The organism is Streptomyces sp. A18 (genome assembly GCF_059026065.1).
Window position 1 is genome coordinate 57,317 of sequence record NZ_JBWLKL010000021.1, and the last position, 55,346, is coordinate 112,662.

General features: G+C 70.6%; 53 protein-coding genes (2 of these 53 running past the window's edge). 25 read left to right on the forward strand and 28 right to left on the reverse strand.

The window, feature by feature from the left end:
* The 5 genes from AC5P1C_RS27635 to AC5P1C_RS27655 form a co-directional block, all read right to left on the reverse strand.
* Nucleotides 1-185: the beginning of a carbohydrate ABC transporter permease gene (locus AC5P1C_RS27635; RefSeq protein ID WP_493868648.1), read on the reverse strand. It extends 703 nt beyond the left edge of the window; 185 of the gene's 888 nt are visible here — the first part of the coding sequence; the start codon lies at nt 183-185; its stop codon lies beyond the left edge, outside the window.
* Nucleotides 182-1,084, reverse strand: a complete 903-nt coding sequence (locus AC5P1C_RS27640) for a carbohydrate ABC transporter permease (protein ID WP_493868649.1) — start codon at nt 1,082-1,084, stop codon at nt 182-184. Before AC5P1C_RS27640 ends, AC5P1C_RS27635 begins: the two co-directional genes overlap by 4 nt.
* Nucleotides 1,081-2,406: an ABC transporter substrate-binding protein gene (locus tag AC5P1C_RS27645; protein ID WP_493868650.1), complete on the reverse strand. Its 1,326-nt coding sequence runs from the start codon at nt 2,404-2,406 to the stop codon at nt 1,081-1,083. Before AC5P1C_RS27645 ends, AC5P1C_RS27640 begins: the two co-directional genes overlap by 4 nt.
* 137 nt (nt 2,407-2,543) lie before the next feature.
* On the reverse strand, nt 2,544-3,557 hold the full coding sequence (locus AC5P1C_RS27650; protein ID WP_493868651.1) for a LacI family DNA-binding transcriptional regulator: 1,014 nt from the start codon (nt 3,555-3,557) through the stop codon (nt 2,544-2,546).
* A gap of 154 nt (nt 3,558-3,711) precedes the next feature.
* The gene (locus tag AC5P1C_RS27655) at nt 3,712-4,926 is read right to left on the reverse strand and encodes a S8 family peptidase (RefSeq protein WP_493868652.1); all 1,215 of its coding nucleotides are present in this window, start codon (nt 4,924-4,926) and stop codon (nt 3,712-3,714) included.
* A gap of 338 nt (nt 4,927-5,264) precedes the next feature.
* On the opposite strand from AC5P1C_RS27655, the gene AC5P1C_RS27660 reads away from it, so the two are divergent.
* The 3 genes from AC5P1C_RS27660 (at nt 5,265) to AC5P1C_RS27670 (ending at nt 9,306) form a co-directional block, all read left to right on the forward strand.
* Nucleotides 5,265-6,653: an aldehyde dehydrogenase family protein gene (locus tag AC5P1C_RS27660; RefSeq protein ID WP_493868653.1), complete on the forward strand. Its 1,389-nt coding sequence runs from the start codon at nt 5,265-5,267 to the stop codon at nt 6,651-6,653.
* 35 nt (nt 6,654-6,688) lie between these two features.
* Complete coding sequence (locus AC5P1C_RS27665; RefSeq protein ID WP_493868654.1) at nt 6,689-7,771, forward strand: Zn-dependent alcohol dehydrogenase; 1,083 nt, start codon at nt 6,689-6,691, stop codon at nt 7,769-7,771.
* A 173-nt stretch (nt 7,772-7,944) separates the two neighbouring features.
* Nucleotides 7,945-9,306: an MFS transporter gene (locus AC5P1C_RS27670; RefSeq protein WP_493868655.1), complete on the forward strand. Its 1,362-nt coding sequence runs from the start codon at nt 7,945-7,947 to the stop codon at nt 9,304-9,306.
* Nucleotides 9,307-9,336: 30 nt separating this feature from the next.
* Here the strand turns inward: AC5P1C_RS27670 and AC5P1C_RS27675 are convergent, their stop codons facing one another.
* Together AC5P1C_RS27675 and AC5P1C_RS27680 are read right to left on the reverse strand one after the other, a co-directional pair.
* Nucleotides 9,337-10,065 (reverse strand): ArsR/SmtB family transcription factor, encoded by a 729-nt coding sequence (locus AC5P1C_RS27675; protein WP_493868656.1) that lies wholly within the window; start codon nt 10,063-10,065, stop codon nt 9,337-9,339.
* 105 nt (nt 10,066-10,170) lie between these two features.
* Entirely contained in the window at nt 10,171-10,821 is a 651-nt protein-coding gene (locus AC5P1C_RS27680; RefSeq protein WP_493868657.1) for a TetR/AcrR family transcriptional regulator, read from the reverse strand.
* A gap of 153 nt (nt 10,822-10,974) precedes the next feature.
* On the opposite strand from AC5P1C_RS27680, the gene AC5P1C_RS27685 reads away from it, so the two are divergent.
* The 3 genes from AC5P1C_RS27685 (at nt 10,975) to AC5P1C_RS27695 (ending at nt 13,194) form a co-directional block, all read left to right on the forward strand.
* On the forward strand, nt 10,975-12,126 hold the full coding sequence (locus AC5P1C_RS27685) for an acyl-CoA dehydrogenase family protein (protein WP_493868658.1): 1,152 nt from the start codon (nt 10,975-10,977) through the stop codon (nt 12,124-12,126).
* 76 nt (nt 12,127-12,202) lie between these two features.
* On the forward strand, nt 12,203-12,493 hold the full coding sequence (locus tag AC5P1C_RS27690; RefSeq protein WP_493868659.1) for a YiaA/YiaB family inner membrane protein: 291 nt from the start codon (nt 12,203-12,205) through the stop codon (nt 12,491-12,493).
* 68 nt (nt 12,494-12,561) lie between these two features.
* Nucleotides 12,562-13,194, forward strand: coding sequence for a TetR/AcrR family transcriptional regulator (locus AC5P1C_RS27695; RefSeq protein WP_493868660.1), 633 nt, complete (start codon nt 12,562-12,564; stop codon nt 13,192-13,194).
* Between the two features lie 44 nt (nt 13,195-13,238).
* Here AC5P1C_RS27695 and AC5P1C_RS27700 read toward each other — a convergent pair whose 3' ends face one another.
* Nucleotides 13,239-13,703, reverse strand: a complete 465-nt coding sequence (locus AC5P1C_RS27700) for a MaoC family dehydratase (RefSeq protein ID WP_249590894.1) — start codon at nt 13,701-13,703, stop codon at nt 13,239-13,241.
* Nucleotides 13,704-13,818: 115 nt separating this feature from the next.
* Between AC5P1C_RS27700 and soxR the strand changes: the two genes are divergently transcribed.
* Complete coding sequence (gene soxR / locus AC5P1C_RS27705) at nt 13,819-14,286, forward strand: redox-sensitive transcriptional activator SoxR (RefSeq protein ID WP_493868661.1); 468 nt, start codon at nt 13,819-13,821, stop codon at nt 14,284-14,286.
* On the opposite strand, the gene AC5P1C_RS27710 is transcribed toward soxR, so the two are convergent.
* Both AC5P1C_RS27710 and AC5P1C_RS27715 read right to left on the reverse strand, forming a co-directional pair.
* A complete protein-coding gene (locus AC5P1C_RS27710; protein WP_493868662.1) occupies nt 14,243-15,553 on the reverse strand; it encodes a uracil-xanthine permease family protein in 1,311 nt (436 codons plus the stop codon). The genes soxR and AC5P1C_RS27710 overlap by 44 nt on opposite strands.
* A gap of 4 nt (nt 15,554-15,557) precedes the next feature.
* On the reverse strand, nt 15,558-16,703 hold the full coding sequence (locus AC5P1C_RS27715) for an aryl-sulfate sulfotransferase (RefSeq protein ID WP_493868663.1): 1,146 nt from the start codon (nt 16,701-16,703) through the stop codon (nt 15,558-15,560).
* Nucleotides 16,704-16,806: 103 nt separating this feature from the next.
* On the opposite strand from AC5P1C_RS27715, the gene AC5P1C_RS27720 reads away from it, so the two are divergent.
* Nucleotides 16,807-17,415 carry a helix-turn-helix domain-containing protein gene (locus AC5P1C_RS27720; RefSeq protein ID WP_493868664.1) on the forward strand — a complete coding sequence of 203 codons (609 nt, stop codon included), beginning with the start codon at nt 16,807-16,809 and terminating at the stop codon, nt 17,413-17,415.
* Between the two features lie 387 nt (nt 17,416-17,802).
* On the opposite strand, the gene AC5P1C_RS27725 is transcribed toward AC5P1C_RS27720, so the two are convergent.
* On the reverse strand, nt 17,803-18,870 hold the full coding sequence (locus tag AC5P1C_RS27725; protein ID WP_493868665.1) for an RNA ligase (ATP): 1,068 nt from the start codon (nt 18,868-18,870) through the stop codon (nt 17,803-17,805).
* A 124-nt stretch (nt 18,871-18,994) separates the two neighbouring features.
* Here AC5P1C_RS27725 and AC5P1C_RS27730 point away from each other — a divergent pair, with 124 nt between their 5' ends.
* Nucleotides 18,995-19,771 (forward strand): hypothetical protein, encoded by a 777-nt coding sequence (locus AC5P1C_RS27730; RefSeq protein WP_493868666.1) that lies wholly within the window; start codon nt 18,995-18,997, stop codon nt 19,769-19,771.
* Here the strand turns inward: AC5P1C_RS27730 and AC5P1C_RS27735 are convergent.
* Entirely contained in the window at nt 19,723-20,445 is a 723-nt protein-coding gene (locus tag AC5P1C_RS27735; RefSeq protein WP_493868721.1) for a 3-keto-5-aminohexanoate cleavage protein, read from the reverse strand. The two genes, AC5P1C_RS27730 and AC5P1C_RS27735, sit on opposite strands and share 49 nt — an antisense overlap.
* 40 nt (nt 20,446-20,485) lie before the next feature.
* On the opposite strand from AC5P1C_RS27735, the gene AC5P1C_RS27740 reads away from it, so the two are divergent.
* Nucleotides 20,486-21,004 carry a hypothetical protein gene (locus tag AC5P1C_RS27740; protein ID WP_493868667.1) on the forward strand — a complete coding sequence of 173 codons (519 nt, stop codon included), beginning with the start codon at nt 20,486-20,488 and terminating at the stop codon, nt 21,002-21,004.
* A gap of 36 nt (nt 21,005-21,040) precedes the next feature.
* Here the strand turns inward: AC5P1C_RS27740 and AC5P1C_RS27745 are convergent, their stop codons facing one another.
* Nucleotides 21,041-21,652, reverse strand: coding sequence for a hypothetical protein (locus tag AC5P1C_RS27745; protein WP_493868668.1), 612 nt, complete (start codon nt 21,650-21,652; stop codon nt 21,041-21,043).
* Nucleotides 21,653-21,901: 249 nt separating this feature from the next.
* Between AC5P1C_RS27745 and AC5P1C_RS27750 the strand changes: the two genes are divergently transcribed.
* A complete protein-coding gene (locus tag AC5P1C_RS27750) occupies nt 21,902-24,724 on the forward strand; it encodes a penicillin acylase family protein (RefSeq protein WP_493868669.1) in 2,823 nt (940 codons plus the stop codon).
* An 11-nt stretch (nt 24,725-24,735) separates the two neighbouring features.
* Here the strand turns inward: AC5P1C_RS27750 and AC5P1C_RS27755 are convergent, their stop codons facing one another.
* Nucleotides 24,736-26,007 (reverse strand): serine-threonine protein kinase, encoded by a 1,272-nt coding sequence (locus AC5P1C_RS27755; RefSeq protein WP_493868670.1) that lies wholly within the window; start codon nt 26,005-26,007, stop codon nt 24,736-24,738.
* A 130-nt stretch (nt 26,008-26,137) separates the two neighbouring features.
* Nucleotides 26,138-26,719 carry a hypothetical protein gene (locus tag AC5P1C_RS27760; RefSeq protein WP_493868671.1) on the reverse strand — a complete coding sequence of 194 codons (582 nt, stop codon included), beginning with the start codon at nt 26,717-26,719 and terminating at the stop codon, nt 26,138-26,140.
* A 204-nt stretch (nt 26,720-26,923) separates the two neighbouring features.
* Here AC5P1C_RS27760 and AC5P1C_RS27765 point away from each other — a divergent pair, with 204 nt between their 5' ends.
* Nucleotides 26,924-27,943 (forward strand): LysR family transcriptional regulator, encoded by a 1,020-nt coding sequence (locus AC5P1C_RS27765; protein WP_493868672.1) that lies wholly within the window; start codon nt 26,924-26,926, stop codon nt 27,941-27,943.
* Between the two features lie 127 nt (nt 27,944-28,070).
* Here AC5P1C_RS27765 and AC5P1C_RS27770 read toward each other — a convergent pair whose 3' ends face one another.
* The 3 genes from AC5P1C_RS27770 to AC5P1C_RS27780 form a co-directional block, all read right to left on the reverse strand.
* Nucleotides 28,071-29,324: an MFS transporter gene (locus tag AC5P1C_RS27770; protein ID WP_493868722.1), complete on the reverse strand. Its 1,254-nt coding sequence runs from the start codon at nt 29,322-29,324 to the stop codon at nt 28,071-28,073.
* 125 nt (nt 29,325-29,449) lie between these two features.
* Nucleotides 29,450-30,778 carry an erythromycin esterase family protein gene (locus AC5P1C_RS27775; RefSeq protein WP_493868673.1) on the reverse strand — a complete coding sequence of 443 codons (1,329 nt, stop codon included), beginning with the start codon at nt 30,776-30,778 and terminating at the stop codon, nt 29,450-29,452.
* A gap of 182 nt (nt 30,779-30,960) precedes the next feature.
* Complete coding sequence (locus tag AC5P1C_RS27780; RefSeq protein WP_493868674.1) at nt 30,961-32,229, reverse strand: exo-beta-N-acetylmuramidase NamZ family protein; 1,269 nt, start codon at nt 32,227-32,229, stop codon at nt 30,961-30,963.
* A gap of 155 nt (nt 32,230-32,384) precedes the next feature.
* Between AC5P1C_RS27780 and AC5P1C_RS27785 the strand changes: the two genes are divergently transcribed.
* The 3 genes from AC5P1C_RS27785 to AC5P1C_RS27795 are packed head-to-tail and all read left to right on the forward strand — an operon-like array spanning nt 32,385 to nt 35,487.
* Complete coding sequence (locus AC5P1C_RS27785; protein ID WP_493868723.1) at nt 32,385-33,152, forward strand: SDR family NAD(P)-dependent oxidoreductase; 768 nt, start codon at nt 32,385-32,387, stop codon at nt 33,150-33,152.
* Nucleotides 33,149-34,867, forward strand: a complete 1,719-nt coding sequence (locus AC5P1C_RS27790; protein WP_493868675.1) for a class I adenylate-forming enzyme family protein — start codon at nt 33,149-33,151, stop codon at nt 34,865-34,867. The genes AC5P1C_RS27785 and AC5P1C_RS27790 overlap by 4 nt, the downstream gene beginning before the upstream one ends.
* A 26-nt stretch (nt 34,868-34,893) precedes the next feature.
* Entirely contained in the window at nt 34,894-35,487 is a 594-nt protein-coding gene (locus AC5P1C_RS27795; protein ID WP_453399346.1) for a TetR/AcrR family transcriptional regulator, read from the forward strand.
* 83 nt (nt 35,488-35,570) lie between these two features.
* Here AC5P1C_RS27795 and AC5P1C_RS27800 read toward each other — a convergent pair whose 3' ends face one another.
* The 3 genes from AC5P1C_RS27800 to AC5P1C_RS27810 all read right to left on the reverse strand — a co-directional run bounded on the left by AC5P1C_RS27800 (nt 35,571) and on the right by AC5P1C_RS27810 (nt 38,374).
* Complete coding sequence (locus AC5P1C_RS27800) at nt 35,571-36,821, reverse strand: acyl-CoA dehydrogenase family protein (protein WP_493868676.1); 1,251 nt, start codon at nt 36,819-36,821, stop codon at nt 35,571-35,573.
* Between the two features lie 7 nt (nt 36,822-36,828).
* On the reverse strand, nt 36,829-37,860 hold the full coding sequence (locus tag AC5P1C_RS27805) for a phosphotransferase family protein (protein WP_493868677.1): 1,032 nt from the start codon (nt 37,858-37,860) through the stop codon (nt 36,829-36,831).
* A 217-nt stretch (nt 37,861-38,077) separates the two neighbouring features.
* Nucleotides 38,078-38,374, reverse strand: coding sequence for a hypothetical protein (locus AC5P1C_RS27810; protein WP_493868678.1), 297 nt, complete (start codon nt 38,372-38,374; stop codon nt 38,078-38,080).
* A 118-nt stretch (nt 38,375-38,492) separates the two neighbouring features.
* On the opposite strand from AC5P1C_RS27810, the gene AC5P1C_RS27815 reads away from it, so the two are divergent.
* Nucleotides 38,493-39,449, forward strand: a complete 957-nt coding sequence (locus AC5P1C_RS27815) for an NADP-dependent oxidoreductase (RefSeq protein ID WP_493868679.1) — start codon at nt 38,493-38,495, stop codon at nt 39,447-39,449.
* 21 nt (nt 39,450-39,470) lie between these two features.
* Here AC5P1C_RS27815 and AC5P1C_RS27820 read toward each other — a convergent pair whose 3' ends face one another.
* The 5 genes from AC5P1C_RS27820 to AC5P1C_RS27840 all read right to left on the reverse strand — a co-directional run bounded on the left by AC5P1C_RS27820 (nt 39,471) and on the right by AC5P1C_RS27840 (nt 42,276).
* Nucleotides 39,471-39,803: a DUF202 domain-containing protein gene (locus AC5P1C_RS27820; protein WP_493868680.1), complete on the reverse strand. Its 333-nt coding sequence runs from the start codon at nt 39,801-39,803 to the stop codon at nt 39,471-39,473.
* Nucleotides 39,800-40,192 (reverse strand): YidH family protein, encoded by a 393-nt coding sequence (locus tag AC5P1C_RS27825; RefSeq protein WP_493868681.1) that lies wholly within the window; start codon nt 40,190-40,192, stop codon nt 39,800-39,802. The genes AC5P1C_RS27820 and AC5P1C_RS27825 overlap by 4 nt, the downstream gene beginning before the upstream one ends.
* 135 nt (nt 40,193-40,327) lie before the next feature.
* On the reverse strand, nt 40,328-40,864 hold the full coding sequence (locus tag AC5P1C_RS27830) for an NUDIX hydrolase (RefSeq protein WP_493868682.1): 537 nt from the start codon (nt 40,862-40,864) through the stop codon (nt 40,328-40,330).
* A 15-nt stretch (nt 40,865-40,879) separates the two neighbouring features.
* Nucleotides 40,880-41,653 (reverse strand): glucose 1-dehydrogenase, encoded by a 774-nt coding sequence (locus AC5P1C_RS27835; protein WP_493868683.1) that lies wholly within the window; start codon nt 41,651-41,653, stop codon nt 40,880-40,882.
* Nucleotides 41,650-42,276, reverse strand: coding sequence for a TetR/AcrR family transcriptional regulator (locus tag AC5P1C_RS27840; RefSeq protein WP_493868684.1), 627 nt, complete (start codon nt 42,274-42,276; stop codon nt 41,650-41,652). Before AC5P1C_RS27840 ends, AC5P1C_RS27835 begins: the two co-directional genes overlap by 4 nt.
* Nucleotides 42,277-42,404: 128 nt before the next feature.
* On the opposite strand from AC5P1C_RS27840, the gene AC5P1C_RS27845 reads away from it, so the two are divergent.
* The 5 genes from AC5P1C_RS27845 to AC5P1C_RS27865 all read left to right on the forward strand — a co-directional run bounded on the left by AC5P1C_RS27845 (nt 42,405) and on the right by AC5P1C_RS27865 (nt 48,247).
* The gene (locus AC5P1C_RS27845; RefSeq protein WP_493868685.1) at nt 42,405-44,060 is read left to right on the forward strand and encodes an FAD-binding dehydrogenase; all 1,656 of its coding nucleotides are present in this window, start codon (nt 42,405-42,407) and stop codon (nt 44,058-44,060) included.
* Nucleotides 44,061-44,271: 211 nt separating this feature from the next.
* Nucleotides 44,272-45,222, forward strand: a complete 951-nt coding sequence (locus AC5P1C_RS27850; protein WP_493868686.1) for a hypothetical protein — start codon at nt 44,272-44,274, stop codon at nt 45,220-45,222.
* A 41-nt stretch (nt 45,223-45,263) separates the two neighbouring features.
* Nucleotides 45,264-46,844 carry an APC family permease gene (locus AC5P1C_RS27855; RefSeq protein WP_493868687.1) on the forward strand — a complete coding sequence of 527 codons (1,581 nt, stop codon included), beginning with the start codon at nt 45,264-45,266 and terminating at the stop codon, nt 46,842-46,844.
* A gap of 157 nt (nt 46,845-47,001) precedes the next feature.
* Nucleotides 47,002-47,667 (forward strand): molybdopterin-dependent oxidoreductase, encoded by a 666-nt coding sequence (locus tag AC5P1C_RS27860; RefSeq protein ID WP_493868724.1) that lies wholly within the window; start codon nt 47,002-47,004, stop codon nt 47,665-47,667.
* Nucleotides 47,639-48,247, forward strand: a complete 609-nt coding sequence (locus AC5P1C_RS27865) for a cytochrome b/b6 domain-containing protein (protein ID WP_493868688.1) — start codon at nt 47,639-47,641, stop codon at nt 48,245-48,247. The genes AC5P1C_RS27860 and AC5P1C_RS27865 overlap by 29 nt, the downstream gene beginning before the upstream one ends.
* Before the next feature lie 148 nt (nt 48,248-48,395).
* Here AC5P1C_RS27865 and AC5P1C_RS27870 read toward each other — a convergent pair whose 3' ends face one another.
* Both AC5P1C_RS27870 and AC5P1C_RS27875 read right to left on the reverse strand, forming a co-directional pair.
* Entirely contained in the window at nt 48,396-49,793 is a 1,398-nt protein-coding gene (locus tag AC5P1C_RS27870; RefSeq protein ID WP_493868689.1) for a GntT/GntP/DsdX family permease, read from the reverse strand.
* Nucleotides 49,794-49,847: 54 nt separating this feature from the next.
* The gene (locus AC5P1C_RS27875) at nt 49,848-50,357 is read right to left on the reverse strand and encodes a gluconokinase (protein WP_493868690.1); all 510 of its coding nucleotides are present in this window, start codon (nt 50,355-50,357) and stop codon (nt 49,848-49,850) included.
* A 189-nt stretch (nt 50,358-50,546) separates the two neighbouring features.
* Between AC5P1C_RS27875 and AC5P1C_RS27880 the strand changes: the two genes are divergently transcribed.
* The 4 genes from AC5P1C_RS27880 to AC5P1C_RS27895 form a co-directional block, all read left to right on the forward strand.
* Nucleotides 50,547-51,248 carry a FadR/GntR family transcriptional regulator gene (locus tag AC5P1C_RS27880; protein WP_493868691.1) on the forward strand — a complete coding sequence of 234 codons (702 nt, stop codon included), beginning with the start codon at nt 50,547-50,549 and terminating at the stop codon, nt 51,246-51,248.
* A 59-nt stretch (nt 51,249-51,307) separates the two neighbouring features.
* Complete coding sequence (locus AC5P1C_RS27885; protein WP_493868692.1) at nt 51,308-51,712, forward strand: YchJ family protein; 405 nt, start codon at nt 51,308-51,310, stop codon at nt 51,710-51,712.
* A gap of 373 nt (nt 51,713-52,085) precedes the next feature.
* Nucleotides 52,086-54,962 carry a peroxidase family protein gene (locus tag AC5P1C_RS27890; RefSeq protein WP_493868693.1) on the forward strand — a complete coding sequence of 959 codons (2,877 nt, stop codon included), beginning with the start codon at nt 52,086-52,088 and terminating at the stop codon, nt 54,960-54,962.
* A protein-coding gene (locus AC5P1C_RS27895) for a hypothetical protein (protein ID WP_493868694.1) crosses the window boundary here: on the forward strand, nt 54,949-55,346 show its beginning. Its footprint extends 997 nt past the window's final position; the window shows 398 of its 1,395 coding nt (coding positions 1-398); its start codon is at nt 54,949-54,951; its stop codon lies off the right edge, out of view. The genes AC5P1C_RS27890 and AC5P1C_RS27895 overlap by 14 nt, the downstream gene beginning before the upstream one ends.

A 55,346-nucleotide genomic window follows, 5' to 3' on the forward strand; every position in this document is an offset into this window, starting at 1 on the left:
AAGTAGGCGTCGCGCGACTGGAGGGTCGTGGCGAGCAGGACGTACAGCGGCAGCGCGATGATCACCAGCCAGAGGAGCGAGGCGACTCCGGCGGGGAGGTTCGGGCGCTCGCGCCTTCGGCGCCGGGACGTGTGCGGCGGCCGCGCGGGGCTGCGGGTGCCGGGCCGCTCCAGGGTGCTTGTCACAGGCCCTCCCGGGTCGAGCGCATCGCGGCGAAGCCGGTGAGGCGTACGAGGAGCAGCGAGATGCCCGTCGCGACCACGACGAGCGCCGTGGCGATCGCGCTCGCGTAGCCCATGTCACGGGAGACGAAGCCGGTCTCGTACATCCAGTAGGGGACGATCGTGGTGTCCGTGCCGGGGCCGCCCTCGGTGAGGATCAGGACGGTGTCGAAGAACGTCAGCGCGCCGACCACCATCAGGACGGACGAGGTGATGACGGTGTTGCGCAGCTGCGGCAGCGTGATGTGGAAGAACTGCCGCACCGTGCCCGCGCCGTCGATCGACGCGGCGTCGTAGAGGGAGCGCGGGATCTGCCGTGCGCCGCCCTGGTAGAGCAGCGCGTGGAACGGGATGAACTGCCAGGCCGCCACGAAGAGCACCGCACCGAACGCGCCGCGCGAGGAGCCGAGCACATCGCCGTCCTCGAAGCCGATCCACGGCCCGATGTCGGCGATCAACCCGAAGTTGGGGTCCAGGAGCGTCTTCCAGAGCAGTGCGAGCGCCACGGACGAGGCGAGCAGCGGCAGGAAGAAGATGGCGCTGAGCACCGCGCGGTTCTTCTGCCTGCCCGCCGCCCAGACACCGAGCAGCAGTGCGATCGGGGTCTGCACGAGCCAGGTCAGCGCGGTGAGCAGCAGGCTCAGGACGATCGCGCCCCGCATCGTGGAGTCCTCCCAGAGGCGGCGCCAGTTGCCGGTGCCGCTGAAGGAGGGGAGGCCGCCCAGCCCGTCCCACTCGGTGAAGGAGAGATAGCCGACGAGGAGGAGCGGTCCGATCGCGAAGCAGAGGAAGAACAGGGCTCCGGGCGCGGCCCACAGGAGGCCGGGGCGCCCGGGACCCCTGCGAACCGGGGACCGGCTCACTTCACTTTCCGCATCGCGTCGGCGAAGCCCTTCGGGCTCAGGTCGCCGTTGAAGAGCTTCTGCAGGTTGTTGGTGAGCGGGGCGGTGAACCTGGCGGGCAGCGCCTGGTCCCAGGAGAGCGTGAAGGACGGGGCCTGGCTCACCATCTCGTACTGATACGTGGCGTATTCGGGGTCATCGTGCTCGGTGAGCTGCGCCTTCGCGTCCGAGGTCGCCGGCACGTCCCCGTTGGCGACGAGGTCCTCGGCGTAGCTCTGCCGGGAGGCGAACTTCAGGAACTCCACCGCTGCGTCCCGCCGTTCGCCCTTCTTCACACGGGTGGCGTTGACGGACCAGTAGTTGGTGGGGTTGCCGACGACGTCCTTGGGGTCGCCCTTGCCGCCGGGCACCGCGGGGAACGAGGTCCAGCCGAGACCCGACTTGGCGAACTCCTTCTGGTTGGCCTTCTGGTTGGCGTACTCCCAGCTGCCCATCAGGTGCATGGCCGCCTTGCCGCGGGCGAACAGCGTGGAGGCGCCGTCCGCCGTGTAGTTGACGGACTTGTAGTTCTTGCCGAAGGCTCCGCGGTCGACCAGGTCGCGGATCGTCTCGCCCGCCTTGATCATGGCGGGGTCGTTCCAGGCGGACTTGTCGCCGTCCACGATCTTCTGGAAGACGCCGGGGCCGCCGAACCGGTCGAGGAGGTACTCCAGCCACATCAGCTCGGTCCACGGGTCGGCGCCCGCGAGCGCGAACGGCGTGACGCCCTTCTCCTTGAAGGTGTCGATCAGGTCGAGCATGTCGTCCCAGGAGGCGGGGGGTTCGGCGCCCGCCTCGCGGAAGACCTTCTTGTTGTAGAAGAGGATCACCGGCTGCATGCCGCGCATGGGAACGCCGTAGTACGTCCCGTCGATGCGGCCCGCGTCGAGGATGGAGGGGATGAACGCCTTCTTCAGCTCGGGGTCCTTCTTCATGTACGGGCCGAGGTCGACGAGCATGTCCTTGGCCGCGAAGTCGCTGATGGAGCCGCCGCCCCAGTTGAAGAAGATGTCGGGGGCGTTGGCGGTGCCCATGGAGGTGCGCATCTTGTCCTGGTAGCCCTCGCCGGGGATCTCGACGAGTTTCACCTTGACGTCCGAGGTCTTGTTGAAGCGGTCGACGACCTTGCGCTGCACGGCGGCCGACGGGTCGCCGTAGACCCAGGCCTCGAGCGCGGCGCCACCACCGCCCGCGCTGTCCTGCGGTCCGCCGCTGCCACAGGCGGAGAGGCCGGTGGCGGCGAGCGTCAGGGCCGCGGTGGCCAGGGCCGTGCGTATGCGTCGGCGCAGGGGAGGGGTAGGCATCGCAGCGCACCTTCCGGAAGAGTTCCGAAAATTATCGGTCGATGCGCACGGAAGTTACGGGCGGCGTCCGGGCGTGTCAACGCTCCTGACAGGAAAGGGAGTTCGGGGACGGTGGCAGGGACGGGGCGGAGGCGGCTTCAGGCGCGCGGTGCCGTGCTCGACCGCACCACGAGTTCCGTGGCCAGTTCGATGCGGGGCGACGCGGGCTCCTCGCCGAGCGCGAGCCGCAGCACCGTACGGGCCGCCAGCTTCCCCATGTCGGACAGCGGCTGGCGCACGGTCGTCAGCGGCGGCGCCGACCAGCTGACCTCCGGCAGGTCGTCGAAGCCGACCACGCTGAGATCCTCGGGTACGCGAAGGCCGCGCCGCCGCAGGGCCTCGATCGCCCCGAGGGCCATCTGGTCGCTGGCGGCGAAGAGCGCGGTCGGCGGCTCGGCGAGGCCGAGCAGTTCGCCCGCTCCGGCGAACCCGGACGCGTGGTAGAAGTCGCCCGGCACGATCAGCGCGTCGTCGACGGGCACACCCGCGCTCTCCAGCGCCGCCCGGTAGCCGTCGAGCCTGGCCCGGGAGCACAGGAGCCTCGGCGGCCCCGCGATGAAGCCGATCCTGCGGTGCCCCAGGGAGAGCAGATGTTCCGTGGCGGCCATCCCGCCCGCCCAGTTGGTGGCGCCGACGGTCGGTGCGTCGAGGGCGGGTGATCCTGCCGGGTCGATCACGACGAGCGGCACGCCGAGCCGTCGCAGCTCGTCGTGGAGCATCGGTTCCAGGACGGAGGTCACCAGGATCACGCCGTCCGAAGCGCGGGCCCGCAGGTTCTTCATCCACTGGCGGGCCGAGCCGGACGCGCCGTGGATCGCGGAGACGACCGTGCCCGCGCCGGCCGCGTGCGCCACTTCCTCCACACCGCGGATGATCTCCACGGCCCAGGGGCTGTCGAGGTCGTTGAAGACCAGGTCGACGAGGGCGGCCCGGCTGCCGGGGGCGGTCGCGCGCCGCTCGTAGCCGTGCTCCCGCAGCAGGTCCTCGATGCGGGCGCGGGTCTCCTCCGAGACGTCGGACCGGCCGTTGACCACCCGCGACACCGTCGGCACCGAGACGCCGGCCTGCCGGGCTATCTCCGTGATGGTCACCTTGCTCCTGGACCGGCTCACTTCCCCACCTCCATCGAAAACTTGCAGAAGCCTTCCGGAATCCCGGAGTTGAGGTGAAGCTTAAAGGAGAAGGCCGCCGCGCGAGCGGACGCGCGGATGTTCCCCGGAGGCGCCGGCTGCCTCCGGGGAACGGGGTACTACGGGCGGATCGGGGCTACGGAACGAGCTTCAGGAGCTTGTTCGGCGAACCGGTCCCCGGGCTCGTGACCTTGCCCGAGGTGGCTCCGTTCACGAGGGCCGACGAGACCTGGGCGGGCGTGGCCGACGAGTGGCCCGCCAGGTAGACCGCCGCGGCACCCGCGACATGCGGAGTGGCCATCGACGTACCGGAGATGGTGTTGGTGGCCGTGTCGCCGGTGTGCCAGCCCGCCTTGATCGAGACGCCGGGCGCGAAGATGTCGAGGACCGAGCCGTAGTTGGACCAGCTGGCCTTGGCGTCCGTGTTGCTGGTGGCGCCCACTGTGATGGCCGCGGGGACCCGCGCCGGGGACGACGAGGAGGCGTTGACGCCCTCGTTGCCCGCGGCGACCGCGTAGCTGACACCGTCGGCGATGGAGTTCTTCACCGCGTTGTCCAGCGAGGTGGACGCGCCGCCGCCGAGCGACATGTTGGCCACGGCGGGGGCGCCCGCCGCGTGGTTCTTCGTCACCCAGTCGATGCCCGCGATGACACCGGCGGTCGTGCCGGAGCCGTTGTTGTCGAGCACGCGGACGGCCACGACCTTCGCCTTCTTGGCGACGCCGTACGTCTTGCCCGCGATGGTGGTGGCCACGTGCGTGCCGTGGCCGTTGCCGTCCTGGGCGGTGTTGTCGCCGTCGACCGCGTCATAGCCGTTCACCGCGCGCCCGCTGATCTCGGAGTGCGTGATGCGCACGCCCGTGTCGATCACGTACGCGGTGACGCCCGAGCCCGCGGTGTCCGGGTAGGTGTAGGTGCCGGACAGGGGCAGGCTCGTCTGGTCGATGCGGTCCAGGCCCCAAGGCGCGTTGCTCTGGGTCGCGTCCGCCCGGACGGTGCGGTTCTGCTCGACCGACGCGACCGCGGGATCGGCGGCGAGGCGTCTCGCCTCACCCGCGCTCAGCTCGACGGTGTATCCGTCGAGCGCGGACTTGAAGGTCTTCTGCACCGACCCGCCGTACTCGGATATCAGACCCTTGCCCTGGGACGAGGCGGCCTTGAAGCCCGAGTTCTTCTTCAGCGTGACGATGTAGCTGCCCTTGACGGCGTCGGCCGAACCGGCCCCGATCACGGTGCCTTCGGAGGGAGCGGCCTGGGCCGGAAGGGCGGCGACCGCACCGAGCAGAGTGGCGGCGGTGGCGGTCGAGATCGCGGCGGCGATCACGGTCTTCTTGCTGCGCAGCATTGCCATTACGAGGGAGTCCTCCTCATAGGCGGCGCGCGCCCCGGTTCGGGCGGCGCAACTGTGGGGGCGTGTGCGTGATCGCACACACAGCCGGGAGCGGTGCGTTCCGCTCCCGGCGCGATCAGCAGAATGTCGGCTCTACAGGCGTAGATCAAGGGAGTTGACGCTTTGACATGTGTCTGTCACGTGCACGAAATCGAATTTCGGCGGAGCGCATGCGGGGTAGGTGACGGGCCGGGGTGAATGCCCCGCTTCCGGCTTGCTCCAGGCGCCCCTGGTGCCGAAAAACTATCAGCGCTAGTTTGGGGTGCGGACGAGGTGTGGACGACTACCTGAGGAGTGCGATGAAGGCCCACGACGGCATGTACATCGGCGGCGCCTGGCGGCCCGCCATCGGCACGGACACGATCACGGTCCTGAACCCGGCCGACGAGCAGCCGATCGGCCAGGTCCCCGCAGGCACGGCACAGGACATCGACGCGGCGGTACGGGCCGCCCGCGAGGCCTTCCCCGCCTGGGCCGCGACCCCGCCCGCCGAGCGAGGCGCGCTCATCGGTGCCCTCCGTGACCAGCTGGTCGCCCGCAAGGACGAGATCGCCGAGACGGTGACGGCGGAACTCGGCGCCCCGCTCCCGTTCTCGCAGATGGTGCACGCGGGTGTGCCGATCCTGGTCTCCGGTTCGTACGCCGAGCTCGCCGCGACGTACGCCTTCGAGGAGAAGATCGGCAACTCCACCGTCTACCTGGAGCCGGTCGGCGTCGTCGGCGCGATCACGCCCTGGAACTACCCCCTCCACCAGATCGTCAACAAGGTGGCCCCGGCGCTCGCCGCGGGCTGCACGGTGGTCCTGAAGCCCGCCGAGGACACCCCGCTCACCGCCCAGCTCTTCGCCGAGGCCGCGCACCAGGCGGGCATCCCCGCCGGTGTCTTCAACCTGGTCACCGGACTCGGCCCGGTCGCGGGCCAGGCGCTCGCCGAGCACGAGGACGTCGACCTGGTCTCCTTCACCGGCTCGACGGCGGTCGGCAAGCAGATCGGCAGGGCCGCGGGCGCCGCGGTCAAGCGCGTCGCCCTGGAACTCGGAGGCAAGTCCGCCAACGTCATCCTGCCCAGCGCCGACCTGGCCAAGGCGGTCAACGTGGGCGTCGCCAACGTCATGTCCAACTCCGGCCAGACGTGCAGCGCGTGGACCCGCATGCTGGTCGACTCCGCGCGCTACGACGAGGCGGTCTCGCTCGCCGCGGACGCCGCCGCCAAGTACGGCGCCCGCATCGGGCCCGTCGTCAACGCCAAGCAGCAGGCGCGCGTGCGCGGTTACATCGACAAGGGGGTCGAGGAAGGCGCCCGCGTGGTGGCCGGCGGCTCCGAGGTGCCGCGCGAGCAGGGCTACTTCGTCCAGCCGACGGTCTTCGCCGATGTCACCCCCGAGATGACGATCGCCCAGGAGGAGATCTTCGGTCCGGTCGTCTCGATCATCCGGTACGAGGACGAGGACGACGCCCTGCGGATCGCGAACGGCACCGTGTACGGGCTCGCGGGCGCGGTCTGGGCCGCCGACGACGCGGAGGCGGTCACGTTCGCCCGCCGCATGGACACGGGGCAGGTCGACATCAACGGCGGCAGCTTCAACCCCCTTGCCCCGTTCGGGGGTTACAAGCAGTCGGGGGTGGGGCGCGAGCTGGGCCCGCACGGGCTCACCGAATACCTCCAGACGAAGTCCCTCCAGTTCTGAGTCCCTGTTCCGCGCTTTCTGAGGAGTACGTCACCGTGGTCCGCGCCGCTGTTCTGCCCGCCGTCGGCTCTCCCCTGGAGATCACCGAGATCGACCTGCCCGAGCCGGGCCCCGGCCAGGTGCGGGTGCGCCTCGCCGCGGCCGGGGTCTGCCACTCCGACCTGTCCCTGACCAACGGCACGATGCGGGTGCCCGTGCCCGCCGTGCTCGGGCACGAGGGCGCGGGGACGGTCGTGTCCGTGGGAGAAGGGGTCACGCACGTCGCGCCGGGCGACGGGGTGGTCCTCAACTGGGCTCCGTCCTGCGGCAGTTGTCACGCCTGCTCGCTCGGCGAGGTGTGGCTGTGCGTGAACGCGCTTGCCGGTGCGGCCGACGTGTACGCACGCCGCGCCTCGGACGGCGCGGACCTCCATCCCGGCCTGAACGTCGCCGCGTTCGCGGAGGAGACGGTGGTGGCGGGCAACTGCGTCCTGCCGGCCCCGGACGGCGTCCCGCTGACGGACGCCGCGCTCCTCGGCTGCGCCGTGCTCACCGGGTACGGCGCCGTGCACCACTCGGCGAAGGTGCGCGAGGGTGAGACGGTGGCGGTCTTCGGCGTCGGGGGAGTGGGCCTCGCGACGCTCCAGTCGGCGCGGATCGCGGGCGCCTCGAAGATCATCGCGGTCGATGTCTCCCCGGAGAAGGAGGAGTTGGCGCGGTCTGCCGGGGCGACGGAGTACGTGGTCGCTTCGGAGAAGACGGCGAAGGGCATCCGCGAGCTGACTGGTGGTCAGGGCGTGGACGTGGCGGTGGAGTGTGTGGGGCGTGCGGTGACGATTCGTACGGCGTGGGAGTCGACGCGGCGCGGCGGGCGGACGACGGTGGTCGGCATCGGCGGCAAGGATCAGCAGGTCACCTTCAATGCCCTGGAGATCTTTCACTGGGGACGGACGCTGGCCGGGTGTGTGTACGGGAACTCTGATCCGGCGGCGGACTTGCCGGTCCTGGCGGACCACATCCGGGCGGGGCGGTTCGACCTGAGCGGCCTGGTGACGGACCGGATCGCCCTGGACGGCATCCCTGCGGCCTTCGAGAACATGGTCGCGGGGAAGGGGGGCCGGGCGTTGGTGGTGTTCTAGGCGTTCTCGGCCCGTCCGGCGTTTGAGGAGGAGTGGACCCCGGGGCGCCGTTTGCTGCCCCGGGGCAAGAAACCGTGTGAACCGTTGACCACATACCCACTGGTCGGTACGGTCCCTGCAATCACACGCCCACCCCCTGTCCCGTCCCCGGACCCACCGGAGTGTGCACCCGCATGGACCCCGCACCGACCTCCGCAGCGCCCCTCCCCGCTCCCGCTCCCGCGTCACCGGCGGATCCCCACCGCCGCAAGGTGGCCACCGCGGCCGCTCTCGCCTCGGCCGTCGAGTGGTACGACTACTTCGTCTTCGGCATCGCCGCCGCCCTCGTCCTGGGCGATCTCTACTTCCCCTCCGGCAGCTCGTCCGCCGGAGTGCTCGCAGCGTTCGCCACCTTCGCCGTCGGGTTCCTTGCCCGGCCCATCGGCGGCATCATCGCCGGTCACCTCGGCGACAAGCGTGGCCGCAAGCCCATGCTGGTCCTCGCGCTGACCCTGATGGGCCTCTCCACCACGGGCATCGGCCTGCTTCCCACGTACGAGACGGTCGGCATCGCCGCGCCGATCCTGCTCGTCGTCCTCCGCGTGTTCCAGGGCATCGCGGTCGGCGCCCAGTGGGGCGGCGCGATGCTCATGGCCACCGAGTACGCCCCCGAGGGCAAGCGCGGCCTCTACGGCAGCCTGGTCCAACTGGGCGTCCCCATCGGCGTGGTGACCGCCAACACGGTCTTCCTGATCGCGGGGGCCCTCACCAGCGAGAGCTCCTTCGAGGCATGGGGATGGAGGGTGCCCTTCATGGTCGGCCTCCTCGTGCTCGTGCTCGCCTGGTACATCCACACGCAGGTGGAGGAGACGCCCGAGTTCCGCGAGGCGGAGAGGGCGCTCGCCGAGAAGGAGAAGAGCCAGAAGGGAGCGGGCGGCGATGGCGGCAACTCGCCCCTGCGCACCATCCTGCGCCACCACCTCGGCACGGTCTTCCTGGCCGGTGGCTCCTTCGCGGTGAACACCGCGACCTTCTACATCATCATCACCGGCGTCCTCGACTACACGACCCGTGAACTCGACATGGAACGCAGCGCGGTCCTCACCGTCTCGCTCTGCGTCAGCCTCACCCAACTCGCCCTGATCCCGGCGTCCGCGGCGCTCTCCGACCGCATCGGACGGCTGAAGATCTATGCCCTCGGCGCGGGGGGCCTCGCGGTCTGGGCCGTGCCGATGTTCCTGCTCATCGACACCGGTTCGCTGCTGTGGCTGGCCGTCGGCACCTTCGTGACCAGCTGTTTCCTCAGCATCATGTACGGGCCGCAGGCCGCGCTCTTCGCGGAGCTGTTCACGGCCGAGATGCGCTACACGGGAGCCTCGCTCGGCTACCAGATCGCGGCCGTGTTCGGCGGCGGGCTCGCGCCGTTCGTGATGGTGCTGCTCCTGGAGGCGACGGGCACCTCGATGGCCGTCTCCGCGTACATCATCGGCCTCGCGGTGATCGCCCTGATCTCCATCAAGGTCCTTGCCGATCGGGCGGGTTCGGATTCCCGCTGACGCCACCGGCGCCGCACCCGGCGGTTCCGGCTACGTCCTGGTGGACGTCGCCGGAACCGTCTTTGTGTGGACGCCGAGGTGGGTCTCCAGCGCCCGCGCCCCGGACGGCGTGACCTTGACCGCCCGCTCCGTCCCGATCCGCACACACCACCCCGCGTCCAGCGCGTGACGGCACAGCGCCGCGCCCGCGACCCCCGCGAGGTGCGGCTTGCGTTCCGTCCAGTCGAGGCAGGCGCGGGCCAGCGGGCGCCGGCCTGCGCGATCCAGGCCGATGCCCAACTCCCCGAACCAGCCGATCCCTTCGTCGGTCAGCGCGAACCCCGCGTCCTGCCGCAGCAGCCCGCGCTCCGTCATCGCCTCGGTGATCGTGATCCCCAAGTGGCCCGCGAGGTGGTCGTAACAGGTGCGGCCCCGCGCCATCGCCCCGCTCGCGCTGGACTCCCGCAGTGTGCGGGGCGGCCTGGGCGCAGCCCCGCCCGGCGTCACGTACGCGGTCAGGTCCTCGATCAGCTGAGCCACCGGTGCGTCGGCCAGGCGTACGTAGCGGTGGCGGCCCTGCCGTTCCTCGGCGAGAAGGCCGCCCGCGACCAGTTTCCCCAGGTGCTCGCTCAGCGTGGACGCGGCTACCCCCGCGTGCCGTGCCAGCTCGCCCGCGGTCCAGGCCCGGCCGTCGAGCAGCGCGAGCAGGCAGGCGGCGCGCGTCTCGTCGGCGATGAGCCCGGCGAGCGCGGCGAGGCGGGAGGTGGCGGGATCCGTCATGGCTCCAGGATGCGCCGGGAACCGTTCGGTGCGCGCCGAACGGTCGTCCGGTGAGTCATGGCCATCGCCCAGTGGGCCCCGCCGTCATCCGGTGGGTCCCCGCCGTCATCCAGTGGGCGCCGCCACCTGTGTGAACTGGAGCGCCAGGCCGTCGAGCAGCGCCCGCAGGCCCGTCTCGAAGGCCCGCTCGTCGATCTCCTGCTGACGCTCGGCCAGGAGGTGGGCCTGGCCGAGGTGCGGATAGTCGGCCGGGTCGTACGCGGTCTCGTCGTCGACGAAGCCGCCGGCGAAGGAGCCGAGCGCCGAGCCCATGATGAAGTACCGCATCAGCGCGCCGATCGACGTGGCCTGCGCGGCGGGCCAGCCCGCGTCGACCATGGCTCCGAACACCGCGTCCGCGAGCCGCAGTCCGGCCGGACGGCGGCCGGGCCCCGATGCGAGCACCGGAACGATGTTGGGGTGCAGGGTGAGCGCCGCGCGGTAGGAGACGGCCCAGTCGTGCAGCGCCGTCCGCCAATCGCGCTCGTCGGCGGCCTCGAACATCGACAGGTCGACCTGCGCGCTCACCGAGTCCGCGACCGCCTCCAGGATCTCGTCCTTCGTGCGGAAGTGGTTGTAGAGCGAGGGTCCGCTGACCCCGAGCTCGGCGGCGAGGCGCCGCGTCGAGACGGCGGCGAGGCCCTCGGAGTCCACGAGCGCGCGCGCCGTCTCGACGATGCGTTCTCTGCTGAGGAGGGGCTTGCGCGGTCGGGCCATGCGGCACATAGTAGGGCTGCCGCAGTAAACTAGCAGTGCTAATTTAAATCCGATCCGAAGACCGATCCGAAGACCGATCCGAAGACCGATCCGAAGACCGATCCGAAGACCGGTCCGAAGAGTCGACCCGAAGACCCGAAGAGGTGCCACGCGATGAATCTGGAGCTCAGCGAGGAGCAGACCGCCGTCCGGCAGCTGGCCAAGGACTTCGTGGCCCGCGAGATCGCCCCGCACGTCATCGAGTGGGACCGGGCCGAGAGCGTGGACAGGGCCGTCGTGAAGAAGCTCGGCGAGGTCGGCTTCCTCGGGCTCACCATCGACGAGGAGTACGGCGGCTCGGGCGGCGACCACCTCGCCTACTGCCTGGTGACCGAGGAGCTGGGGCGCGGTGACTCGTCCGTGCGCGGCATCGTGTCGGTCTCGCTGGGCCTCGTGGCCAAGACCATCGCGTACTGGGGCAGCGAGGAGCAGAAGCGGCAGTGGCTGCCGGGGCTCACCTCGGGGGAGCTCGTCGGCTGCTTCGGGCTCACCGAGCCGGGCACGGGCTCCGACGCCGGGAACCTCTCGACGAAGGCCGTGCGCGACGGCGATGACTACATCGTCAACGGCTCCAAGATGTTCATCACGAACGGCACGTGGGCCGACGTGGTACTGCTCTTCGCCCGCACGAACGACACCCCCGGACACAAGGGCGTCTCCGCCTTCCTCGTGCCCACCGACACCCCCGGCCTGAGCCGCCGCACCATCCACGGCAAGCTCGGTCTGCGTGGCCAGGCCACCGCCGAGCTGGTCCTCGAGGACGTCCGCGTCCCGGCGTCGGCCATGATGGCGCCCGAGGGCAAGGGCTTCTCGGTCGCCATGTCGGCCCTCGCCAAGGGGCGGATGTCGGTCGCCGCCGGGTGCGTGGGCATCGCCCAGGCCGCCCTCGACGCGGCGGTGACATACGCGACCGAGCGCGAGCAGTTCGGCAAGGCCATCGCGGGGCACCAGCTGGTCCAGGAGCTGATCAGCGACATCGCGGTGGACGTGGACGCGGCGCGCCTGCTGACCTGGCGGGTCGCCGACCTCATCGACCGCGGGCAGCCCTTCACCACGGAGTCCTCCAAGGCCAAGCTGTTCGCCTCCGAGGCCGCGGTGCGCGCCGCCAACAACGCGCTCCAGGTCTTCGGGGGCTACGGCTACATCGACGAGTACCCCGCGGGCAAGCTGCTGCGCGACGCGCGCGTGATGACGCTCTACGAAGGCACGAGCCAGATCCAGAAGCTGGTCATCGGACGGGCGCTGACCGGAGTCTGGGCGTTCTGAGCAGGCCATGACCTGAGTACGGGAGCTGAGTACGGGGGCGGATGTGGCGGGCCCGCTCACGGGCGATGCTCGGACCATGAGTGAGACACCGGTCAAGCAGCAGAGCACCACCGCCTACTACGGTCAGGCGGTCGCGTCGTTCGCCGTGGCGCTCGGCGCGACGGCGATCGGCATCTACAGCCTCGACGTCAGCGGCTGGATCCGCGCCTTCCTCGCCATTTCCGTCCTGTACCTGACGACGTCCGCGTTCACCCTCGCCAAGGTGGTCCGGGACAAGCAGGAGGCCGGCCAGCTCGTCAGCCGCGTCGACCAGGCCCGCCTGGAGAAGATCCTCGCCGAACACGACCCGTTCAAGCCGGTGGCCTGACCGCGTCCTAAGCGCTTGCTCACCGTCAGGGGTATGGTGTCCCTCCCGACCGGCGGAAGGAGTGGGCGATGAGCACGGCGGAGCAGACCGAGGGCGAGGACCTGCCATGGGGCGAGGTCACGCCTGATGCGGCGCGGCGGCTGCTGATCGCCGCTGTCGAGGCCTTCGCCGAGCGTGGATACCACGCGACGACGACCCGGGACATCGCGGGCCGTGCCGGCATGAGCCCGGCGGCGCTCTACATCCACTACAAGACCAAGGAAGAGCTGCTCCACCGCATCAGCCGGATCGGCCACGACAAGGCCCTGCGCGTCCTGCGCACCGCGGCCGACGGTCCGGGCAGCGCGGCGGAGCGGCTCGCGGACGCCGTACGCTCCTTCGTCCGCTGGCACGCCGACCACCACACCACCGCACGCGTGGTCCAGTACGAGCTGGACGCGCTCGGCGAGGAGCACCGCACGGAGATCGTCGCGCTGCGACGCCAGTCGGACGCGGCCGTGCGGGACATGATCAACGACGGGGTGCGGGACGGGGAGTTCGACGTCCCCGACGTGCCGGGCACCACGCTGGCCGTGCTCTCGCTCTGCATCGACGTGGCCCGCTGGTTCAACGTCGCGGGCACCCGGACGCCCGACGAGGTCGGCGCGCTCTACGCCGACCTCGTGCTGCGGATGGTCGGAGCCCAGGAGCGGGTCTCCTGAGCTCCGAGGCTGCCGGGCGCTCTCGTACGTAGTCCCGGGCGCTCTCAGAAGTAGTAGCGGGAGACCGACTCCGCGACGCAGGCGGGCTTCTCGCTGCCCTCGCGCTCGACGGTGACCACGGCGGTCACCTGCACGCCGCCGTCCTTGGTCTGCTCGACCTCCTTGAGCACGGCGGTGGCCCGCACCCGGGAGCCGGAGGGCACCGGCGAGGGGAAACGGACCTTGTTGGTGCCGTAGTTGACACCCATCTTCATGCCTTCGACCCGCATGACCTGCGGCACCAGGCTCGGCAGCAGCGACAGGGTCAGATAGCCGTGCGCGATGGTCGTCTTGAAGGGGCCCTGTGCCGCCTTCTCCGCGTCCACGTGGATCCACTGGTGGTCGCCCGTCGCGTCGGCGAACAGGTCGATCCGCTTCTGGTCGACCTCCAGCCAGTCGCTGTGTCCCAGCTGCTCGCCGACCCCGGCACGCAGGTCGTCGGGCGACGCGAAGATCCTCGGCTCTGCCATGTCCCTGGCCTCCTCAAAGTATTCGAACTAAGCGCTTGCTCAGCATGCGGTGTGCGTCGACGTGTGTCAACGGACCGAGCGCTTGGCCGACGGACCAGCCATTAGGGTTGGAGGGGTGCCCCAGATCCCAGAGAAGATCCACGAGCTCACGGTCGGCCAGCTCTCGGCGCGCAGCGGCGCGGCCGTGTCCGCCCTGCACTTCTACGAGTCCAAGGGCCTGATCACCAGCCGCCGCACGTCGGGCAACCAGCGCCGCTACCACCGTGACGCGCTGCGCCGTGTCGCCTTCGTGCGCGCCGCACAGCGCGTCGGCATCCCGCTCGCCACGATCCGCGAGGCGCTGGACTCGCTTCCCGAGGAGCGCACCCCCACCCGCGAGGACTGGGCGCGCCTCTCGGAGACCTGGCGCTCGGAACTGGACGAGCGCATCAACCAGTTGGGCCGACTGCGCGACCACCTCACCGACTGCATCGGCTGCGGCTGTCTCTCCCTGGAGACGTGCGTGCTCTCCAACCCGGACGACATCTTCGGCGAACGCCTCACCGGCTCCCGTCTGTTGGTGGAGCGCCGACCCCGGTCGTGACCTCGGGCGGCTCTTTCGGCCCCAAGTGCCGGAAGGCCGCGCTCAGGATCACCGCGGCCAGCGCGCCCGCGGCCACTCCGCTGCCGAAGATGGTGTGCGCCCAGGAGGGCAGCGGCGCGTACAGGTCGGGTGTCATCACCGGCAGCAGCCCCACGACCAGCGCGAGGGCGACCACCACGCTGTCGGTGCCGTGCGTGAGGTCGACCCGGGACAGCATGCTGAAGCCGAGGACCGCGATCACCGCGTAGATCACCAGGCCCGCGGCGCCGACCACCGGCTCGGGGATGGCGGCGAGCAGCCGCGTCAGCGGGGTGAGCAGGCCGCAGACGATGAGCAGCACGCCCGCGCCCGCGGTGACGAACCGGCTGCGTACACGCGTCAGTTGGACGATGCCGATGTTCTCGGCGCTGGTCACCATCAGCGACGTGCCGAAGACACCGGCGCCCAGCGAGACGAGGGCGTCGGCGCGGGCGATGCGCGGTACGTCCCGGCCCGCGTCCGGGGTGCGGCCGACGGCCTCGCTGTTGAGCACCGTCTGGCCGGTGGCCTCGGCGAGCGACGCGAGTGCGAAGACCAGGAGTGGGATCGCGGCGAGCAGGTCGAAGTGCGGGGCGCCGTAGGGGAAGGGGTCCGGCAGCGCGAACGCGGCGCCGGACGCGAGGTGGATGTCCGTGCCGAGCAGGAGCGCGATGGCCGTTCCGCCGACGAGACCGAGGAGCACCGCCATCTGCCGCCATACGCCGCGCAGTACGAGGAAGAGGACCGCGATGACGCCGAGCGTCGCGAAGCCGGGGCCGGGGCCCGACGCCACCATCGGGGCGGTCACCTTGATCATGTTGATGCCGATCAGGACGACCGTCGTGCCCATCACGAGCGGCGGGAAGAGGCGCACGATCCGTCCGTAGAAGGGCAGTACGCAGATGAGGAAAGCCGCGGCGATGAGTACGGAACCGGACGCCGTCGCGGCCCCGTACTCCTTGCCGATCTGCAGGAAGATCGCTACCGCGGCCCCGCCCGGCAGCATCAGGAACGGCAGCCGGGCGCCGACGCGCAGCGCCCGGACCCCGAGGGACTGGAGCAGGGCTCCGATGCCGCACAGCACCAGCGTGGCGCTGAGCAGCGAGGCCGTCTGACCGGCGGTCAGACGCAGCGTCGTGCCGATCAGGATCACCGAGGAGACGGGCGCCGCGATCCCGGCGAGCAGATGCTGGAGGGCGAGCGGCGCGAGGCGTGGGAGCGGCAGGCGCTCGTCGACGGCGGCCACCACGGGCTCAGCCCTCCGCTGGTGCGGGAGTCGGGTCGTGGTCGAGCCAGGGCAGTTCGGAGGGGGCGTAACGGTAGGCGCGGAAGACGGCGTTGGGCTCGGAGGGGAAGAGTTTGCGGACCTCTTCCTCCTCATAGCCGCCGAAGAACGGCACGACGTACTCCCAGCACAGATAGCCGTCCGCGGTGACCTCGAAGAGGCGGCCCGCGGGGGAGTCGGTGACGAGGGTGTTGCCGTTCGGGAGGCGCTGGGCGCTGCCCATGAACGGCGCGAAGAAGGACTCCCGGGCCGGGTCGTGGTACTCCCAGACGACCTTGCCGCCGGCCCGCTCGATCTCGACGACCCGGCTGAACGGCACGTCCCAGTGCGGCCGGAAGACGCCGTTGTCGAAGACGAGGAAGTTGCCGTTCGGCAGCTCGGTGGGGCAGTGCTGCTGGGAGACGACGCCGGGCTCGGAGCGCCAGATGATGTCGCCGGTCTCGCGGGATATGACGACGACGGCGGAGACCGAGCGGAAGCTGGCGAGGATGTTGCCGTCGCCCGTCGGCAGGACGCTGTTGATCAGGGGGTAGTGCTCGCGGGCGTAGTCGGGGTGGAGGGGGAAGTCCGCGCGGCCGAGGTGCTCGGAGACCTTCCACTCCCAGGTGGTGTTCCCGTCGGCGTCCACCTCGACGATGGTGTCGGCCCAGATGGTGCCGTCGGCGGCCTCGGATCCGGGTACGCCGCCTTGTACGGCTGCGGCGTCGGCGCCGGTCAGGGGTTCGAGGGCGGTGTAGAGGAGGCGGCCGTCGCCGTAGTGGTGGGCGTCGTGGTGCTGGAGGCGGTCGCGGTGCTCGCGCAGGACCGTGCCGTCCGGGGCGATCTCCTGCATGATGCCGCCGCGGTACTTGTGCCACATGGGGAAGAGGGCGGGCTCGTCCGGCAGCACGCCGTTGTAGGCGAGGTTTCCGTTCGGCAGGATCCGCGCGTGGCGTCCAGGGCGGTGCGGGAGGTTCCACTGGTGGGCGATCTCGCCGCGGGCGTCGATGAGGTAGACCTCGCCGGTGCCGGTGAGCGGTGCGAAGAGGGTGTAGCCGCTGTAACTGGCGTCCTCGTCCAGGGCCATCAGGCCGGTGCCTCGGCGGCGGCGCTGGTTCTGGTCCACGCGGGTCATGGAAGTCCCGTCCTCTCGGTCCGGTTCACTCATGGGCAGTCACTTTCACTTAACTTTCTTAAGTGGTGCCGAAGAGATTAACCCCACGGATAGGCTGAGCGACATGGGTACGAGTGATGAAAGTGCGGCGGGCGTCCCGCGGGTCGGTCCCGGCATCCGCAGGCTCCGCCGAGCCCTTGACCTGACGCTGGCGGACGTGGCGGCGCGGGCCGGGGTCTCGGCGCCCTTCCTCAGCCAGGTGGAGAACGGCCGCTCCCGGCCCAGCGTGGGTTCCTTGCAGCGCATCGCCGATGCCCTGGACACGACGGCGGTCCAGCTCCTGGCCTCGGCTGATCCGCCGAGGCCGGTGGATGTGGTGCGGGGCGACTCGGCTTCGGTGAGTGAGGGCGGGGGCGATGGCGGGGGTGGTGGCGGTGGCGAGGCCCGGATGCGGCCGCTGGTCCGGGGCCACCAGCGGCTGCACGCACTGGAGTTCACCGGGGAGCACGACTGGGGCCGGGAGTACCGTCACCGCAACGACGAGATCCTGTACGTGGCGGACGGCTCGGCGGAGGTGGAGGCGGACGGCTCCACGTACCGCTTGGACCGCGGGGACACGCTGTATTGCGCGGCAGAACTACCGCACCGCTGGCGCCCGTTGGAGGCGGGGACGCGGGTGCTGGTGGTGGGGATCGCGGACGGGGTGACGGTGACGGACGAGAGCGGACGCTGAGGCGGTGCGGGGCGGGGCGATGCGGTGCGGCTTCGCCGTGGCTGAGGCGGTGCGGTGCGGCTTCGCCGTGGCTGAGGATGGGCGGTGCGGTGCGGCTTCGCCGTGGCTGAGGCGATGCGGTGCGGCTTCGCCGTGGCTGAGGCGGTGCGGTGCGGCTTCGCCGAGGCTGAGGCTGGGCGGTGCGGGTTCGTCTTGGGGGCGGGGCCGTGTCGGTATGTCCGTTCTCGCTGTCGTCCGGTGGCCGTGGGGTTTCTTCGGCACCGGAGTGTCGCGAGCCGTGCTCCGGGCGGACATACCGGCACGTCCCCTCACGTCACGCTGCCGACTGCGGGCCGCCGCCCCACCCCTTCCGGCAATCGGGAGGGTGAGGCTGCACCCCGCAGAGGGCTACTCGTACTCCGTGCCGCCCTTTCGCGTCAGGTACGCGGGGCTGACCGCCTTCGCTATCGCGCGGCCCCCCGTCACGGGGGAGTACCGCTCGGCAGCGGGGCGGATCACTACGCCCTCGCGCAGATGCAGGGCGCGGCCCGACACGGTCTCCCGGCCCATGGCCACCTCCAGGACGCGGGCCGCGTCGTACGGGCCCTCGTACAGGCGCGGGACCAGGGGGAGTTCGCCGGCGAGCAGAGCCGCTGCGGGGTCCAGCCAGCGGATCTCGCCGTCGATCTCCGCGCTCACGTCGAAGACCGCGTAACCGAGGCTCTCGCGGCGCCCGTCCGCCCCGTACGTCAGATCCTGGACCCCCGCTCCGAACACCTCCCCGAAGACGCCGACCCGACGCGCACCGAGCCGCTCCGCAAGCGCGGCGGCCACCTCCGCGACCCCGTGGCCGTGGACCGCGCGCCAGTAGAGGTTCCGCGGATCCTCCTTCAGGGCGAGGGACTTGGAGCCGAAGCCCTTCGAGGAGACGTACACCCTGCCCCCGGCCACGTACGTCAGGAGGCAAGCCGAACCGTGCAGCTTCTCCGTGACCACCACCGGCTCCCCGGGCGCGAAGATGTCCGGGTAGCGCTGCACGTTCTCGATGTCGACCCACGGCAGCAGATCGGACGCGGCCTCGACCTCGCCGTTCATGGTGGGCGGGATCGGCGGCACCCACTTCACGACGCCCAACCGCTCCGCGAAGTCCGTGCCCTCCGCCGCGGCCCGCGCCAGGTCGACCTCCGCGAGCGCACGCGGCCGGCACACGATGCCCTGTGACAGCTCGCCCCGCAGCCGTACCGCCTTGACCCGGTCCGACCTGCCGCCCGCGAGCCGCCCGGTGAGCCCCAACTCCTCGATCAGGTCCGCCGGAAGCACGGACTGCTCGGGGATGTAGAGGGCCGTGTCGCCGGTGCGATACGCGCCCTTCGCGACGACGGCGCGGTACAGGCCCACCTGGGCCAGTTCGAGGGCGTCGGCGTTGGGATGCTCGTGGATGGTCAGCACTTCGGCGGTGACGCGCAGCGTCGACATGGAACGGGCTCCTAGGTTCTGCGTGCTGCTGGGTGAGTACGCATGTGTAGGTCGGTCATCCCTGCCAACTGTGCCCACCGCAAAGCGTTGGAGCGATCGAATATGCGACTGCTAGCGTCCACCGATGGCCGCCACACCCCGCCTCGCCGCCGCACTCGACCGCATCCGCACCGTCTTCGGCGGCATGACCGCCGCCGCGGGCGAGACAGGCTGCACCCATTGCTACGCGGAGCGGGACATCGCACTGCTGCGCCGTCCGGACGCACCGCTACCGGACGACCTGCTGCGCATGTTCGCGCACGAAGTGCCAAGCCACTTCGACGACCACCCGGCCGTGATCCGCCGCCTGCTGCCGCAGTTCTCCAGGTGGCTCGCCACGGGCGGCCCCGGTGAAGGGCTCGGATACTCCGCCTGCGGTCTCGGCCGTGCGGGGTGGCCCGACTGGCCGTCGGAACAGGCAGCTGCCGTACGGGAGTTCATCGACGCCTGGTGGGACGACTTCCTGTGCCAGGGCTGCCAGGGCACCTCTCCGTACGACATCACGGACGTCTTCGCCTACTGCGCCGACATGGGCGGCACCATCACGCCACTCCTCACCCGCTGGGCCGTGGGCGGGACCGGCGACGAGGAACTCGCCCGAGCCTGTGACACGTGGGTGGACGACTTGCTGGGCGACGACGCCGGAAGCGCCATCCCGTGGTGGACGGGGACCGGCGACGAGCCCGTCCGCGAGCTGCAGTCGTGGCTCGCCGAGCACGCGCCGCCCCGCCTGCGTGTCGTCGGCGCGGACCCGGACCTCGTCACCCGGATCGAGTTGCTCGCCCTGCCCCACGACGACCGCTGGGCCCACCCCTACTGGGACGGCGTGCTGAGCACGGAGAGTGCCGTCGACACCAACTGAGCGTTCGACGCGACCCGTTCACCGTCCGGCAGGACCAGCGTGTCCTCCAGGCCGATGCGGGTCGCCAGACCCAGGCGTCCCGCCAGGCGCAGCACCGGCCACGTGCCGCCCTCCTCGCCGTGCAGCAGGACGGGGCGGCCGTGTGCCGCGCCGATCGCGGCCAGGAGGGCGCGGGCCGAGTCGCGGGCCGTGGCGGGGTCGGGGTCCGTCACCTCCGCGAGGACCCGCAGGACGCGCGGGCCGAGCGCCGACATCCTGAAGTGTTCGGCGCCGTCCGTGCCGGACCAGATGCCCGCCTCCACGCCCACACCCCGGTCCAGGAGCGCCTCGGCCACCGCCTCCGCGCCCGGCTCGTGCCAGTTGACCGAGGCGTGGTCGGGCAGCACCGTCCACGCGCGGATGTCCGCCACCCGCTGGGCGGGGTCCGGTTCGGCCCAGGAGCCCGTGGTCACCCCGACGGGCACGGAGGTCACGGAACGGACCGCTTCCAGCGTGGCCGCAACCGCGCGCGGCGCCAAGGTGTCTTGCCCACAAGGGGACTTGGGGTGAACATGAACATCCCGCGCGCCGGCCGCGACGGCATCCGCCACGGACTCGGCGATCGCCCCGGGCGACAACGGGATCAGTGCTCCATCGCCCGCGCCGCGGGCGCCGTTCAGACATACCTGCATCAGCACAGGACAGCACAGACGACGACACACAGGGGGAAGGCCGATGGGAATCGCCATTTGCTCGTTGCTGTGGAGCGCCGCGCACACGGGAGCACAGAAGATCACGTACGACAGCGACGGCTACCACCTCGTGCGCTTTCCGTACGCCGACGCCGAGGAGTCGTACGACCCCTGGCACATGCACGACCCGAGCAAGGGGGGCACCACCCCGTCGAAGTTCCCTGACGCCAGGTCAGGGCTCATCTGGCCGAGCCACGACGGATGGGGCACCCTGTCGGCGTTGATCTACTGGGAGCCGGACGGCCGGCCCACCGAGTACCGCGCCCGCTACGTGCGCGATCCGCTCGGCGGTTCCACCGGGTACGACTCGACCGCCACCACCGACTGGGTTCCCACCAGAGGCGGGCAGTACCGGACGCACGTGTGGCAGATGTTCGTCCACCCGCAGACACCGGTCGGCCTGAAGATTTCGGCGCGCGGACCGGGCGACGTGAAGATCGCCGCGCCGCTCATGTTCGCCGAGTTCAAGCTGGCCATACAGACGGACGTGGCGACGCCCTAGCCGCCGTGCGCCCGGACCTCACTCGAGGACAGGCCGTCATGCCGAGACCAGCGGGCGTTCCCACCGCTCCCGCCGCGCCCGCGCCATCGCGGCGGGCGTGAGCACCGGGGCCGGCACCACGATTCCGCAGCCCGTGCAGACGGCACCCGAAGAGGGCTCGTGCGCCAGGCCGTAGGTCCACATGAGGTCGGTCCTCGCGCACACCGGGCAGACCGTGCCCGGCTCCCGCTCGAGCGCCGCGATCAGGCGGCGCAGCACCTCGGCGAGTGGTTCGGACGGGTGGACGCCGGGGTCGTCGCACCAGGCGACCCCACACCCTCCCCAGGTGCAGCGGTGCCAGTCGTCCACGCTGCCTGGGCTGCGGAGCCCGTCGTGCTTCTCCTTGCGGCGGCGCTCCGCGAAGCCCTCCTCGTAGGCGAGCCAGACGGCCCGCGCCGCTTCCAGTTCATCGAGCGCGGCCACGAGCCGCGCCGGGTCGGGTGACCTGTCCTCGGGGCCGAAGCCCGCTCGGGAGCACAGATGGTCCCAGGTCGCCCGGTGGCCGTAGGGGGCGAACCTCTCCAGGCATTTGCGCAGCGAGTACCGTCGCAGTGCCAAATCGCTCAGCGGATCACGCACCTGTCTCGCGAGACTCCGGAATCCGGCCATCGCCCTGCACCTCCGTCGCACGTTCTCGGACGTTGCCGAGTAGACGTATCGACACGCGATTCGGCTCCCTTGTGGCCGATCGGATTTCAGATGGATGTCATCAGGGCCGTGATGAACCGCCGTGAGCTGTGAAGATGTGGCCATTTTGGAAAGGCGAAGCATGTTCATCTTCCGGGTTCGGCAACTCGCCAGTAACCTCCGCCCCAACTCCCTCCCACAGGAGCACAAGCGGAGCCCAGAGGAGCACCCATGCGACGACGCATCGTCCGGCTCAGAACCCTCACCGCCACCGCGGCACTCGCGCTCGCCGCGGGCCTCCTCTCGCCGCAGCCGGGGACGGCCGCCGCCGACGAGCCGCCACCGGCCACCGACTACTGCGAGGGGCAGTGCGCGGACGTCCTGCCGCCCGGCGCGAACGGCAACGCCACCCTCGCCGAGATACTCAGCCACCGTGTCCTGGGCACGCAACCCGCCCATGCGAACGACCAGTTGGGGCCGTACGACGCCCTCTCCTCGGGCTATCCGTCCCTCACCGACGACAAGCTGACGGAGTTCTTCAACGACGCGTCCTTCGGCGTCCGCGAGGGCCAGGTCGCCTCCGTCACCAAGCCGCGCGACGACGTGACGATCACCCGTGACAAGAAGTACGGGATCCCGCACATCAAGGGCAGCACGCGCTACGGCACCGAGTTCGGCGCGGGCTTCGCCGCCGGGCAGGACCGGCTCTGGCTCATCGACCTGTTCCGGCACATCGGCCGCGGCGAACTGACCTCGTTCGCGGGCGGCGCGCTCGCCAACCAGGGCCTGGAGCAGCAGTTCTGGCCGATGGCCCCGTACACCGAGAAGGACCTGGAGAAGCAGGTCGAGTACGGCAAGGCGCAGGGCGAGCGAGGCAAGCAGGCCTTCGAGGACGCCCAGGCGTACGTCGACGGGCTCAACGCCTACCGGAAGAAGTCGAAGAACGGCCGCTACTTCCCCGGCGAGTACGTCCTCACCGGCAAGATCGACGCGATCACCAACATCGGCGAGATCGAACCCTTCAAGGTCACCGACATGATCGCGCTCGCTTCCGTGGTCGGCGGTCTCTTCGGCAATGGCGGCGGAGGAGAGGTCGAGTCGGCACTCTCCCTCCTCAAGTCCCAGGAGAAGTACGGCGTCGAGAAGGGCACGAAGGTCTGGGAGTCCTTCCGCGCCCGCAACGACCCCGAGGCCGTGCGGACCATCCACGACGGCACGAGCTTCCCCTACGCGGGCAAGCCGGAGAACGCGCGCGGCACCGCGATGCCCGACCCCGGCTCGGTCGAGCGCGAACAACTCGTCTACGACCGGGAGGGCGGCGCCAAGAACACGGCCAAGGCGGCCAAGGACCCGGTGAAGGCGCCCAAGAAGCTCGAACCGCTCCAGGGGATGTACGACGACGGGGTGCTGCCCGCCGACCTGTTCAAGCGGGACGGCCAGAAGAAGGGCATGTCGAACGCCCTCCTCGTCTCCGGGAAGCACACCGCCGGCGGCAACCCGGTCGCCGTCTTCGGCCCGCAGACCGGCTACTTCGCCCCCCAGCTCCTGATGCAGCAGGAGCTGCAGGGCCCCGGCATCAGCGCGCGCGGCGTCTCCTTCGCGGGTGTCGGCATGTACGTCCAGCTGGGGCGCGGCCAGGACTACGCCTGGTCGGCCACCTCCGCCGGGCAGGACATCACGGACACGTACGCCGTCGAGCTCTGCGAACCGGGCGGCGGCGCCCCCACGAAGCAGTCCACCCACTACCGCCACCACGGCACCTGCATCCCCATGGAGAAGCTGGAGCGCAAGAACGCCTGGAAGCCGACCCTCGCCGACTCCACGCCCGCGGGCTCCTACCGCATGCAGGTGTTCCGCACGAAGTACGGCATCGTGACGCACCGCGCCGACGTCGAGGGCAAGCCCGTCGCGTACGTCTCACTGCGCTCCACCTACCGCCACGAGGCCGACTCGATCGTCGGCTTCCAGATGCTCAACGACCCGACGTACGTCAAGGACGCCGCGTCGTTCATGAAGGCCGCCCAGAACATCAGCTACGCCTTCAACTGGTTCTACGCCGACTCGCGCGACACGGCGTACTACAACAGCGGGGCCAACCCGCAGCGCGCCAAGGACATCGACCCCGCCCTGCCCGTCAAGGGTGAACAGGCCTATGAATGGAAGGACTTCGACCCGGAGAACAACACCTCGGCACAGACCCCGCCGGCCGAGCACCCGCAGTCCGTCAACCAGGACTACTACATCTCCTGGAACAACAAGCAGGCCAAGGACTTCACTTCGGCGGGCTTCGGCATCAGCGCCGTGCACCGCGGTGACCTGCTCGACGGGAGGGTGAAGAAGCTCACCGAGGAGGGCGGCGTCACGCGGGCCTCGCTGACCCGGGCGATGTCCGAGGCCGCGGTCACCGACCTGCGCGGCGAACAGGTGCTGCCCGAACTGTTGAAGGTGGCGCGGAGCAAGCCCGTCACCGATCCCCGACAGGCCAAGGCGCTCGAGCAGTTGGAGGCGTGGCGCAAGGCCGGTGCGCAGCGCAATCAGACGGCGGCGGGCTCCAGGACATACGCGCACCCCGACGCCGTACGCATCATGGACGCCTGGTGGCCGCTCCTGATCGAGGCCCAGTTCAAGCCGGGCCTGGGCAAGGGGCTGTACGAGGCGCTGACGTCGCAGCTCGGCACCGACGAGTCGCCGTCCGCCGGGCACGGCCCGACCGGGGCGCACGCCGGATCGGCCTTCCAGTACGGCTGGTGGGGCTACGCGGACAAGGATCTGCGGGCCGTGCTCGGGCAGCCCGTGGAGGGCGAGTTGGGCGACGCGTACTGCGGCGAGGGGAAGCTGGACGCCTGCCGTGACGTGCTCCTCGCCACGCTGACGCAGGCCGTCGCCAAGCCCGCGACCGAGGTCTATCCCGGCGACGACAGCTGCAAGCCCGGCGAGCAGTGGTGCGCGGACTCCATCATCCACCGGGCGCTCGGCGGCATCACGCACGGGCCGATCCAGTGGCAGAACCGGCCCACGTACCAGCAGGTCGTCGAGTTCCCCAAGCACCGTTAGGGGCACCGGAGTCAGGCCAGGGCGATCCGCCCCGCGGCGAACACGACACGCGCCAGTTCCTCGTGGCAGATGTCGCTGTGTGCGCCGGCGGGCGGACCGCCGCGCCGCACCACCGGCGCCGCGTCCACACTCACGCAGCCCTTGGCGGGGATCGCCCGGCCCAGCTTGATCCGCTTGGCACCCTCCACCGCCCGGATGCCGTCGTACCCGATGGCGCCCCAGCGCTCCCAGAGGCCGAGGAAGGTCGAGGAGTCCCCGGCGATCTTCGACGCCAGGGGGTAGAGCTTGCCCAGGGCGTCGTCGTGGCGGGAGTAGCAGGACACCAGCGGGCCGTCGATCCGCCGCTGTACTCCGCTGAGGGCGCCGCCGCGCGAGGGAGCGTGCGGCAGGCGCTTGGAGAACGCGTAGTGCGAGAAGGCGCCTTGGAGCAGTGTCGTGGACTTCACGCTGCGCACCGAGGCCGGCATCCCGCGCAGCGCGTACGAAACGAGCCGCGCGCCGAAGCTGTGCCCGATGAGGTGCACGCGTACGTTCGGGGCCTCGCGGGCGAGCAGCCCGATCGTGGGACCGAGGCCCAGCTGGCCCACGGAGCCCGCCCGGCGTTTCATCGCGTAGTAGCTGGCCTGGCGCAGGAGTTCGTGCGCCCCGTTCCAGAGCCGGTCCCGCAGGCTGCCGAAGAGCTCCTGCTGCCCGGTGGTCTCCATCGCCGCGGCGAACACCTGGCACACCTCGACCGCGTCGTCGGTGAGCATGGCGGGCAGGCCCGTCCAGGTGTCGTCGGCGAAGCGCCAGGCGGCGCTGTTCTGGTGCACGGCGACCAGATTGCGGATGAGGCGTCCGTACTCGTAGAGGCGTGAGGGCACCTCGGAGCGATCCGCCAACAGCGCGCCGATGCGCAGAAGTTCGTCGTCGTGGCCGGGGAACGTTTGCGCCAGGAGGAGTCGGGTCGGCTCGTCGAGCAGGGGCCCCGCACCCGGTATCGGACCATGCCCGGTGGCGGCGACGGAGGGCTCGAAGTCCGGGATCGGCTCGTCGGGGAAGCGGATGGCGGGCCAGAGCACGCCCACGTATCCCAGGCGTACGCCCGGACCCGCGAGGTCCCTGCACGGAGCGAAGAACCGCCGGTAGAGGTCGGTCGCCATGTCTTGGTCGTTGTTCCAGCCGTGTGCGAGGACGAGGAGATCGGTGACGCCTTCGTCGGCCACCTCGGCGAGGAGGTGGTCGCGCTGCGTGGTGTCGACGTCCCCGTCGGCGTCGAAGGTCAGTTCCCAGTAGGGCTCCACGCGGCCCATCGTCCTGCGGCCCCGGTGTACTGACCAGATGTCCCGCAGTACGCGTCGGCACAGAAATACGCATGGGGACAGACGCCCACCCCCGGCGACACCTGCCCCCATGCGGTCCGTGCGCCGTCGGTCAGCCGACGGCCTTCCGTTCCCGCGCGAAGCGGTTGACGGGCGGAAGCCAGCACAGCACGATCGCGGCGACGGCCGTGAGGAGCGAGAGAAGACTCAGCACGACGACGGAGTCGGGTTCGTGGTCCCCGAGGATCAGGAAGTGCGGGAACAGGGCGACGACGGCCGAGACGGTGATGAGCACCCGGGCCCAGACCGCCGCGCCCTTGCGGGCGGCGAGGGCGAATATCAGCAGGCAGAGCGCGGTGAACACCGCGAATCCCGCCCGAGCGGCGAGTGTGCCTGCCCGGTCGCTGATCAACTCGTCCCAGAGGGGCCCGGACAGGGCCTTGATGTCCGCCGCCGAGGTTCCGGAGGGCAGTCCGACGACGTCCGGGTGGTCCTGGATCACGTCGTTGATGTTGTCCTCGGCCATGTCGTCGCCGCCGGCGAAGACGAGGGCCGCGCCGATGAGTGCGGCGACCGCGGAGAGGACCGAGGCCCACACCAGAGCGGTGAGGGTGCCGGGTCGCCTGACCGCGCGTCTCGTGGGGCCCGTGGGGTGGGGGCCCGCCTGCACGGGTGCGGCCTGGTAATGGCTCACGAGCGTAAGTCTCCTTGCAGAGATGGTGGGTTGATCGGGATTGGCTCGACCATTCCACGGGTACCGGGAACGCATCCAGCTTTTTCTGGAAGAAATCGCCAGATAATTTTCGCTGTTCTCCGGATCAGTTTCTGCGGCAGTTTCCGCGACGGCTATGCTCCATTGCCGTAAATGCAAAGGGAGTCGGAGAGCGAGTAGCCGAACATGGCCTTATCCGGTCCGCAGCAGTACCCCACGGAGCTGCTGGACACCACGATGGATCAATTGCGTACGCTGCTCTCGGTGCACGAGACGGGCACGGCGCTCGCCGCTGCCCGCAGGCTCGGGCGCGAGCAGTCCAGCGTGCAGAAGCAGCTGGACACGATGAACCGCACGTTCGGCGCACTGTGCGGAGAAGCTCTCGTCCTCAAGCGGGGGCGCGGCAAGGACGTCCTGTTCACCCCCACCGGCGAGGCGCTCGTCGACCTCGCGCGGCGCACGCTCGGCCAGTGGAACGACGGCCTGCACGACGCGCGCCGCCGCCTCGGCCGCACCCTGTCCGTCGGCTCGACCCGCTACACGCTGGGATTTCTCCTGGACGCCGTGGAGCGCGTGAGCGACGCCTACGAACGCCGTGGCGTGGACCTGAAGGTCACCCACGTCCGCACAGGCGACCTCTTCGCCAAGCTGCGGTCCAAGGAACTCGACCTGGTCTGCGGCAGTGTCGTGGTCATCGAGGGGGAGGAGGCGGAGCTCGATCCGTACGACGTCATCGAGTGGCGCCGCAGCGGACTCTCGCTCCTGACGAACCTCCCCGAAGGCCGTGTCCCCGGACCGTCCGTAGGCGTGAGCGCACTGCCCGAGCTGCCCCTCGTGGTGTCGGCCGGCGGCCTCATCGGCCGCTTCCTGACCTCCTGGTACGGCACCGACTACCGCCAACAGCTGTCCATAGCCGCCGAGATAGAGGCCGCTCACTACGGCTTCGAGCTGCTGCGCTCGGGCGTGGTGAGCGGGGCGATGCTCGTCACCAGGGGTATCGCGGAGGCCGCCGAGAGCGGCAGCCTCCCGGAGGCCGGGGGGCTGCGGCGGCTCGATGTCGTCGGCGACCTCGGCCCGCGCACCGAGGTGCTCGTGGGGGTGTTCACGCGGCGGGGTGACCGTGATTCCTGTGATTCCGGGCACCCGTTGAACCTGCTCTGGGACGCATTGGCCAAGGACAATGAACGGTGGTGGCTCAGCCGGTGAATTGACCATTCCGGATGTGGCCGGAGTATGTGGTCTAGACGTGTGGAGAATTCACTCGGCACGAGCCCGGCAATATGTTTATGGAATTCCCCTGAGGGCGTCCCGGCTCACGCCAGTTCCCGTCGGTTCATGCCAGTTCACGCTCGCGGGTTTCCGGCAGCGCGAGAACACACACCAGGGACACGACCGCCATCGCGCTCACGTACCAGCCCACGGACGAGGACCCGAACGCGGACTGCAGCCGCGTCGCCACCAGCGGGGAGACCGCGCCGCCGAGCACGCCGCCCAGGTTGTAGGCGAGCGAGGCGCCCGAGTAGCGCACGTTCGCGCCGAACAGCTCCGGCAGATAGGCGCCCATCGGCCCGTACACCACACCCATGCAGAACAGCGCCCCGCCGAGCGCAAGCGCCATGAGGACCGGCTGCTCGGTGTCCAGGAGGGGGAAGAGCACCAGGCCCCACACCACCGCGAGCCCGGCACCGGCGAGCACCAGCTTGCGGCGGCCCGCGCCGTCGGAGCGGGTGGCGGCCAGCCATGTCCCGGCCGCGAGGAAGAGACAGGCGACCAGCGACAGGCCGAGCATGGTGTCGCGGGAGACGCCCAGGGTGCCGGTGGAGTAGGCCAGACAGTACGTCGTCGCCGTGTAGAAGAGGCCGTACGCGACGATCATCCCGCCCGCGCCGAGCAGCAGTTCGCGCGGATGGCGCCGCAGCACGTCGAGGGTGGGGACCTTGCTGGCCTCCTGCGCGTCCATGACCTTCGCGAAGACCGGAGTCTCGCTGATGCGCAGGCGTACGAAGAGTCCGACGCCGACGAGCAGGAAGGAGAGCAGGAACGGCACGCGCCAGCCCCAGGTCCGGAACGCGTCGTCCGAGAGGACGGCGGAAAGCAGCCAGAAGACCCCGGTCGCCGCGAAGAACCCGACGGAAGGGCCGAGTTGGGGGAAGGCGGCGTACATCCCGCGCTTCTTCTTCGGCGCGTGCTCCACCGCGAGCAGCGCGGCCCCGCCCCACTCGCCGCCGAGCCCGATGCCCTGCAGGAAGCGCAGCAGGATCAGCAGGATGGGCGCCCAGATGCCCAACGTGCCGTATCCGGGGAGCAGTCCGACGAGCGCCGTCGAAAGCCCCATGAGCAGCAGCGAGGCCACGAGTACCGACTTGCGCCCGACCCGGTCGCCGAAGTGCCCGAAGATCACTGACCCGATGGGCCGCGCCGCGAACGCCACCGCGTAGGTGGAGAAGGAGGCGAGGGTGGCGTTGACCGGGTCCAGGGTCGGGAAGAACGCCTCGTTCAGGACGAGCGCCGCCGCCGTGCCGTAGATGTAGAAGTCGTAGAACTCGATGGCCGTCCCGATGAACGACGCCACCGCCACGCGGCGCATGCTCTCGGGGCTCGCGTCCGCGACGTGGGCCTGCTGCTTCTCTGCTGCTGTCGTTTCACTCCGCACGACCGGCACTGTCGCGTTGGATGTATGAGCCAGTCAATACCTGGGACGGCTCGTCTCGGTCATTGAGACTGGCGGTGAGCTGCGGTGACGCGATGCAGATGGATGAGGATGTCGTGCGAGGGCGCGAGGCGGATCTTGTGGGGGCCGTCCGGGAAGGCCGTGCCGATGCTCTTGGTCATCCGGGCCTTGCCCAGCCACTTCCGGGCGGCCGTCGGAGCGGTCCTCATGTCCAGGAAGTAGTCGTCGTGACGCACCTTGTCGAGCGTGTACTCGTTCATGCCGCGCGTGGCCGCGCCCACCGAACGCGGCTTCCATGCCTCGGACTCCGCGCTCTGCGCCATGAGCGAGCCCCGGTCGAAGGTGAACCCGACGCTGACGTACCGGTCGCCGAGCCGGTCCCGCAGGAAGGCGCCCTGCATCTTCGGGTAATTGGGGTCGTAACTCTCGTACCCCACATGGGCGTTGTGGGCCGACAGGAGAACCTTCTCGCCGGTGTGCCGCTGCCACCAGGCGGTGTTCTGAGCCATGAGGCGGTCGCGGTAGAGCATGCCGTCCTTGATCCCGTCGGGAGACTCCAGGTCGAAGGCGTAGATCGTGGCGGTCTGCGAGACGGACCGGGCGTGGTGCAGAGCAAGGGTGAACTTCCGCTCGGGGGAGGTGGGTCGGAGCCCCTTCAGCAGGTTCAACGCCTCCCGCGCCTTCCCGGCCAGCTTCTTCCGCTCCTCGAGCGGCCTGCCCAGGTACGTGTCCCCGTCCGTGAGGCGGCGGATCGGCGCGTACAGCTCGGTGATCCTGGGCAGCAGCTCGGGCTCGTGCGCCCGGACGTAGTCCTCCACCCCGTCGAACAACTCGGCCCCGATCTCCGGGTAGTTGAGGTCGTTGCCCATGAAACGTACCTGGTGGTGCGGATTCTTGTCGTTGTACGCGCGCATCCAGGTCAGGAGCTCGACGTACTCCTCGGTGTCCCAGGGCGTCTTCGCCAGTTCCTTGTGGACGAGCTCGCGCACGTCCCCCTCGCCCCCGCGCACGTACGCGTCGAAGCGCAGCCCCGTCGTCCAGCTGACCTCCTGGGCGAAGGTCGTGAACCCCTTCTCCTCCACGAGATAGCGGAAAACGCGGTCCTTCATCGTGAAGAACTCGTGCGAACCGTGAGTGGCCTCACCCAGGCCCACCACCGAAGCGTCACCCACCATCCGGCCCATCGGCCGCAGATCCTTCGTGGAGCCGCCCGGATCGGTCGAGCGCAGAGGGTGGACCGCGCGTTCGATCGCGGGTAGCGGATCAACGGTTCCGGGTGCCGCGCGGGCGGCCTGGGGTGCGACGAGCACCCCGAGGCCGAGTGTGCCGATCAGCGCGAGTGGCACTGTGCGCCGTGCTGTGCGAGCCATGCAAGATCTCCTCAACTCGGTCTCACGGAGTTGAGGATCACGATCCTGCTCGGCCAGGGGCGTCTGCCATCCGGCAGGCACCCTTCCGCCAGTGGGGCCTGCCCTACCCGCGGGTGCGTCGTGGCTGGTCGCGCCCGCGCGGCGGAGCCGCATGTGTCACAGCCCCCCGCCCCTTCGGGCGCCTACCGGTAGTGCAGATACCGCTTGCGCACCGCACGGAACCGCGCGAGATCGTCCTGCCAGGCGGCCACCACCTCGTCCGTGTCCGCCCCCGCGTCGATCATGGTGCGGACCTTCGTCGAGCCCGTCAGCTTGTCGATCCAGTTGTCGGGCCGCCAGGCGAAGCCGCTCCAGGCCTTCTTGGCGGTCACCAGGAGCGCGATGCCGGTGCGCACCGGGTCGTACGCCTTCCGGTCGTGCACATGGAGCTGGACCCCGCCGATCGTCTTGCCCTGGAACTTGGAGAACGTCGGCGCGAAGTAGGCCTCCCGGAAGTGCACGCCGCGCAGGCCGACGTCATTGGCGGCGGCCGCCCACTTCCGGTCGATGCCCTCCGCGCCCAGCAGCTCGAAGGGGCGGGTCGTGCCGCGCCCCTCGGAGAGGTTCGTGCCCTCGAAGAGGCAGGTGCCGCTGTAGACCAGGGCGGTCTCGGGCGTGGGCATGTTCGGGCTCGGCGGCACCCAGGGCAGCCCGGAGGCGTCGTAGAAGTCCGAGCGCTTCCACCCCGTCATCCGTACGGTCTCCAGCTCGGCGGGGCGCTCCAGGAACTCGCCGTTGAACAGCAGCGCCAGCTCCGTCACCGTCATCCCGTGCGCCTGCGAGATCGGCTGCCGTCCGACGAACGTCGCGAACTCCTTGTGCAGGACGGGCCCGTAGGCGCCGCGCCCCGTCACCGGATTCGGCCGGTCCAGGACGACGAACCGCTTGCCCGCGAGTTCGGCCGACTCCATGCAGTCGAAGAGCGTCCAGATGTACGTGTAGAAGCGCGCCCCCGCGTCCTGGATGTCGAAGACGATCGTGTCGACCCGGGAAGCCGTGAAGATGTCGGCCAGTGCCTTGCCGCTCTTCTGGTACGTGTCGTAGACGGGGAGCCCGGTCGCCGGATCGTCGTAGCGCCCTTCCGAGCCGCCCGCCTGCGCCGTGCCCCGGAAGCCGTGCTCGGGGCCGAACACCGCGACCAGGTTCACGCGCTCGTCCGCGTGCATGACGTCGACGATGTGGCGTACGTCCCGGGTGACGCCGGTCGGGTTGGTGACGACGCCGACCCGCTCGCCGTCCAGGAGCGCGTACCCGTCGGCGGCCAGGCGCTCGAATCCGGTGCGCAGCCGCCGGCCGCCACCCGATCCGCCCCCGCCTCCCGCGGCGGACGCGGGGGCCGCCGATGTGAGGGCCGTGGCGGTGGTGGCGGCCAGCAGGCCCCGTCTGGACAGACTGCGGCGGGACAGGTTCATGCAGAGACCTCCGTGAGCGCGGTGGCTGTCATGGCCACGCACGCTAGCGCGCGTACCTCCGCCGGGGAACGAACCTGGCAGCCCGGCCCCCTTCCATCCGTACATACCGACTGGTTAGTCTGCGACCACAGCGGAGCCGCAGTCGAAGGAGACTGATCGTGGAGACCCTGCAGGACAAGGGAGTTGTCGTCACCGGTGCCGGAGGCGGAATCGGGGCCGCGCTGGCCCGCCGGTTCGCCGCCGCCGGGGCGCGCGTCGTGGTCAACGACCTGGACGCGGCCAAGGCGAAGGCGGTGGCCGACGAGATCGGTGCCGTCGCCGTGGCCGGAGACGCGTCCACGATCGTGCCGGAGGCCAGAGAGGCCCTGAGCGGCACCGTCGACGTGTACTGCGCCAACGCGGGCCTCGGCTCCGGCGGCTCGGAGGCCGCGCCCGAGGAGGTCTGGGCCACGGCCTGGGACGTCAACGTCATGGCCCACGTCCGCGCGGCGCACGCGCTGCTCCCCGAGTGGCTGGAGCGCGGCAGCGGCCGCTTCGTCTCCACCGTCTCGGCGGCCGGGCTGCTCACCATGATCGGCGCCGCGCCCTACAGCGTCACCAAGCACGGCGCGTACGCCTTCGCCGAGTGGCTCTCGCTGACCTACCGGCACCGCGGGATCGACGTCCACGCGATCTGTCCGCAGGGCGTGCGCACCGACATGCTCGCCGCCACCGGCACCGCGGGCGACCTCGTGCTCACCCCCACCGCGATCGAGCCGGACGACGTCGCGGACGCGCTCTTCGCCGGGATGGAAGAGGGCCGCTTCCTGATCCTGCCGCACCCCGAGGTCGCCGAGTACTACCGCATCCGCGCCGCCGAGCCCGACAAGTGGCTCACCGGCATGAACCACATCCAGCAGAAGTGGGAGGCGACGGACCGGTGAGCGACGCGACCCCCCATGCGTCCGACGTGGCCGCCGGTGCGTCCATATATGCCGCCAAGCCCTGGCTCGGCCGCCTCACCGAGGCCCAGCGCGGCCCCGTCGAACCCGCCGCGTCCGTCGTGCACGCCTTCCGCGCCTCGGTGCTCAGGGCCCCCGAGCACACGGCCCTCGCCTACTTCGACGGGCGCCTGAGCTACCGCGAGGTGGACGCCCTCACCGACTCCGTCGCCGGACACCTGGCCGCGCGCGGCCTCGCGCGCGGCGACCGGGTGGCGATCCTCCTGCAGAACACCCCGCACTTTGTCATCACGCTGCTCGGCGCGTGGAAGGCGGGCGCCACGGTCGTGCCGGTGAACCCCATGTACAAGTCGGCGGAGGTCAGGCACGTCCTCCACGACGCCGACGTGACCGCGCTGATCTGCTCGGACCGCGCCTGGGAGACGTATCTGCGCGAGACGGCCGCCGCCTCTCCCGTACGCATCGTGCTCACCGCCTGCCAGCTCGACCTGCAGACCCGGAACGACGCGCGTGTCCTCGACTTCGAGCGCCTCCCGCAGGCCGCCGACGCCGAGGACCTGGTGGCCGTCGCCCGGCAGGGGCTCCCGGCCCCCGGAGACCGGCAGCTCGGTCCGTCCGACATCGCGTTGATCAGCTACACGTCGGGCACGAGCGGCACCCCCAAGGGCGCCATGAACACCCACGGCAACATCACCTACAACGCGGAGCGGCAGCGCACGGGCTCCGGCATCCCGGAAGGCGCTTGCTACTTCGCGATGGCGCCGCTCTTCCACATCACGGGCATGGTCGCGCAGGTCGCGGCCTGTCTGACCAACGCGGGCACGCTCGCGCTCGCGTACCGCTTCGAGGCCGGGGTCGTCCTTGATGCCTTCGCCGAGCACAAGCCGGCGTACACCGTGGGTCCGTCCACGGCCTTCATGGCGCTCGCCGCCCATCCCTCCGTCACGCGGGAGCACTTCGACTCCTTCGCGATGATCTCCTCGGGAGGCGCGCCGCTGCCGCCGGCCCTGGTGGAGAAGTTCCGGGAGGGCTTCGGCCCGTACATCCACAACGGCTACGGCCTCACCGAGTGCACCGCCCCCTGTGCCTCCGTGCCGCCGGGCCAGGAGGCGCCGGTCGACCCGGTCTCCGGCACGCTGGCCGTCGGAGTCCCCGGCCCTGAGACGGTCGTACGGATCGTCGACGACCACGGCGCGGAGGTCCCCTTCGGTGAACAGGGCGAGATCACCGTGCGCGGCCCGCAGGTCGTGCCCGGCTACTGGAAGCGCCCCGACGCCACGGACGAGGCCTTCCCCGACGGGGAACTGCGCACGGGCGACATCGGCTTCATGGACGCCCAGGGCTGGCTCTACGTGGTCGACCGCAAGAAGGACATGATCAACGCGTCCGGTTTCAAGGTCTGGCCGCGCGAGGTGGAGGATGTCCTCTACAGTCACGCAGCCGTGCGTGAGGCGGCCGTGATCGGCGTCCCGGACAGCTACCGGGGCGAAACGGTCAAGGCCTTCGTCAGCCTGCGGCCGGGCGCCGACGCGGCACCGGACGATCTTGCCGCGTACTGCAAGGAGCGGCTCGCCGCCTACAAGTACCCGCGCGCGGTCGAGATCCTGCCGGAACTGCCGAAGACCACAAGTGGGAAGATCCTCCGGCGGGAACTGCGTTCCCACAACGAAGCGGGCTCTCGCAAGGACGAGAGCTAGCCAAACTCGAAAGGCAGGTGGCGGCAGTGGCCAGGACGACGGACGGTGACGGCACGCCCGTCCCTCAGCGGCTGCTCGCCGCCGCCACGCGGCTCTTCGCCGACCGCGGCTACGACCGCACATCGGTGCAGGAGATCGTGGAGTCGGCAGGCGTCACCAAGGGCGCGCTCTACCACTACTTCGGATCCAAGGACGATCTCCTGCACGAGGTGTACGCACGCGTCCTGCGCGTGCAGCAGGAGCGCCTCGACGCCTTCGCGGACGCCGACGCCCCCGTCGAGCAGCGGGTGCGGGACGCGGCGGCGGACGTGGTCGTGACGACGATCGACAACCTCGACGACGCCTCGATCTTCTTCCGGTCCATGCACCACCTGAGCCCGGAGAAGAACAAGCAGGTGCGTTCCGAGCGCCGCCGCTACCACGAGCGGTTCCGCGCGCTGATCGAGGAGGGCCAGGAGGCCGGCGTCTTCTCCAAGGCGACCCCGGCGGACCTGGTGGTGGACTACCACTTCGGCTCGGTCCACCACCTGTCCACCTGGTACCGCCCGAACGGCCCGCTCACCCCGCAGCAGGTCGCCGACCACTTGGCGGACCTGCTGCTGAGAGCGCTGCGGCCGTAGCACGAGCGCCCCGAAGGGGCCGCGGGGAACTGCGCGAGCAACCACGACGAACCCGCAGCGACGCACGGCCCCCGGCAGGGTCCCTACAGGTACTTCTTCAGCTCCCGCCGCGCCAGCGACCGCTGGTGCACCTCATCCGGCCCGTCTGCCAAGCGCAGCGTACGAGCAGCCGCCCACAGCTCCGCCAGCGGGAAGTCCTGGCTCACACCCCCGGCGCCATGGAGCTGGACGGCCTGGTCGAGGATGTCGACCACCGTGCGCGGGGTGGCGATCTTGATGGACTGGATCTCCGTGTGCGCGCCCTTGTTGCCCACGGTGTCCATCAGCCACGCGGTCTTCAGGACGAGGAGCCGCAGCTGCTCCACCGCCACGCGCGCGTCCGCGATCCACTCCTGGACGACGCCCTGCTGGGCGAGCGGCTTGCCGAAGGCCGTACGCGCCACGGCCCGCTGACACATCAGCTCGATGGCACGCTCGGCCATGCCGATCAGGCGCATGCAGTGGTGGATGCGGCCAGGACCCAGGCGCGCCTGGGCGATGGCGAAGCCACCGCCCTCCTCGCCGATCAGATTGCTGACGGGGACCCGCACCCGGTCGAAGACGACCTCGGCGTGTCCGCCGTGGGAGTGGTCCTCGTAGCCGTACACCTGCATGGCGCGCCGCACCTCGACACCGGGGGTGTCACGCGGCACGAGCACCATGGACTGCTGGCGGCGCGGGTCGGCGTTCTCGGGGTCCGTCTTGCCCATCAGGATGAAGATCTGGCAGTCGGGGTTCATCGCCCCGGAGATGTACCACTTGCGGCCGGTGATGACGTACTCTCCCCCATTCTCGGCTCCGCTCGAGCGGGAGGTGCCCCCACCATCCCGCTCGATGAGCGTGGTGATGTTCGTGGCGTCGGACGAGGCCACCTCCGGCTCGGTCATCGCGAACGCCGAGCGGATCTCACCGGCGAGCAGGGGCTCCAGCCACCGCTTCTTCTGCTCGTCATCGCCGAACTGGGCCAGGACCTCCATGTTGCCGGTGTCCGGTGCGGCGCAGTTCAGCGCGGTGGGCGCCAAGTGCGGGGAGCGGCCGGTGATTTCGGCGAGCGGGGCGTACTGGAGGTTGGTCAGCCCCGCGCCGTGCTCGGCGTCCGGCAGGAAGAGGTTCCACAGCCCCTGCTTGCGGGCCTCGGCCTTCAGTTCGCCGACGATCGCCGGGGTGTCCCAGGGCGACGCGAGGAGGGCGCGCTGTTCCTCGGCGGTCTTCTCCGCCGGGTAGACGTGCTCGTCCATGAAGGTGAGGAGCCTGGTGCGCAGCTCCTCGGTCCGGGCGTCGAATGCGAAGTCCATGGCTGTCTCAGCCTTCCTGTCGTCCTTGGAGGGTGGTGAGGCCGTGCTCGATGAAGACGGGGACCAGCTCCCCGATGCGGTCGAAGCCCGCGCCGACCGTCTGGCCGAGCGTGTACCGGTAGTGGATGCCCTCCAGGATCACGGCGAGCTTGAACCACGCGAACGCCGTGTACCAGGAGACCGCGGAGACGTCGCGCCCCGAGCGCGCTGCGTACCGCTCGATCAGTTCGGCGGCGTCCGGGTGGCCGGCCGCGCCCGCCGTGGTGCTGATGGGGGAGTCCGGCAGCTGGAGCTTCGTGCTGTACATGACGAGCAGACCCAGGTCGGTGAGCGGATCGCCGAGGGTGGACATCTCCCAGTCGAGGATCGCCTTGATCTGGTCGTCATCGCCGATCAGGACGTTGTCGAGCCGGTAGTCGCCGTGTACGACGGTGGCCGCGGGCGAGGCGGGCAGCTGCCGCCCCAGGGCGGCGTGGAGCTCGTCGATCCCCGCCAGGTCGCGGTTGCGTGAGGCGTCCAGCTGCTTGCCCCAGCGTCGCAGCTGCCGGTCGAGGAAGCCGTCCGGCCGCCCGAAGTCACCGAGGCCGACCGCTTCGGGGTCCACGGAGTGCAGGTCGACGAGGGTGTCGACGAGCCCGAGCACCGCGGCGCGGGTGCGCTCGGCGCCCAGCGGCGCCAGCTCCTCCGCGGTGCGGTACGGGGTGCCGTCCACGAACTCCATGACGTAGAACGGCGCACCGATCACGGCGTCGTCCTCGCAGAGCAGCAGTGGCGCCGGCACCGGCACGTCGGTGCCGTGGAGCGCGCTGATCACCCGGTGCTCGCGCTTCATGTCGTGCGCGGTGGCGAGTACGTGCCCGAGCGGCGGCCGCCGTACGACCCAGCGCGTGGTGCCGTCCGTGACGGCGTACGTGAGGTTCGACCGGCCGCCCTCGATCAGTCGGGCGGTGAGCGGTCCGCCCACGAGGCCCGGCCGCTCGCGGTCCAGATGGCCGCGCAACTGGTCGAGGTCGAGGCCTGGTGGATGGTCTGAGCTCATCTTCGCTCCTGGTCGGACGGTCGTCGTCGAAAGGCCGCGCATGCGTCGCGCTGACGTTCATGATGCCGACCAGTCGGTATGTAGTCCAGAGCGCAGGGGGAACGTGATCAGGATCGCGGCGGCGTTCAGCCCCCCGGACATGCCGATCCCCCGCCACAGACTGCCAGTTGGCGTCCGCGCGGGGGAAGTCGGTCGAGCTGCTCGGCCCCGGTGGGCCTCAGTGGTCGTCCCAGTGGCCGTCGTGCGCCGCGTGCCGGTGGCCGTCGTGGATGTAGTCGACGTGGTCGCCGTGCAGCACCGAGCTGTGCCCGCAGCCCTCGCCGTGCCGGTGGTCGTGCCCCTCGTGGACGGAGTGCTCGTCGGGCTCGCACTCGTCCCAGTGGCCGGAGTGCAGGCGGTGCATGTGGCCGTCGTGCGCGTAGTCGACGTGGTCGCCGTGCGGCACCTCCGGGTGGCCGCAGGCCGGGCCGTGGATGTGCTCGTGGACGGGGTGTTCGTGGTGGAGCGTGCTCATGGTGCGTGCACCTTCTGTGTGAGGGGGTGACCCTCTCAGGCTAGTACTCGATGCCCGTTTGGTGGGGATATGGAAGCCTTGTTGATATTTCCACCACTGGAGGATCACCGGAGAACCCATGAAGGCGATCAGCTACCGACAGTACGGCGGCCCCGAGGTCCTCGAGTACGGCGATGTCCGCGACCCCAAGGTCGGCCCCGACTCCGTCCTGGTGAAGGTCCGCGCCGCTTCGGTGAACCCCGTCGACTGGAAGTGCATGGGCGGTCACCTCGACGCCGTCCTCGACCCCGTGTACCCGGTGATCCCGGGCTGGGACGTCGCGGGTGTCGTCGTGCAGCCCGGCGTCGCCGTGCCGGAGTACTCGGTGGGGGACGAGGTCATCGGCTATGTGCGCGAGGACTTCCTCTCGCGCGGCACCTTCGCCGAGTACGTCGCGGCCCCCGTCCGCACGCTCGCGCGCAAGCCGCGGAACCTCACCTTCGAGGAGGCCTCCGGCCTGCCGCTCGCCGGGCTCACCGCCTACCAGGTGATCACCAAGACCCTCGACGTCACGGAGGGCGACGTCGTCCTCGTGCACGCGGCGGCCGGCGGCGTCGGTGTGATCGCCGTCCAGCTGGCCCGGCACGCGGGCGCCCGCGTCATCGGCACGGCGAGCGAGCGCAACCACGACTTCCTGCGCGAACTGGGCGCGGAACCGGTCACCTACGGCGACGGTCTGGCCGAACGCGTGCGGGCCCTGGCGGCGGAGGGCGTGGACGCCGCCTTCGACACGATCGGCGGCGACACCCTCAAGGTGTCCGCCGAACTCCTCGCGCCCGGCGGCCGTCTCGCGTCGATCGCGGACGGCACCGTGATCGGACTCGGCGGCCAGTACTGCTTCGTCCGTCCCGACGCCGCCGACCTGCAGCGCCTGACGGAGCTCGTGGAACAGGACGTCGTGACGGTCCACGTCTCCGAGACGTTCCCGCTGGAGCGCGCGGCGGACGCCTACCGCCTCAGCGCGGAGGGAAGAACGCGGGGCAAGATCGTCGTGACGGTGGACTGGACGGCGGAGGACGGGCCTTCCAGGCACTGAGGGCGCGCCCGGCCCGCGTGGTCAGAACACCATGGCCGCCGCGCACGCCGCGAGTGCCATCGTGCACAGCGCGGCCGTCGCCGCCGCCCGCGCCGGAAGCCGCAGCGGCCTGGCGGTGGCGGCGAGCTCGGTCATCCTGCGGTGCGCCACGCCCAGGAAGCCCAGCCACAGGAGCAGGCAGAGGGCGCACGCGATGACGGACACCGCGGTGGTCCCCTCCTGGAGAGCGGCCCGCGCCGCGAGGACCGCCGCGACGGTGCAGGACAGCGTCGTACGCCGCCACGCGAGCCGTGTGCGCTCCGGCTGGAGCCCCGGATCGCGCTCCGGGACCCGCACCGCGTCCCGGTCGGTCACCCTTCCCACCCGAAGAGCACGACGACGACCATGGCAAGGGCCACGACCGCGACGGCCAGGCTCAGGACGGTCGGGAAGCGCGAGACGGGCAGGTCCTCGTTCCGCCGCATGGCCCGCTCGCAGCGCACCCAGTGGTTGACCGCGCGCAGCGAGCTGAGCACCCCCGCGGCGAGCAGGGCGAGCGCGAGCCCGATGCGCCAGCCCCAGCGCAGGTCGGGCAGGAACTGGTCCACCGCGAAACCGCCGCCGATGAGGGCGAGCGCGGTGCGCAGCCAGGCGAGGAAGGTGCGTTCGTTGGCGAGCGAGAAGCGGTAGTCGGGGGTGTCGCCCTCGTCCCGGATCCGCTCGGGCGCGAACCACAGGCGCAGGCTCTGTACGAAGTTGCTCACTCGCCGCACCTTAGGGCCTGTCGTCCCACTCCCGTCGTCCGCCCGGAGGGCGGGCCGCGCGGCGTCAGGTGCGGCGAGAGTGCGTGCATGGCGTCGCGCGGCAGACGGGAGTGGGACGACAGGCCCCAGCCGGCTCTAACCCGCACGGAACTCCCGCAGCCGTTCGTACGCGGCGAGGCCGTCCGGCACCCACGCCCACTCGCCGAGCCGCTGCGTCAGCTCGGCGTCGGTGAGGAAGGAGTGCCAGGCGACCTCCTCGACCTGCGGGTCCACGGGCAGGTCGCAGCGCACTTCGTAGAGGTACGACCACCAGCTGTGGCCCGCGCCGTCCTCGTAAAGGAACTTGAACAGCGGTGTGGGGCGCGGGAGTCCATGGACCCCGAGCTCCTCCTCGGCCTCGCGCAGGGCGGCGTCGTCGTAGGATTCGCCCGCCCCGACGACACCGCCGACGAACATGTCGTACAGGGACGGGAAGACCAGCTTGGTCGGCGTGCGCCGGTGCACGAAGACGCGGCCGTCGGCGTCCCGCGCCTGGATGAACACGCAGCGGTGGCGCAGGCCCCGCGCGTACACCTCACCGCGCGGGGCCTCGCCGACGACCTCGTCGTTCTCGTCGACGATGGACAGGATCTCTTCGCTGGGGTCGGGCACGGGGCGGCTGTTCGTCGTCATGCCGACCATCCAACCTCAACTCCCCATGACGTACTTCACGGTGGGTCCCGCGGTCCAGCCGCCGTCGACGGCGAGCTCGGCACCGGTCACGTACGACGCGGCGTCCGAGAGCAGGAAGACCATGGCGCCCGCGATCTCGTGCGGCTCGCCGACCCGGCCCATCGGGGTGTTGGGGTACTTGCCCTCGCCCTTCTCGATGCCCAGCTGAGCGGTCATCGGGGTGTGCGTCATGCCCGGGTGGACGGAGTTGACGCGGATGCGGGCGGTGCCGAGCTCCACGGCGCCGATCTTGGTGAGGCCGCGGACGCCCCACTTGGACGCGCCGTAGCCGGCGGTCAGCGCGAGGCCCATGAGCCCGGCCGCGGAGGAGATGTTCACGATGGAGCCGCCGCCGGACTCCTTCATGGCCGGAATGACGCTCTTCATGCCGATGAAGACGCCGGTGAGGTTGATGTCGAGGACCTTGCGGAAGTTCTCGACCGACTCCGACTCCAGGAACTGGCCCGTGGATATACCGGCGTTGTTGACCAGGCCGTGCACCCCGCCGAACTCGGCGACCGCGAGCTCCACGACGCGCTGCCAGTCCTCCTCGGACGTCACGTCGTGGTGCGCGAAGCGGGCGCGCCCGCCGAGTTCGGCGGCGGTCTTCTCGCCCTCCGCGTCGAGCACGTCGGTGAGGACGACGTTCGCGCCCGCGGCGACCGCCTGGCGGGCGGCCTCGGCGCCGAGGCCGCGGGCGGCGCCGGTGATGACGATGGTCTTGCCGGTGAGGTCGTGCGCCTGGCTCATGGTTCTCTCCGTGGGGCTGGGGCCCGCAGCAGGGCCGTGGTGGTCTCTACGAGGTCGGCGAGGAAGAGTCCCTCGTCGGTCAGGGGGGTGGTGCCCGCCAGGTACTGGCCGGCGCGGTCGGCCATGGCGGCGCCGACGAGGGTGAGGGCGAGGTCGAGGCGTTCGAGCCGGACTGGTTCGGGCAGCGCGGTGAGGCAGTCCTCCACGCGTCCGATCAACTCCCAGTAGACCGTGCCGTCCAGCGTGGGATGCGGGACGCGGGTGCGTACGCCGCTCTCGTGGCTGAGCTGGGTCGAGATGCGCAGGCAGCGGCGGCCCCGCTCGGTGCGCAGCTCGCCGGCCTCCGCGGCCACGAGAGCGCCCAGGAGTCCGCGGAGCCCGTCCGCGGCCCGTGCGAGCTCCGCGGTGAGCACCTTCTCCGTGCGGCTCTGACGCTCGGCCATGACGGCGTCGAGCAGGCCGGCCCGGCTGCCGAAGTGGTACTGCACGGCGGAGGGGTTGCTCTGCCCGGCGAGCCGGACGATGTCGCGCAGCTGCGCGCCGTGCACGCCTTGCGCGGCGAAGACCTCCTCGCCCGCGCGGATCAGCTTCTCCCGGGTCTCGGGTCCTGATGTCCTGGCCATGACGCCACCATAATGCTGGCCATTATTAAAAGCCAGGTGCTGTTCCCCGGGCCAGATGGTTGACGCCGCCCCCGCGGTTACTCAGGATCTGACTCACCAGTAAGCCCCTGCTTAGGAGGAACCCCCGGATGGCCTACGACGCAGACGTCATCGTGATCGGCGCGGGCCTCGCCGGCCTCGCGGCCACCGCGGAACTCGTCGACGCGGGCCGCCGGGTCATCCTCATCGACCAGGAGCCCGAGCAGTCGCTCGGCGGCCAGGCGCACTGGTCCTTCGGAGGGCTCTTCTTCGTCGACTCGCCGGAGCAGCGCAGGCTCCGCATCAAGGACTCGCACGCCCTGGCCCTCCAGGACTGGATGGGCACGGCCGCCTTCGACCGCCCCGAGGACCACTGGCCCCGCAAGTGGGCGGAGGCGTACGTCGACTTCGCCGCGGGCGAGAAGCGGTCCTGGCTCCATCAGCAGGGCGTGCGGTTCTTCCCCGTGGTGGGCTGGGCCGAGCGCGGTGGCTACGACGCACAGGGGCACGGCAACTCCGTGCCCCGCTTCCACATCACCTGGGGCACGGGCCCCGGCCTCGTCGCCCCCTTCGAGCGCCGCGTCCGTGAAGGCGTCGCCCGCGGCCTCGTGCAGCTCAAGTTCCGCCACCGGGTCTCCGGCCTCTCCCGCAGCGCGGGCAGCGTCGACACCGTCACCGGCGAGGTCCTCGAAGCCTCCGACGTCGAGCGCGGCAAGGCCAGCAGCCGCGAGGTCGCCGGAACCTTCGAGTTCAGGGCCCAGGCGGTGATCGTCACCTCCGGCGGCATCGGCGGCAACCACGACCTCGTACGTGCCAACTGGCCCGAGCGCCTCGGCACTCCGCCCGAGCGGATGGTCGCCGGTGTGCCCGCGCACGTCGACGGGCGGATGCTCGGCATCACCGAGGAGGCCGGGGCGCGCCTGATCAACCGCGACCGCATGTGGCACTACACCGAGGGCATCCAGAACTGGAACCCCATCTGGGACAACCACGGCATCCGCATCCTGCCGGGCCCCTCGTCGCTCTGGCTCGACGCGCGCGGCGACCGCCTGCCCGTGCCGCTCTTCCCCGGCTTCGACACCCTCGGCACGCTCGAACACATCATGAGGTCGGGCTACGAGTACACGTGGTTCGTGCTCAACCAGCGCATCATCGGCAAGGAGTTCACGCTCAGCGGCTCCGAGCAGAACCCCGACCTCACCGGCAAGTCCGTGCGCGGCGTCATCGACCGGGCGCGCGCCGACGTGCCCGCGCCGGTGAAGGCGTTCATGGACAACGGCGTCGACTTCGTCGTGGAGAAGGACCTCTCCTCGCTCGTGCGCGGCATGAACGCGCTCACCAAGGAGTCCCTCATCGACGAGGCCGCCCTGCTGCGCACGATCACCGCGCGCGACCGGGAAGTCACCAACCCCTTCACCAAGGACCTCCAGGTCACCGCCATCCACGGCGCCCGCAAGTTCCTCGGCGACCGGCTCATCCGGGCCGTCGCCCCGCACCGCATCCTCGACCCCAAGGCGGGCCCGCTCGTCGCGGTGCGGCTCAACATCCTCACCCGCAAGACCCTCGGCGGCCTGGAGACCGACCTGTCCTCGCGCGTCCTGGCCCAGGGCGGCGAACCTCTCCCCGGTGTGTACGCGGCGGGGGAGGCCGCCGGGTTCGGCGGCGGGGGAGTGCACGGCTACCGTTCGCTCGAAGGCACGTTCCTCGGCGGCTGCCTCTTCTCGGGGCGGGCGGCGGGCCGCGCTGCCGCCAAGTCGGTGAGCTGAAAGGCGCGTTCGTCGCGGCAGGGCATGATCGGCGCCGCTTGTCCGAATCGTGTCCTGACGGGAAACACCGCAGGTCGAGGGTGAAGTCTGCGGATTCTGAAACGAGTTGGTGAAGGCCCTCGGAGGGGGCAGACCTTGACTGGAGCGCTGCCTACCGCTTTGCTGTGCGTGATCATCCGCACGCGAGCCGCGCCGGGGAGGAAGTCCCGCGGTGTCACCACCCCCACCCCCCTTGGGCCGTTCCCGCAAGCGAGCGGCCTACGCCTTCGACTCCGCGCTCGACGACACCCGACTCGCTGACGCACGTAGCGCTCTGGCCCAAGGCCGCTGGACCGAGGTCCGGGCGCTGCTCGCCGACACCGGCGACGACTGGGACCGCAGGGGCCACCGGTTCGACGTACTCGCCCAGGAGCACACCACCACCGCGTGGGCCCGTGACTGGCGGATCGCCGAGCCGGAGAGCACCGACGCCGTCGTGCTGCTCGCCTATGCCTCCGTGCACCTCGCGCTGCGCGGCAAGGGGCGCTCGGACAGCGCACGGGACGCCTGTCGCGAAGTGGCCGCGATGCTGCCCGCCGACCCCACGCCGTGGCTCGCGCTGCTCACCCTGGAGCGTTCCCTGGGCCGCGAGGAGGACGTCGTACGGCTCTTCGACGAGGTCCGCCACCGGCACCCCGAGCACCACCACGCCCACCACCTGATGGTGGCCAGGCTCGCCGAGCGGCGCCCCGCGGCGGGCCAGGACCCGCTGCACGAGGTGTACGACTTCGCCGCCTGGGCGGCCGAACAGGCGCCCGCGGACTCGCCGTTGGCGGTCCTGCCCGTCATCGCGCACGCCGAGCGCTACCGCGTCCTCGCCACCGCGGGCAGCGAGCCCGCGAACCCGGCGGCCTCCGAGCACTGGTCAAGTCGCAGGGCCCGCCAGGTCATGAAGGCGGCCTTCGACTGGTGGCTGGAGTGGGAGCGTGACGACCACCCGCGCTGCCGCGTCGACCTCAACTTCCTCGCCCACGCCAAGTTCTGCGAGGGCAGGGCGGCCGAGGCGGCCGCCCTCTTCCACCGCATCGGGCGGCACGCGACCCGAGCACCCTGGTCCTACCCCGACCGGGACCCGTACAAGGCGTTCACCGCCGCGCGCAACGCCGCGCTCGGCTCCGCTTGACCCACCGCATCAACAGGCCCACCCGAAAGGACAACCGCGCCATGGCGACGGGCAGTTCGAGCAGCACGAGCGACACGAGAACCGCGGGCAGAGCCGCCGGGAGCGCCACCGACGGCAGCGGGATCAGCACGTACAAGGGTCAGGAGACGGCACTGCGCGCCGGCCGGCTCGGCACGGCGGGTCTCCTCCTGTCCGTGCTCGCGGCGACCGGACCGCTCATGGTCGTCGCGGGCGTCATGCCCACCACGTACGGCGTGATGGGCATCGTCGGACAGCCGCTGCTCTTCCTCATCCTCGGCGTGGTCCTCGGCCTCTTCAGCTTCGGCTACGCCGAGATGAGCCGCCACGTCCACAACGCGGGCGCCTTCTACGCGTACATATCCAGGGGGCTCGGCGGCACCGCGGGCGCGGGCGCCTCGCTGGTCGCGCTCGTCGCCTACAGCGCCCTGCAGGCGGGCCTCTACGGCCTCCTCGGCTTCGAGGTCTCCGGACTCCTGAACACCTACTTCGACGTCGAAGTCGCCTGGTGGATACCGGCACTCGTCACGGTGGCGATCGTCGCCGTGCTCGCCTGGCTGAAGATCGACCTGAACGCGCGCGTGCTCGGCGTGCTGCTGCTCATCGAGGTGGCGCTCGTCGTCATCTTCGACATCGCGGCCATCGCGGACCCGGCCAAGGAGGGCCTGTCCCTGCACGCGTTCAACCCGGAGACCCTGACGGGCGCGGGCATGGCCACCTCTCTCTGCTTCTGCATCGCGGCCTTCACCGGATTCGAGCAGGCTCCCGTGTACGCGGAGGAGACCAGCCGTCCGCAGGTCGTCGTCGCCCGCGTGATGTTCTTCGCGGTGGGCTTCGTCGCGATCTTCTTCGCGATCAGCTCCTGGGCGCTCTCGATCGCCGCGGGTCCCTCCGGCATCGTCCCGGCCGCACAGGAACAGAGCGCCGGTCTGCTCTTCGGGCTCACCGAGTCCCGGCTCGGCGGCACCTTCACCGACGTACTCCATGTCCTGTTCGTGACCGGCATGTTCGCGGCGATCCTCTCCTTCCACAACGTGGTCGCGCGGTACGCCTTCGCCATGGGCCGCGAGGGTCTGCTGCCCGCCAAGTTCGGGAAGACGAACACCGCGACCGGCGCTCCCGGCACCGGCTCCCTGCTCCAGACGGTCATCTCCGTCCTCATCGTGGTCGCCTTCGCGGTGACCGACGACGGGAAGTTCGGCGACCCGACCGCGCCGGTCCTGCACCTGTTCACCTGGCTCGGCAACATCGGCGCCCTGGGCGTCATCCTCCTGATGGCCACGGCGTCCGTCGCGGTCATCGTCTTCTTCGTACGCCGTGGCGCCGCGCGCGCCCAGGCCTGGCGCATCACCGCGTCCGCACTCGCCGGGGCCGGCCTGCTCGTCATCGCGGGCTACACCATCAAGGACTTCGACGTCCTGGTCGGCGCGGGCCCCGACTCGGCGCTCAGCTGGGTGCTGCCCGGCATCATCCTGCTCGCCGCCGTGATCGGCGTGATCTACGGCGCGGTCCTGCGCTCGACCAGGCCGGAGGCGCACGCGCGGATCGGCCTGGGCAACGAGGCGTTCCAGCTGGAGAAGGCGGCGGAGTCTCCGGGCGAGTAACGGCCCGCGGATGTGACGGAACGCTGACGGACACCCGCGGCCCCTGTACCCCGGGGGCCGCGGGTGCTCGAATCGAAGGGTGACAACTCCCCAGCAGCGTCCGCCCGAAGAGGACACCGGCACCGGCGCGCCGGTCGGCCGCCGTATCGTCCTCGGCATGCTCGGCCTGGGCACCCTGGGCGTGGCCGCCGCGCAGCCGCTCCAGCGGGGCCTGGAGTCCTTCCTGGGCGCCGCGTCCGACAAGGACCCCACGGGCCTGACCCAACTGCTCCCGAACGGCGGCGGCTTCCGCTACTACTCGGTGGCCGCGTCCGTCCCGCGCAAGAGCGCGTCGACGTACCGCCTGAAGATCGAAGGCCTTGTGGACCGCCCGTCCACGTACTCCCTCGCCGAGCTGCGCGCCCTGCCGCAGACCCGGCTGGTGCGTGACGTCCAGTGCGTGACGGGCTGGCGGGTGCCGGGCACGCCCTTCGAGGGCGTACGCCTCTCCCGGCTCCTGGACGCGGCAGGGGTGAGCCCCAGGGCCCGCGCGGTCCGCTTCACGTGCTTCGACGGGACGTACAGCGAGAGCCTGACGCTGAAGCAGGCGAGGCGGGCGGATGTCCTGGTGGCCCTGCGCATGCAGGACAAGGACCTGGGCCACAGCCACGGCGGCCCGGCCCGCCTCTATGTCGCCCCCATGTACTTCTACAAGTCGGCGAAGTGGCTCTCCGGGATCACGCTCACGGACGAGGTGGAGCCGGGGTACTGGGAGAAGCGGGGCTACGACGTCGACGCGTGGGTGGGTGATTCGAATGGCCGGGACGACGAGCCCACGGCCTGAAGTGGCCACGCGGGTAAGAAGGTTCAGCCCGGCGCAGCGGTGGGTGCACCGGGTCACGGCGCTCCTGATGGGCGTGTGCGTCGGGACGGCAGCCTGCCTTTACGTCCCTCAGCTCGCGGAGCTGGTGGGCCGCCGCGCGCTGGTGGTGACGGTCCACGAATGGTCGGGCCTGCTGCTCCCGGCGCCGTTCATGGCGGGCCTGGCCTCCCGCGCCTTCCGCGCCGACCTGCGCCTCTTGAACCGCTTCGCCCCGCAGGACAGGGCCTGGCTGCGACGGGGCGCCGCACGCCGAGAGGCGGGAAAGTTCAACGCGGGCCAGAAGCTGTACGCGGGCTGGCTCGCCGGAGCGGTCCTGGTGATGCTGGGCACGGGCCTGCTGATGTGGTTCACGGATCTCGCCCCACTCGCGTGGCGCACGGGAAGCACGTTCGTCCACGACTGGCTGGCGCTGGCGCTGGGTGTGGTGATCGCCGGGCATGTGGGGATGGCGTGGGCGGATCCCGAGGCGCGGCGGGGGATGCGGACCGGGTCGGTGGACCCGGGGTGGGCGGAGCGGAAGCATTCGCTGTGGCGGAAATAAGGGCAAACGCCGGACGGGCCGGAAGTTCCGGCCCGTCCGGCGTTTGAGGACATCTCGTACGGGGGTCCTGGGGGCGGAGCCCTGGTTTCGGGAAGGGGCGGGATCGGGGAGAGGAAACCCGCTCTGAGGAAACCCCCTCTGACCCCCGCTAAATCACAAGCGACAGCAGCAGCACGAACCCACCCGCGACCACGGAGATGATCGTCTCCATGACCGACCAGGTCTTGATCGTCTGCCCGACGCTCATCCCGAAGTACTCCTTCACCAGCCAGAACCCCGCGTCGTTCACGTGCGAGAAGAAGAGCGAACCCGCTCCGATGGCCAGCACGAGCAGCGCCGTGTGCGAGTCGGACATGTCCGCGGCCAGCGGAGCCACGAGCCCCGCCGCCGAGATGGTGGCCACCGTCGCCGACCCCGTGGCGAGCCGGATCACCACGGCGATCAGCCACGCGAGCAGCAGCGCCGGAATCGACCAGTCCTTGGAGATGTCGAGGACCATCTCGCCGACACCGGAGGCGATGAGGGTCTGCTTGAAGCCGCCGCCCGCACCGACGATCATCAGCACACCGGCGATCGGCGCGAGCGACTTCTCGACGGTGGTCGAAAGCCGGCCCTTGGTGAAGCCGGCCGCACGGCCCAGCGTGAACATGCCCACGATCACCGCGGCGAGCAGCGCGATCAGCGGCGAACCAACGACGTCGAAGACCCGCTGCACCGTGTGCTCGGGGTTGTCGACGATGATGTCGACCAGCGCCTTGGCCAGCATCATCACGACGGGCAGCAGCACGGTCGCGACCGTGACACCGAACCCGGGACGCTTCTCCAGGTCCTCCGAAGGACGCTGCGGCATCATCTTCTCGGGGGCGGGGACATCCACCCACTTCGCCGCGTACTTCGAGAAGACGGGCCCCGCGATGATCACCGTCGGGATGGCGACGAGCACGCCGAGCGCCAGTGTGATGCCCAGGTTCGCGTCGACCGCGTCGATGGCGACCAGCGGACCGGGGTGCGGCGGGATGAGGCCGTGCATCACGGACAGACCGGCCAGGGCCGGGATGCCGATCCGCATCAGCGAGTAGTTGCCGCGCTTGGCGACCATCAGGACGACCGGGATCAGCAGCACGATGCCGACCTCGAAGAAGAGCGGAAGCCCGATCACCGAGGCGATCAGGACCATCGCCCACGGCATCGAACGCCCGCCCGCCTTGGCGAGGATCGTGTCGACGATCTGGTCCGCGCCGCCGGAGTCGGCGAGCAGCTTGCCGAGGATCGCGCCGAGCGCGATCAGCACACCCACGCCCGCGACCGTCGAGCCGAGACCCTCGGTGAAACTGGCGATCGCCTTGTCGAGCGGGGCGCCCGCGAAGGCGCCGAGGGCGAGCGAGCCGATGGTCAGGGCCAGGAACGCGTGCAGCTTGAACTTCGTGATGAGCAGGACGATGACGGCGATGCCCGCGAGGACGGCGATACCCAGCTGGGCATGGCCAGCGGAGGTGATCGGCTCGGCGGCGTCCGCTGCCAGCATCTCAACGCTGAGACTGGTCACGGTGGCTTCCTTGTACGTCAGGGGAGGGGGTGCGGGGACGGGGCCTACGGGGAACTACTGGTCGAGCGCGCCCAGAGCCTCGAAGGCGCGCTCGCTGATCTCTTCCGGACTGCCGGTGACGTCGACCGCGACGCCCGCCTCGTCCGCGCCGAGCGGCTGCAGCGCGGCGAACTGCGAGTCGAGCAGGGCCGTCGGCATGAAGTGGCCCTGCCGGTGGGACATGCGGTCCTCGATGAGGGCCCGGTCACCGGTGAGATGCACGAAGACGACGCCGGGGGCCTCGGCCCTCAGCCGATCGCGATAGCTGCGCTTGAGCGCCGAACTGCTGACCACACCGCCGAGCCCGGCCCTGCCGTGGGCCCAGGCGCCGATGGCATCGAGCCACGGCCAGCGGTCGTCGTCGGTCAGCGGAGTCCCGGCCGACATCTTGGCGATGTTCGCCGGGGGGTGGAAGTCGTCGCCCTCGGCGTAGGGAACGCCGAGCTGTGCGGCGAGCAGGGGACCGATCGTTGTCTTGCCGGTTCCTGCCACGCCCATGACCACGACGACGTGGGGGGTGCTCATCGCTGTCCTGCCTCGCTGTCTTCTTCGACATCGGTCCGAAACGAGCCATCGGTCCGGAACGAGCCACGGGACGGGGGAGACCCGTGGCTCGTTCACGTCACTGAAACCCATTAGGTCTGATGAATTCAAGAGCCTGTGACGCAAAAGTCTGACTTTTTGTTCCCGAGGGTCCCCACATACCCTGACGACATGACCGATCAGGCCCGTGGGCTGCACGCTCGCGTACTGGAAAGCCTCGGGCCCGCCATCACCGGCGGCGAGTACCCGCCGGGCAGCGTGCTGCGCACGGACGAGCTGGCCCAGCGCTTCGAGGTGTCACGTTCCGTCGTACGGGAAGCGGTGCGGGTCCTGGAGTCGATGCACCTCGTCGAGTCCCGGCGTCGGGTCGGCGTGACGGTGCGGCCCACCGAGGAGTGGAACGTCTACGACCCTCAGGTCATCCGGTGGCGTCTGGCCGGCGCCGACCGGCCGCGCCAGCTGCGCTCGCTCACGGTCCTGCGCTCGGCGATCGAACCGGCCGCCGCCGGGCTCGCCGCCCAGCACGCCACCCCCGAGCAGTGCGCTGCCCTCACCGAGTGCGCCCTCGGCATGGTCGCCACCTCACGGGGCCAGCAGCTGGAGGGCTACCTCTTCCACGACATCAACTTCCACCGCATCGTCCTGAACGCGTCGGGCAACGAGATGTTCGCGCGCCTCGGTGACGTCGTCGCGGAGGTGCTCGCGGGCCGCACCCACCACCAGGTCATGTTCGAGGACCCGGACCCGGCGGCCGTCACCCTGCATGTTCGCCTTGCGGAGGCGGTGCGCGAAGGTGATGCGGGGCGGGCGGAGTCGCTCACCCGGGAGATTGCGGTGGGGGCGCTCCACGAGCTGGACATTCTCGCCCCGTAGCGGGCCCCATGGCGGGCTCCCCTGCGGCGCGCTTCCCCGCGTCGGGGACAATGGTCCGCATGTCCCGACGCGCCACCCGCCCTCAGCCCACCTGCCCCTGCGGCCACCCCGAGCCGTACGACAAGTGCTGCGGGCGGTTGCACCGGGGTGAGGCCGTGGCCGCCGTGCCCGAGGAGCTGATGCGCTCCCGCTACTGCGCCTTCGCCGTCAAGGACGAGGCCTATCTCCTGCGCACCTGGCACCCGCGCACCAGGCCGCCGCGCGTGGAGTTCGACCCGGGGCTGCGCTGGGCCGGCCTGGAGATCCTGGACACGGCGGACGGCACCGCGTTCCACACCACCGGCACGGTCGAGTTCCGGGCCCGCTACACCGACGGGGGCCGCAAGGAGGCCCTGCACGAGCGGAGCCGGTTCGAGCGGCTGGACGGGGCCTGGGTCTACGTCGACGGAGCGTTCATCGAGTAGCGGCAGGCTCGACCTGGAGTCACCCCGCCCTGCCCCGTCACGCCCCGCCCCGCCCCGCATCGCCCCGTCACGGACCGGCCATCGGCGCGCTCCGCTCCTGGGGTTGCTGTGACGGGAGACCCCAGAGGGGCCTCCGGACGATCACTCGCACCGCGCCGCACGGCGCCTCGGGCCGCCCGACGGGCCCAAATGCCGCTGCCCGCCTGCCTGTTCGAGGACAAGGCCGCGCCCCGCACATAGGCGGGAACGCGCGCTGCGGCGGTCCGGTGCCGCCAGTAGCGTCCTAGGCCCTGTCGTCAGACAGGGCCCGGCCCCTGCCGTCAGACAGGGCCCGCCCCCCGTCCCGTACGCCTGCGTGCGAAGGAAGCGCCTGATGGCCGACACCGGACAGTACGAGCAGACCTACGAGCGATACGTGGGCGGCAGCCCCGAGGCGGAGCGCCGTCTCTTCGAGCGCCTGGCCCGCGAACTGATGAAGGTCCAGGCGAAGAACCGGCGCACATCGGGCGCCGGTTCGCTCGCGCGCACCCAGCACGCGAAACCCGCGCTCGGCGTGGAGAACGCCCGCCTCACCTTCCACGACGACATCCCCGAGGCCCTGCGCAGCGGATTCGTCAGGCCCGGCGCCGAGTACCCGGCGACCGTGCGGCTCTCCAACGCGAGCGGCACCCGGCAGCCCGACGCCGCGGCCGATCTGCGCGGCATCGCCGTGCGCGTGAGCGTGTCGGCGGAGGAGAGCCACGACCTGCTCGCCACCAACTTCCCGGTGTCGCACGCCCGCGACGCCCGCGAGTTCGTCGCCTTCGCCAAGGCCATGGCGGGCGCGAACACCACCGTGCAGAAGGCCTTCGGCCTGCTCGTGAAGCTTCCGCTGGCCGTCGGTCTGTCCACCGCCACCCGGATGCGGCGCAACATCCAGGCCGCCACCCGACACACCGTCAACAGCCTTGCCAGGGAGACCTACTGGAGCCGTGGCGCCATCCTCTGGGGCGAGGCGGGCCCCGTCCGCTACCTCCTGCGCCCCGTCGTGGGCAGCGCCCCCGAACCGAAGCCCGAGCGTCGCGACCCCGGCTTCCTCCACCGCGAACTCGCGCACCGCCTCGTCACGTCGGACGTCGCCTTCGACCTGTGCGTGCAGCGGTACGTGGACGAGGAGCGCACGCCCATCGAGGACGGCTCCGTGGAGTGGCAGGACGCCATCACGCCACCGGTGCCCGTCGGTCGCCTCACCGTGCCACGCCAGGACCTGACCACCACCGAGGCGCAGGCGGCGGCCGGGCGGGTCGAGGAGCTCGCCTTCAACCCCTGGTACACGACGGACGCGTTCCGCCCCCTCGGCAATCTCAACCGCGCCCGCAAGGCCGCGTACGAAGCGAGCGCCGCCCACCGCAAGGGCCTGCGCTTCAGCACCGAGGAGCCGCTGCGCAACACGCTGCTCGGCGTCCCCGTCGGCCGGTTCTTCGGCGCGCTCAACCGCTATGTGCCGTGGCACAGGCTGCCGTTGGAGGCGAGCCTGCTGAACCTGGTCTTCCTGCGCAAGGCGCTGCGTAAGCTCAACCTCATCGACACCGACGTCCACGAGGCACCGCCGAAGGCCGGCCCCGTGCCGGTGCCGGTCGACGAGCGGCTGCGCACCGCCCGGTCGTACGACGGGACGTACAACGACCTCTCCGCGCCCTCCATGGGAGCCGTCGGCACGGCCTTCGGACGCAACCTCGAGCCGGACTACCGGCCCGATCTCTTCGACACCCCGAACCCGGTCACCGTCAGCCGCACGCTCCTGCAGCGTGACACCTTCGTGCCGGCGACCACACTCAACATCCTGGCCGCGTCCTGGATCCAGTTCCAGGTCCACGACTGGGTCAACCACCGCCGCTACCCGGTCGGCACCAAGGCCGTCGAGGTCCCGCTGCCGCCCGGCAGCACCTGGCACAACACCCCCGGCGGGCCGCCCGAGAGCGTGATGCGCTTCGCCGAGGACGAAGGCATCCAGCAGCCCGGCAACCAGCCCCCGATCCTCTTCGCCAACACCGCGTCCCACTGGTGGGACGGCTCCGAGGTGTACGGCGCGGACGAGCAGACCGCGCGGTTCCTGCGCGAGCCCGACGGCAGCGCCGACCTCCGTCTGGAGGAGGGTCACCTGCCCGTCGGCCAGAACGGCATCCCGCTCACCGGCTTCAACGAGAGCTGGTGGCTCGGCCTCAGCGCGATGCACACGCTCTTCGCCCGCGAGCACAACGCGGTCTGCGCCGCGCTGCGCCACGAATACCCCGCCATGAGCGAGGACAGCATCTACCACACGGCACGTCTGGTCGTCTCCGCCCTCATCGCCAAGATCCACACGGTGGAGTGGACCCCGGCGATCCTCGCCACCGAGGCCATCGACCTCGGCCTGCACACCAACTGGGAGGGCCCGCCGAACAACTGGCTCAACAAGCTCGGCCTGTGGCTCCTCGAAGCCCACTCCCTGACCGGCATCCCCAAGACGCTGCCGGACCACCACGCGGCGCCGTACTCCCTCACCGAGGACTTCGTCACCGTCTACCGCATGCACCCGCTGATCCCCGACGACTACGAGATGCGCGAGCACCGCTTCGGGCAGCGCCTGGAGACCCTCGGCTTCCGCGACATCCAGGGCAACGCGGCGGAGGCCGCCATCCGCAAGACGGGCCTGGCCGACACCCTCTACTCGTTCGGCATCGCCCACCCCGGCGCCATCACCCTGAACAACTTCCCGCGCGCGCTGCAGCGCTTCGAGCGGGACGGCGAGATCATCGACCTGTCGGTCGTCGACCTCGTCCGCACCCGCAGGCGTGGCGTGCCGCGCTACAACGACTTCCGCGCGGGCCTGCACAAGCCGCGCATCAGCCGCTTCGAGGACCTGAGCCAGGACCCCGAGACCGTCGCGCGCCTCAAGGACGTCTACGGCTCGGTCGACGAGATCGACACCGTGGTGGGCCTGTTCGCCGAGAACCCGCCGACCGGCTTCGGCTTCAGCGACACCGCCTTCCGCATCTTCATCCTGATGGCCACGCGCCGCCTGCAGAGCGACCGCTTCCTGACCGTCGACTACCGCCCCGAGATCTACACACCGCTCGGCATCGACTGGGTCGAGAAGAACGGCATGAAATCCGTGATCCAGCGGCACGCCCCGGAGCTCTCGGGTCTGCTGCCGCGTGACGCGAGCGCGTTCGCTCCGTGGCGGCAGGTGCGGCCGGTGCGGGACGGAGGCAGCGATGCCGGCGAGTGAGGGCGGGCCCGGCAGTCCGGCGGACGGACACCACCCCGGGCTCGCCGACCTCTTCGTACGCCCCCTCCTGGAAACGGTCTGGCGCCGCCGCACCCACCGGGTGAGCCGCGGCGCCACCGTCCCCGCGGGATCGATGAGTTACGTCTCCAAGGACCCTCCACAGCCCCTGACCGAGTTGGAGGAGGCGGTCCTGATCGCCCTCACCGGCTGCACCGGGCTGACCATGCCCGACCGCCCCTTCGATGACCCGCGGGGCGGCAAGCCGATCATGGCGAAGCCGAACCTGACGATGGCGGGGCGCACGGCGGGCAGTCCCGACAACGCGCAGGGCACGCACTTCTTCCTGATCAACGACACCGGCACGTACTACCTGAGGAAGCTGCC

What these genes read in the sequence shown, in the direction of transcription:
- AC5P1C_RS27695 (WP_493868660.1), top strand. Translation starts at nt 12,562, where the DNA reads ATGAGCACGGCGGAGCAGACCGAGGGCGAGGACCTGCCATGGGGCGAG.
- AC5P1C_RS27715 (WP_493868663.1), bottom strand. Translation starts at nt 16,703, where the DNA reads ATGACCCGCGTGGACCAGAACCAGCGCCGCCGCCGAGGCACCGGCCTG.
- AC5P1C_RS27890 (WP_493868693.1), top strand. Translation starts at nt 52,086, where the DNA reads ATGGCCGACACCGGACAGTACGAGCAGACCTACGAGCGATACGTGGGC.
- AC5P1C_RS27810 (WP_493868678.1), bottom strand. Translation starts at nt 38,374, where the DNA reads ATGAGCACGCTCCACCACGAACACCCCGTCCACGAGCACATCCACGGC.
- AC5P1C_RS27655 (WP_493868652.1), bottom strand. Translation starts at nt 4,926, where the DNA reads ATGGCAATGCTGCGCAGCAAGAAGACCGTGATCGCCGCCGCGATCTCG.
- AC5P1C_RS27815 (WP_493868679.1), top strand. Translation starts at nt 38,493, where the DNA reads ATGAAGGCGATCAGCTACCGACAGTACGGCGGCCCCGAGGTCCTCGAG.
- AC5P1C_RS27840 (WP_493868684.1), bottom strand. Translation starts at nt 42,276, where the DNA reads ATGGCCAGGACATCAGGACCCGAGACCCGGGAGAAGCTGATCCGCGCG.
- AC5P1C_RS27860 (WP_493868724.1), top strand. Translation starts at nt 47,002, where the DNA reads ATGCTCGGCCTGGGCACCCTGGGCGTGGCCGCCGCGCAGCCGCTCCAG.
- AC5P1C_RS27675 (WP_493868656.1), bottom strand. Translation starts at nt 10,065, where the DNA reads ATGACGGATCCCGCCACCTCCCGCCTCGCCGCGCTCGCCGGGCTCATC.
- AC5P1C_RS27740 (WP_493868667.1), top strand. Translation starts at nt 20,486, where the DNA reads ATGGGAATCGCCATTTGCTCGTTGCTGTGGAGCGCCGCGCACACGGGA.
- AC5P1C_RS27670 (WP_493868655.1), top strand. Translation starts at nt 7,945, where the DNA reads ATGGACCCCGCACCGACCTCCGCAGCGCCCCTCCCCGCTCCCGCTCCC.
- AC5P1C_RS27855 (WP_493868687.1), top strand. Translation starts at nt 45,264, where the DNA reads ATGGCGACGGGCAGTTCGAGCAGCACGAGCGACACGAGAACCGCGGGC.
- AC5P1C_RS27660 (WP_493868653.1), top strand. Translation starts at nt 5,265, where the DNA reads ATGAAGGCCCACGACGGCATGTACATCGGCGGCGCCTGGCGGCCCGCC.
- AC5P1C_RS27775 (WP_493868673.1), bottom strand. Translation starts at nt 30,778, where the DNA reads ATGGCTCGCACAGCACGGCGCACAGTGCCACTCGCGCTGATCGGCACA.
- AC5P1C_RS27745 (WP_493868668.1), bottom strand. Translation starts at nt 21,652, where the DNA reads ATGGCCGGATTCCGGAGTCTCGCGAGACAGGTGCGTGATCCGCTGAGC.
- AC5P1C_RS27765 (WP_493868672.1), top strand. Translation starts at nt 26,924, where the DNA reads ATGGCCTTATCCGGTCCGCAGCAGTACCCCACGGAGCTGCTGGACACC.
- AC5P1C_RS27645 (WP_493868650.1), bottom strand. Translation starts at nt 2,406, where the DNA reads ATGCCTACCCCTCCCCTGCGCCGACGCATACGCACGGCCCTGGCCACC.
- AC5P1C_RS27800 (WP_493868676.1), bottom strand. Translation starts at nt 36,821, where the DNA reads ATGGACTTCGCATTCGACGCCCGGACCGAGGAGCTGCGCACCAGGCTC.
- AC5P1C_RS27700 (WP_249590894.1), bottom strand. Translation starts at nt 13,703, where the DNA reads ATGGCAGAGCCGAGGATCTTCGCGTCGCCCGACGACCTGCGTGCCGGG.
- AC5P1C_RS27835 (WP_493868683.1), bottom strand. Translation starts at nt 41,653, where the DNA reads ATGAGCCAGGCGCACGACCTCACCGGCAAGACCATCGTCATCACCGGC.
- AC5P1C_RS27770 (WP_493868722.1), bottom strand. Translation starts at nt 29,324, where the DNA reads ATGCGCCGCGTGGCGGTGGCGTCGTTCATCGGGACGGCCATCGAGTTC.
- AC5P1C_RS27875 (WP_493868690.1), bottom strand. Translation starts at nt 50,357, where the DNA reads ATGAGCACCCCCCACGTCGTCGTGGTCATGGGCGTGGCAGGAACCGGC.
- AC5P1C_RS27885 (WP_493868692.1), top strand. Translation starts at nt 51,308, where the DNA reads ATGTCCCGACGCGCCACCCGCCCTCAGCCCACCTGCCCCTGCGGCCAC.
- AC5P1C_RS27780 (WP_493868674.1), bottom strand. Translation starts at nt 32,229, where the DNA reads ATGAACCTGTCCCGCCGCAGTCTGTCCAGACGGGGCCTGCTGGCCGCC.
- AC5P1C_RS27830 (WP_493868682.1), bottom strand. Translation starts at nt 40,864, where the DNA reads ATGACGACGAACAGCCGCCCCGTGCCCGACCCCAGCGAAGAGATCCTG.
- AC5P1C_RS27805 (WP_493868677.1), bottom strand. Translation starts at nt 37,860, where the DNA reads ATGAGCTCAGACCATCCACCAGGCCTCGACCTCGACCAGTTGCGCGGC.
- AC5P1C_RS27720 (WP_493868664.1), top strand. Translation starts at nt 16,807, where the DNA reads ATGGGTACGAGTGATGAAAGTGCGGCGGGCGTCCCGCGGGTCGGTCCC.
- AC5P1C_RS27685 (WP_493868658.1), top strand. Translation starts at nt 10,975, where the DNA reads ATGAATCTGGAGCTCAGCGAGGAGCAGACCGCCGTCCGGCAGCTGGCC.
- AC5P1C_RS27680 (WP_493868657.1), bottom strand. Translation starts at nt 10,821, where the DNA reads ATGGCCCGACCGCGCAAGCCCCTCCTCAGCAGAGAACGCATCGTCGAG.
- AC5P1C_RS27725 (WP_493868665.1), bottom strand. Translation starts at nt 18,870, where the DNA reads ATGTCGACGCTGCGCGTCACCGCCGAAGTGCTGACCATCCACGAGCAT.
- AC5P1C_RS27845 (WP_493868685.1), top strand. Translation starts at nt 42,405, where the DNA reads ATGGCCTACGACGCAGACGTCATCGTGATCGGCGCGGGCCTCGCCGGC.
- AC5P1C_RS27880 (WP_493868691.1), top strand. Translation starts at nt 50,547, where the DNA reads ATGACCGATCAGGCCCGTGGGCTGCACGCTCGCGTACTGGAAAGCCTC.
- AC5P1C_RS27865 (WP_493868688.1), top strand. Translation starts at nt 47,639, where the DNA reads ATGGCCGGGACGACGAGCCCACGGCCTGAAGTGGCCACGCGGGTAAGA.
- AC5P1C_RS27750 (WP_493868669.1), top strand. Translation starts at nt 21,902, where the DNA reads ATGCGACGACGCATCGTCCGGCTCAGAACCCTCACCGCCACCGCGGCA.
- AC5P1C_RS27730 (WP_493868666.1), top strand. Translation starts at nt 18,995, where the DNA reads ATGGCCGCCACACCCCGCCTCGCCGCCGCACTCGACCGCATCCGCACC.
- AC5P1C_RS27690 (WP_493868659.1), top strand. Translation starts at nt 12,203, where the DNA reads ATGAGTGAGACACCGGTCAAGCAGCAGAGCACCACCGCCTACTACGGT.